This window comes from Bacillus gaemokensis, assembly GCF_001590835.1.
Lineage (GTDB): Bacteria > Bacillota > Bacilli > Bacillales > Bacillaceae_G > Bacillus_A > Bacillus_A gaemokensis.
On the sequence record NZ_LTAQ01000012.1, the window covers coordinates 230,685 to 288,355 of the forward strand.

Annotated in this window: 52 protein-coding genes and 1 riboswitch (1 of these 53 only partly in view); of the genes, 32 read left to right on the forward strand and 20 right to left on the reverse strand. The window is 36.7% G+C overall.

Features of this window, described 5'->3' with window-relative positions; translation table 11 throughout:
- The 5 genes from AZF08_RS12360 to AZF08_RS12380 all read left to right on the forward strand — a co-directional run.
- Window positions 1–397: the end of a DUF6270 domain-containing protein gene (locus tag AZF08_RS12360; RefSeq protein ID WP_051725649.1), read on the forward strand. The gene continues 1,253 nt to the left of window position 1, outside the view; only the last 397 of its 1,650 coding nucleotides appear in the window; the start codon falls outside the window, past its left edge; the stop codon is at window positions 395–397.
- A gap of 42 nt (window positions 398–439) precedes the next feature.
- The gene (locus tag AZF08_RS12365) at window positions 440–1,723 is read left to right on the forward strand and encodes a nucleotide sugar dehydrogenase (RefSeq protein ID WP_033673303.1); all 1,284 of its coding nucleotides are present in this window, start codon (window positions 440–442) and stop codon (window positions 1,721–1,723) included.
- On the forward strand, window positions 1,720–2,526 hold the full coding sequence (locus AZF08_RS12370; RefSeq protein WP_033673302.1) for an ABC transporter permease: 807 nt from the start codon (window positions 1,720–1,722) through the stop codon (window positions 2,524–2,526). The genes AZF08_RS12365 and AZF08_RS12370 overlap by 4 nt, the downstream gene beginning before the upstream one ends.
- A gap of 15 nt (window positions 2,527–2,541) precedes the next feature.
- On the forward strand, window positions 2,542–4,194 hold the full coding sequence (tagH, locus tag AZF08_RS12375; protein WP_033673301.1) for a teichoic acids export ABC transporter ATP-binding subunit TagH: 1,653 nt from the start codon (window positions 2,542–2,544) through the stop codon (window positions 4,192–4,194).
- 251 nt (window positions 4,195–4,445) lie between these two features.
- Window positions 4,446–6,503 (forward strand): DUF6270 domain-containing protein, encoded by a 2,058-nt coding sequence (locus tag AZF08_RS12380; protein ID WP_051725648.1) that lies wholly within the window; start codon window positions 4,446–4,448, stop codon window positions 6,501–6,503.
- Between the two features lie 125 nt (window positions 6,504–6,628).
- Here AZF08_RS12380 and AZF08_RS12385 read toward each other — a convergent pair whose 3' ends face one another.
- On the reverse strand, window positions 6,629–7,075 hold the full coding sequence (locus AZF08_RS12385) for a CoxG family protein (RefSeq protein ID WP_033673300.1): 447 nt from the start codon (window positions 7,073–7,075) through the stop codon (window positions 6,629–6,631).
- 548 nt (window positions 7,076–7,623) lie between these two features.
- On the opposite strand from AZF08_RS12385, the gene fabZ reads away from it, so the two are divergent.
- From fabZ to pgtP, 9 genes are all read left to right on the forward strand, one after another.
- The gene (gene fabZ, locus AZF08_RS12390) at window positions 7,624–8,058 is read left to right on the forward strand and encodes a 3-hydroxyacyl-ACP dehydratase FabZ (protein ID WP_033673299.1); all 435 of its coding nucleotides are present in this window, start codon (window positions 7,624–7,626) and stop codon (window positions 8,056–8,058) included.
- Between the two features lie 270 nt (window positions 8,059–8,328).
- Window positions 8,329–9,246, forward strand: a complete 918-nt coding sequence (gene tagU, locus AZF08_RS12395) for a polyisoprenyl-teichoic acid--peptidoglycan teichoic acid transferase TagU (protein WP_033673298.1) — start codon at window positions 8,329–8,331, stop codon at window positions 9,244–9,246.
- 180 nt (window positions 9,247–9,426) lie between these two features.
- The gene (galU, locus tag AZF08_RS12400; protein WP_033673297.1) at window positions 9,427–10,311 is read left to right on the forward strand and encodes a UTP--glucose-1-phosphate uridylyltransferase GalU; all 885 of its coding nucleotides are present in this window, start codon (window positions 9,427–9,429) and stop codon (window positions 10,309–10,311) included.
- A gap of 567 nt (window positions 10,312–10,878) precedes the next feature.
- The gene (gene tagU / locus AZF08_RS12405) at window positions 10,879–11,790 is read left to right on the forward strand and encodes a polyisoprenyl-teichoic acid--peptidoglycan teichoic acid transferase TagU (protein ID WP_033673296.1); all 912 of its coding nucleotides are present in this window, start codon (window positions 10,879–10,881) and stop codon (window positions 11,788–11,790) included.
- A gap of 115 nt (window positions 11,791–11,905) precedes the next feature.
- Window positions 11,906–12,577 (forward strand): response regulator transcription factor, encoded by a 672-nt coding sequence (locus tag AZF08_RS12410; RefSeq protein WP_033673295.1) that lies wholly within the window; start codon window positions 11,906–11,908, stop codon window positions 12,575–12,577.
- 11 nt (window positions 12,578–12,588) lie between these two features.
- Window positions 12,589–14,019 carry a sensor histidine kinase gene (locus tag AZF08_RS12415; RefSeq protein ID WP_033673294.1) on the forward strand — a complete coding sequence of 477 codons (1,431 nt, stop codon included), beginning with the start codon at window positions 12,589–12,591 and terminating at the stop codon, window positions 14,017–14,019.
- A gap of 66 nt (window positions 14,020–14,085) precedes the next feature.
- Window positions 14,086–14,868 (forward strand): DUF3919 family protein, encoded by a 783-nt coding sequence (locus AZF08_RS12420; RefSeq protein WP_033673293.1) that lies wholly within the window; start codon window positions 14,086–14,088, stop codon window positions 14,866–14,868.
- Window positions 14,865–15,899 (forward strand): ABC transporter substrate-binding protein, encoded by a 1,035-nt coding sequence (locus AZF08_RS12425; protein ID WP_033673292.1) that lies wholly within the window; start codon window positions 14,865–14,867, stop codon window positions 15,897–15,899. Before AZF08_RS12420 ends, AZF08_RS12425 begins: the two co-directional genes overlap by 4 nt.
- Before the next feature lie 19 nt (window positions 15,900–15,918).
- Window positions 15,919–17,250: an MFS transporter gene (gene pgtP / locus AZF08_RS12430; RefSeq protein ID WP_033673291.1), complete on the forward strand. Its 1,332-nt coding sequence runs from the start codon at window positions 15,919–15,921 to the stop codon at window positions 17,248–17,250.
- A 30-nt stretch (window positions 17,251–17,280) separates the two neighbouring features.
- Here pgtP and AZF08_RS12435 read toward each other — a convergent pair whose 3' ends face one another.
- Window positions 17,281–17,667: a hypothetical protein gene (locus tag AZF08_RS12435; protein WP_051725645.1), complete on the reverse strand. Its 387-nt coding sequence runs from the start codon at window positions 17,665–17,667 to the stop codon at window positions 17,281–17,283.
- Between the two features lie 144 nt (window positions 17,668–17,811).
- Here AZF08_RS12435 and AZF08_RS12440 point away from each other — a divergent pair, with 144 nt between their 5' ends.
- The 6 genes from AZF08_RS12440 (at window position 17,812) to AZF08_RS12465 (ending at window position 23,131) form a co-directional block, all read left to right on the forward strand.
- Complete coding sequence (locus AZF08_RS12440) at window positions 17,812–18,261, forward strand: hypothetical protein (RefSeq protein ID WP_033673290.1); 450 nt, start codon at window positions 17,812–17,814, stop codon at window positions 18,259–18,261.
- Window positions 18,262–18,460: 199 nt separating this feature from the next.
- Window positions 18,461–19,651, forward strand: coding sequence for an efflux RND transporter periplasmic adaptor subunit (locus tag AZF08_RS12445; protein WP_033673289.1), 1,191 nt, complete (start codon window positions 18,461–18,463; stop codon window positions 19,649–19,651).
- Window positions 19,648–20,328 carry an ABC transporter ATP-binding protein gene (locus AZF08_RS12450; protein ID WP_033673288.1) on the forward strand — a complete coding sequence of 227 codons (681 nt, stop codon included), beginning with the start codon at window positions 19,648–19,650 and terminating at the stop codon, window positions 20,326–20,328. Before AZF08_RS12445 ends, AZF08_RS12450 begins: the two co-directional genes overlap by 4 nt.
- Window positions 20,325–21,524, forward strand: coding sequence for an ABC transporter permease (locus tag AZF08_RS12455; protein ID WP_033673286.1), 1,200 nt, complete (start codon window positions 20,325–20,327; stop codon window positions 21,522–21,524). The genes AZF08_RS12450 and AZF08_RS12455 overlap by 4 nt, the downstream gene beginning before the upstream one ends.
- A gap of 248 nt (window positions 21,525–21,772) precedes the next feature.
- Window positions 21,773–22,438 (forward strand): Yip1 family protein, encoded by a 666-nt coding sequence (locus AZF08_RS12460; RefSeq protein WP_033673285.1) that lies wholly within the window; start codon window positions 21,773–21,775, stop codon window positions 22,436–22,438.
- A gap of 225 nt (window positions 22,439–22,663) precedes the next feature.
- Complete coding sequence (locus AZF08_RS12465; protein WP_033673284.1) at window positions 22,664–23,131, forward strand: sigma-70 family RNA polymerase sigma factor; 468 nt, start codon at window positions 22,664–22,666, stop codon at window positions 23,129–23,131.
- A 52-nt stretch (window positions 23,132–23,183) separates the two neighbouring features.
- Here the strand turns inward: AZF08_RS12465 and AZF08_RS12470 are convergent, their stop codons facing one another.
- Window positions 23,184–23,669 (reverse strand): competence protein ComK, encoded by a 486-nt coding sequence (locus tag AZF08_RS12470; RefSeq protein WP_033673283.1) that lies wholly within the window; start codon window positions 23,667–23,669, stop codon window positions 23,184–23,186.
- Window positions 23,670–23,863: 194 nt separating this feature from the next.
- Here AZF08_RS12470 and AZF08_RS12475 point away from each other — a divergent pair, with 194 nt between their 5' ends.
- Window positions 23,864–24,262 (forward strand): DUF4359 domain-containing protein, encoded by a 399-nt coding sequence (locus tag AZF08_RS12475; RefSeq protein ID WP_033673282.1) that lies wholly within the window; start codon window positions 23,864–23,866, stop codon window positions 24,260–24,262.
- Window positions 24,263–24,282: 20 nt separating this feature from the next.
- On the opposite strand, the gene AZF08_RS12480 is transcribed toward AZF08_RS12475, so the two are convergent.
- Both AZF08_RS12480 and AZF08_RS12485 read right to left on the reverse strand, forming a co-directional pair.
- Window positions 24,283–24,498 (reverse strand): DUF2922 domain-containing protein, encoded by a 216-nt coding sequence (locus AZF08_RS12480; protein ID WP_033673281.1) that lies wholly within the window; start codon window positions 24,496–24,498, stop codon window positions 24,283–24,285.
- A 27-nt stretch (window positions 24,499–24,525) separates the two neighbouring features.
- On the reverse strand, window positions 24,526–24,750 hold the full coding sequence (locus AZF08_RS12485; protein WP_033673280.1) for a DUF1659 domain-containing protein: 225 nt from the start codon (window positions 24,748–24,750) through the stop codon (window positions 24,526–24,528).
- Between the two features lie 121 nt (window positions 24,751–24,871).
- Here AZF08_RS12485 and AZF08_RS12490 point away from each other — a divergent pair, with 121 nt between their 5' ends.
- Window positions 24,872–25,357: a VanZ family protein gene (locus AZF08_RS12490; protein WP_033673279.1), complete on the forward strand. Its 486-nt coding sequence runs from the start codon at window positions 24,872–24,874 to the stop codon at window positions 25,355–25,357.
- Between the two features lie 68 nt (window positions 25,358–25,425).
- On the opposite strand, the gene AZF08_RS12495 is transcribed toward AZF08_RS12490, so the two are convergent.
- The 4 genes from AZF08_RS12495 to AZF08_RS12510 all read right to left on the reverse strand — a co-directional run bounded on the left by AZF08_RS12495 (window position 25,426) and on the right by AZF08_RS12510 (window position 31,582).
- Window positions 25,426–28,182 carry a DEAD/DEAH box helicase gene (locus tag AZF08_RS12495; protein ID WP_033673278.1) on the reverse strand — a complete coding sequence of 919 codons (2,757 nt, stop codon included), beginning with the start codon at window positions 28,180–28,182 and terminating at the stop codon, window positions 25,426–25,428.
- The gene (locus tag AZF08_RS12500) at window positions 28,166–29,785 is read right to left on the reverse strand and encodes an SWIM zinc finger family protein (protein WP_033673277.1); all 1,620 of its coding nucleotides are present in this window, start codon (window positions 29,783–29,785) and stop codon (window positions 28,166–28,168) included. The genes AZF08_RS12495 and AZF08_RS12500 overlap by 17 nt, the downstream gene beginning before the upstream one ends.
- A 200-nt stretch (window positions 29,786–29,985) precedes the next feature.
- The gene (locus AZF08_RS12505; protein WP_033673276.1) at window positions 29,986–30,297 is read right to left on the reverse strand and encodes a DUF3910 family protein; all 312 of its coding nucleotides are present in this window, start codon (window positions 30,295–30,297) and stop codon (window positions 29,986–29,988) included.
- A 406-nt stretch (window positions 30,298–30,703) separates the two neighbouring features.
- Complete coding sequence (locus tag AZF08_RS12510; protein WP_033673275.1) at window positions 30,704–31,582, reverse strand: cell wall-binding protein EntA; 879 nt, start codon at window positions 31,580–31,582, stop codon at window positions 30,704–30,706.
- 784 nt (window positions 31,583–32,366) lie between these two features.
- Between AZF08_RS12510 and opuD the strand changes: the two genes are divergently transcribed.
- Both opuD and AZF08_RS31775 read left to right on the forward strand, forming a co-directional pair.
- Window positions 32,367–33,887: a glycine betaine transporter OpuD gene (gene opuD, locus AZF08_RS12515; protein ID WP_033673274.1), complete on the forward strand. Its 1,521-nt coding sequence runs from the start codon at window positions 32,367–32,369 to the stop codon at window positions 33,885–33,887.
- Between the two features lie 277 nt (window positions 33,888–34,164).
- Window positions 34,165–34,299, forward strand: a complete 135-nt coding sequence (locus AZF08_RS31775; RefSeq protein WP_063177289.1) for a hypothetical protein — start codon at window positions 34,165–34,167, stop codon at window positions 34,297–34,299.
- A gap of 189 nt (window positions 34,300–34,488) precedes the next feature.
- On the opposite strand, the gene AZF08_RS12525 is transcribed toward AZF08_RS31775, so the two are convergent.
- From AZF08_RS12525 to AZF08_RS12550, 6 genes are all read right to left on the reverse strand, one after another.
- Window positions 34,489–35,784 (reverse strand): glycosyltransferase family 2 protein, encoded by a 1,296-nt coding sequence (locus tag AZF08_RS12525; protein ID WP_033673273.1) that lies wholly within the window; start codon window positions 35,782–35,784, stop codon window positions 34,489–34,491.
- Entirely contained in the window at window positions 35,781–36,533 is a 753-nt protein-coding gene (locus AZF08_RS12530; protein ID WP_033673272.1) for a dGTP triphosphohydrolase, read from the reverse strand. Before AZF08_RS12530 ends, AZF08_RS12525 begins: the two co-directional genes overlap by 4 nt.
- Before the next feature lie 118 nt (window positions 36,534–36,651).
- Entirely contained in the window at window positions 36,652–37,863 is a 1,212-nt protein-coding gene (locus AZF08_RS12535; RefSeq protein ID WP_033673271.1) for a NupC/NupG family nucleoside CNT transporter, read from the reverse strand.
- Window positions 37,864–38,198: 335 nt separating this feature from the next.
- Window positions 38,199–39,920: a C40 family peptidase gene (locus tag AZF08_RS12540; protein ID WP_033673270.1), complete on the reverse strand. Its 1,722-nt coding sequence runs from the start codon at window positions 39,918–39,920 to the stop codon at window positions 38,199–38,201.
- Between the two features lie 211 nt (window positions 39,921–40,131).
- A complete protein-coding gene (locus AZF08_RS12545) occupies window positions 40,132–41,004 on the reverse strand; it encodes a D-amino-acid transaminase (protein ID WP_033673269.1) in 873 nt (290 codons plus the stop codon).
- Window positions 41,005–41,527: 523 nt separating this feature from the next.
- On the reverse strand, window positions 41,528–43,456 hold the full coding sequence (locus AZF08_RS12550; RefSeq protein ID WP_033673268.1) for an LTA synthase family protein: 1,929 nt from the start codon (window positions 43,454–43,456) through the stop codon (window positions 41,528–41,530).
- A 623-nt stretch (window positions 43,457–44,079) separates the two neighbouring features.
- Here AZF08_RS12550 and AZF08_RS12555 point away from each other — a divergent pair.
- The 4 genes from AZF08_RS12555 (at window position 44,080) to thiC (ending at window position 49,569) form a co-directional block, all read left to right on the forward strand.
- Window positions 44,080–44,445 (forward strand): YkvA family protein, encoded by a 366-nt coding sequence (locus AZF08_RS12555; protein ID WP_033673267.1) that lies wholly within the window; start codon window positions 44,080–44,082, stop codon window positions 44,443–44,445.
- A 50-nt stretch (window positions 44,446–44,495) separates the two neighbouring features.
- Window positions 44,496–44,990 (forward strand): metal-binding protein, encoded by a 495-nt coding sequence (locus tag AZF08_RS12560; protein ID WP_033673266.1) that lies wholly within the window; start codon window positions 44,496–44,498, stop codon window positions 44,988–44,990.
- A gap of 435 nt (window positions 44,991–45,425) precedes the next feature.
- Window positions 45,426–47,081, forward strand: coding sequence for a lactate permease LctP family transporter (locus tag AZF08_RS12565; RefSeq protein WP_033673265.1), 1,656 nt, complete (start codon window positions 45,426–45,428; stop codon window positions 47,079–47,081).
- Between the two features lie 185 nt (window positions 47,082–47,266).
- Window positions 47,267–47,382, forward strand: a riboswitch (TPP riboswitch).
- 426 nt (window positions 47,383–47,808) lie between these two features.
- Window positions 47,809–49,569, forward strand: a complete 1,761-nt coding sequence (gene thiC, locus AZF08_RS12570; protein ID WP_033673264.1) for a phosphomethylpyrimidine synthase ThiC — start codon at window positions 47,809–47,811, stop codon at window positions 49,567–49,569.
- Between the two features lie 104 nt (window positions 49,570–49,673).
- Here the strand turns inward: thiC and AZF08_RS12575 are convergent, their stop codons facing one another.
- On the reverse strand, window positions 49,674–50,699 hold the full coding sequence (locus AZF08_RS12575) for a cytochrome d ubiquinol oxidase subunit II (protein WP_033673263.1): 1,026 nt from the start codon (window positions 50,697–50,699) through the stop codon (window positions 49,674–49,676).
- Window positions 50,692–52,047 carry a cytochrome ubiquinol oxidase subunit I gene (locus AZF08_RS12580; RefSeq protein WP_033673262.1) on the reverse strand — a complete coding sequence of 452 codons (1,356 nt, stop codon included), beginning with the start codon at window positions 52,045–52,047 and terminating at the stop codon, window positions 50,692–50,694. The genes AZF08_RS12575 and AZF08_RS12580 overlap by 8 nt, the downstream gene beginning before the upstream one ends.
- Before the next feature lie 267 nt (window positions 52,048–52,314).
- Here AZF08_RS12580 and AZF08_RS30755 point away from each other — a divergent pair, with 267 nt between their 5' ends.
- Together AZF08_RS30755 and AZF08_RS12590 are read left to right on the forward strand one after the other, a co-directional pair.
- A complete protein-coding gene (locus tag AZF08_RS30755) occupies window positions 52,315–52,464 on the forward strand; it encodes a hypothetical protein (RefSeq protein ID WP_063177290.1) in 150 nt (49 codons plus the stop codon).
- Between the two features lie 91 nt (window positions 52,465–52,555).
- Complete coding sequence (locus tag AZF08_RS12590) at window positions 52,556–53,641, forward strand: glycosyl hydrolase family 8 (RefSeq protein ID WP_033673261.1); 1,086 nt, start codon at window positions 52,556–52,558, stop codon at window positions 53,639–53,641.
- Between the two features lie 29 nt (window positions 53,642–53,670).
- Here AZF08_RS12590 and AZF08_RS12595 read toward each other — a convergent pair whose 3' ends face one another.
- On the reverse strand, window positions 53,671–54,840 hold the full coding sequence (locus AZF08_RS12595) for an acyltransferase family protein (RefSeq protein ID WP_082246003.1): 1,170 nt from the start codon (window positions 54,838–54,840) through the stop codon (window positions 53,671–53,673).
- A 122-nt stretch (window positions 54,841–54,962) separates the two neighbouring features.
- Complete coding sequence (locus tag AZF08_RS12600) at window positions 54,963–56,180, reverse strand: dicarboxylate/amino acid:cation symporter (protein WP_033673259.1); 1,218 nt, start codon at window positions 56,178–56,180, stop codon at window positions 54,963–54,965.
- Window positions 56,181–56,552: 372 nt separating this feature from the next.
- Here AZF08_RS12600 and AZF08_RS12605 point away from each other — a divergent pair, with 372 nt between their 5' ends.
- Both AZF08_RS12605 and AZF08_RS29865 read left to right on the forward strand, forming a co-directional pair.
- Window positions 56,553–56,870, forward strand: a complete 318-nt coding sequence (locus tag AZF08_RS12605) for a PTS lactose/cellobiose transporter subunit IIA (protein ID WP_033673258.1) — start codon at window positions 56,553–56,555, stop codon at window positions 56,868–56,870.
- 133 nt (window positions 56,871–57,003) lie between these two features.
- Window positions 57,004–57,153 (forward strand): hypothetical protein, encoded by a 150-nt coding sequence (locus tag AZF08_RS29865; RefSeq protein ID WP_235190022.1) that lies wholly within the window; start codon window positions 57,004–57,006, stop codon window positions 57,151–57,153.
- A gap of 63 nt (window positions 57,154–57,216) precedes the next feature.
- Here AZF08_RS29865 and AZF08_RS12610 read toward each other — a convergent pair whose 3' ends face one another.
- Window positions 57,217–57,426 carry a helix-turn-helix domain-containing protein gene (locus AZF08_RS12610; protein ID WP_033673257.1) on the reverse strand — a complete coding sequence of 70 codons (210 nt, stop codon included), beginning with the start codon at window positions 57,424–57,426 and terminating at the stop codon, window positions 57,217–57,219.
- Window positions 57,427–57,671: the final 245 nt, after the last annotated feature.

Consider the following 57,671-nt stretch of genomic DNA (forward strand, 5'->3'; position numbering starts at 1 on the left):
ATTATGGAAAAAAGCAATCCATAACCTATTTAAGATATTAAAAGAAAGAGTTCCTAATTGTAAGATTGTTGTTCATAAAGCAAGGTTTGTAGAATTTTATTATGATGAGAATAATCGATTACAAAGAATAGATCCAAGTATAGATGTAGCGTTAGTGAATAAATACTGGAGTATTTTAGATAATTATGTATTAGAGAAATTTAATGTTCAATGTATTGATTTAAATCATAAGAGTTATACTGCTTATGAGGCGCACCCTTGGGGGTTATTTGGTGTTCATTATGATCCTAAATACTATAATGACTTTTTAAATCATTTACACGAAATCGTATTAACAAACTATCTTGAGAAAGCTACACCGGTATATAAAAGTATTTTTGAAGTTTTAAAGAAATAAACATATTTTGCATTAATGAAATACATGGAGATGATACAATCGATGAAAGTCTGTGTAATAGGCTTAGGATATATAGGTCTTCCTACTTCTGCTATGTTTGCAAAGCATGGTGCTGAAGTAGTTGGAGTAGATGTAAGAACAGAAGTGGTAGATAAGTTGAACAGAGGAGAGGCCCATATCGAAGAGCCAGGTTTAGATGAAGTTGTGGAAGAAGTGGTGAAAAAAGGATCACTTCGTGCTTCTTTAAACCCAGAAATAGCAGATGCTTTTATTATAGCTGTACCAACACCAAATAATGAAGATCAATATAAGTCTTGTGATTTAACTTATGTTTTAGATGCTACTAAACAAATAATTCCATATATTAAACCGGGAAATGTAATTATTATTGAATCTACCATTGCCCCAAGAAGTATGGATGATTATGTGAGACCATTGGTAGAAGAGAGTGGTTTTTCAGTTGGAGAGGATGTATATTTAGTTCATTGTCCAGAACGAGTACTTCCAGGAAGTATTTTGAAAGAACTTATCCATAATAATCGAATTATAGGTGGAGTAACATCGCATTGTGCGAAAGAGGGTGCAGAGGTATATAATACCTTTGTACAAGGGGAGATTATTCAAACAGATGCGAGAACAGCGGAAATGTCCAAGTTAATGGAAAATACATTCCGAGATGTAAATATCGCACTTTCTAATGAATTAACAAAAATTTGTAATTCGTTAGAGATTAATGCGTTAGATGTAATTAAAATGGCTAACAAACATCCACGTGTGAATTTACACCAACCAGGACCAGGAGTAGGTGGTCATTGTTTGGCAGTGGATCCATATTTTATCGTAGCGCAAGAGCCTAAATTAGCGAACATAATTCAACTAGCACGAAATACGAACAATTCAATGCCATCTTATGTCGTGGATAGTATTAAAAAAATACTAAAAGAAAACAAGCACTCGAAAATTGCTGTCTTTGGTGTGACATATAAGGGTAATGTTGATGATATGAGGGAAAGTCCAGCACTTGAGGTTATTGATTTGTTAAGGATTGTGGGTTTTGATGTTGCAATTTATGATCCGTATATTAACAAGGAATTCTTTGATGTTGTTTCTATTGAGGAAGCTGTAATGGATGCACACTTAATTCTTGTGCTAACAGATCATAATGAGTTTAAAGAGTTAGATTATGATTATCTAGCAAATATGATGAAAAATCCAGTCCTGTTTGACACACGTAATTGTATACGAGAAAGTGAGAGTAGTAATATGAAGATTATCAATTTTGGTAATTTGTATAGAGTGTTACCGGAAAATGTGAGTATTATATGAGAGCGATAAGAAATATTGTTCAAGAACAACTAGATAATATATATTTAATGGCAAGACTTTCTGTGTATGAATTAAAACAGGCGTACGCAGGTAGTGCGTTAGGGATTGTTTGGATATTCTTAAATCCTTTAATACAAATTTTTGTTTATTGGTTGGTATTTGGTTTAGGCATTCGTGGAGGGGCGCCTGTAGAAGGCGTTCCCTTCTTTGTTTGGATGATATGTGGAATCATTCCTTGGTTTTTTATTAATGGCTCTATTTTACAAGGATCCAATTCTATTTATGCAAAGCTGAATACGGTTTCGAAAATGAATTTCCCACTTAGTGTTATTCCAACATATATAATACTATCTCAACTGTATACACATGTTGTTTTACTTATTGTCTTATTATTGATAGTGGCGGCGACAAAAGGATTAAGTTTTCTTGGGATCGTGGGAGTTTTATACTGTGGACTTTCAGCATTTTTCTTTTTAGTTTCCTTAGCGTTTATTACATCAACTCTATCAACTATTTTGAGAGATATTCATTTGTTTATACAATCGATTACACGTATGTTATTTTATTTAACACCTGTTTTGTGGAAACCAAGTGAACATATGGCATGGATATTTGTATTATTAATGAAAATAAATCCATTCTATTATATAGTTGAAGGTTATCGTTCTTCATTATTGCACGGTGATATTAGTTTTATATGGTCATTGTATACATTATATTTTTGGGGAATTGCTATTATTTTATTTGTAATCGGATCTATTTTTCATATAAGATTCCGTAAACAGTTTGTTGACTACTTATAAAAGGTGAATGATTCAATGGATTATAAAGTGAAGTTTGAACATGTTACAAAAAAGTATAAGATGTATAACAAACCTTCTGATAAATTAAAAGATTTATTTTTTAAGAGGCAAGAAGGTGATTATCATTATGCGTTAAATAATATTTCTTTTGAAGTACCAGAAGGAGAAATTATTGGAATAATAGGCTTAAATGGTTCTGGTAAGAGCACAATGTCTAATTTAATTGCTGGTGTAACCATCCCAAATAAAGGGAAGATAAATATTAAAGGATCTGCAGCTTTAATTGCCATTGCTTCAGGATTAAATAACCAATTAACAGGTATTGAAAATATTGAGTTAAAAGGTTTAATGATGGGGCTTACGAAAGAACAAATTCAGGACATCACGCCAAAAGTTATCGAATTCGCTGATATTGGAAAATTTATGTATCAACCTGTTAAAACATATTCGAGTGGAATGAAGTCAAGAATTGGTTTTGCAATTTCAGTTCATATTAACCCAGATGTTTTGGTAATCGATGAAGCTCTCTCTGTTGGAGATCAAACTTTTACGAAAAAATGCTTGGATAAAATGAATGAGTTTAAAGAACAAGGAAAAACGATTTTTTTTATTAGTCACTCCCTCTCTCAAGTGAAAAGTTTCTGTACCAAAGCAATTTGGCTACATTATGGGCAAATGAAAGAGTACGGCGATGTAAATGAAGTAGTAGATCATTACAGTATGTTTTTAAAGCAATATAATCAGATGAATATAGAAGAAAAAAGGCAACTGCGTGAAGAACAAACCTTACAATTTCAACATGGTTTATTGCAGGAGCAATTAGTGAAAACCCCAAGGAGAAATTATAAGGCAAAAAAACAACAACGTAAATTAAGCAAGAAAAGTAGTATATTAGTTGGAACTGCGATTGTTATTCTTACAGGTATAATTACAATTGGATTAAATTATAAAGCTTTTGCTTCGTTAATAAGAGGAAATGAAAATAAAGAAAAAATGGTTCAAAGTAAAATTATTCCTGAAGATAAATCGGCTAAAGAAAGTCCTTCAAATAATAAGAAGTATATGGTGAATAGCAATAATATTAGTATTCGAAGAGAACCAATTACAAGTAGTGAACGATTAGTACTGACGAATTTTGGAGAAGTATTTACTGTACCTAATTTTAAAGAAAAAAATGAAACTAATAATGGTTGGATACAAATAGTTCTTGCTAATGGTGAATCTGGTTGGCTAAGTGCAGAGTATGCCGTGCCATTCACGCCAAGTAAGAGCACGATGGATGACACAAAATTAGATGATGTAATATCATTGTTAAACCGTGTGTATGGATTAGCTTTAAAACAAGCACCTACATATTTTGGAAAAACATTAGACGAGCTTAAAGCCGTATATCCTCGTAATTTAATTCCATTACAAACTGTGGTAGGTAAAACAAGTTATAAGGATGGAAATGTGAAATTTGTTATCTCTGAAACTAAAGTAATAGAAATTGTATTTCAGGATATTTCAATGTCTATAGCTAAGCTACATGAACTACTGGGTAAAGAAAGTATAAATAATGATTCCGAAAAGAATTATTTCTTTGAAACAAAAAGTTATTACATCGCAGCCCGTTCTGATGAAACTCATCAGGAAATTCAATCTTTATCAATTATGATAAAAAAATAGTGCAAATGGTTGAGAGATTTACCTTTTTGTTTAGGTAAATCTCTTTTTTTAATTTGGTATAATGAGATGATGTCTGATGACTTATTTATTATAATGAGTTTGAGGGATGAATCTCTTGGGAAATGAAAAAATTAATGGGGATATTTGTATGGAGAATAAAGAGAGAGCGAATAAGAATAGGATTTATTGAAGAATTACTAATTATAAAGGCGTTATATATTAATGGTGAATGATAGGGAGAGGGTTTGTACATGGAAGTTAAAATAGATGAAATAGCATATAGGCCTAAACAAGAGAAAATAACAATTATGGGGACCTCTACTATGGGGCAGGGAAAATTTGTTTTACGAAAAAGAAGAACTCATCGTGATTTTGAATTTCCTTTAGAATTTGAACTGGAAGTAGCTTTTAAAGAAGAACTCTTTCAAATTGATATTGATTTACAACTTATTATAGACAAACAAGGGCTAAATGATGAAGCCACATGGCTAATATATATGGTTTCTGGAGAAAATGAATATTTAGTTAAGGTAAATAATAATATTGAGAATAAATTTGAATACTTTTATAGTAAAAAAAGTATTTTTAAACTGGTTCCATATATAACAAAAGATAAAATTTTAGCGTTTTATGTAAGAGGATTAGATCTTGTTCCAGTTGTAAAAAATATGGATTACTTAAATGGAAATCTCTCAGCAAACATCTTTTTATCTGGAAAGGATAGTAAGTATTTAAAGAAAGAAAAAATAAAGATTACCTTTAAAAGAAGAAATCAAGTGAATATGCCTTTCCATGATGTCAGTATAAATACGAATGGTTTACCAGTAATGGAGAATACCATAGATGTGGAAGTGAATATTTCAGAAAGAATTCCACTCATTAATAAAGATAAGGAAGTATGTTGGGATGTTTTGGTAAGCGTATATAATGAAGAAGAAACTGAAGGCTATACTTTACCTTTACAAGTTGAAAGTTCATTAAAAAAGCAAGTCTTTAGATATATGCGACTTAAAGCTAATAACTTCTTCTATACTAGACCTTATATCACAGGTGATAATCGATTAGCAATTTACCAATCGGATATGGTTAATAGAGTTCAACTAGAGGCAGTAGTGGATAATAATGAATTTATAAACGTGGCTGTAGATTTGGAATTTGTTAGTGAAAGAGAATTGTCAGAGGCTAACCTAGTCATCAAGAGAAGAGAAAGAGTTGGCAATGGATATGAATACTATGCAGAAACGCTATATAAATTAGAAAATAAGAACGAAAAATTTACTGTTCAAATTAATAAAAAGGATATATTAAATAAACATATTCTAAGAGATAAAGAAGTCTGGGATTTCTTTGTAAGAGTTAAAACCGATAAGAATAATGAAAGTGATTTGCAGCTTGACGTTTCAAAACAACTTAAAAATGAGTTTTCATATTTTGATATAAAGTCTATAGATAAAAGTATGAAGGCCAAGTTGTTTATAAATGGTTTATCTAAGCTTTCTTTATATGTTGCGGAAGGTAAGAATACAAATAAAGATGCCATTAAGGTGGCTGTATTGGGAACATGCTTTAGTAGAAATGCATTCAATTCAAGTCCATATTTCAATCCTAATTACAAAAAAATATATAATTGTGTCTACACACAATTTCATTCCTCTATAATTAGTCTTGTTTCAAATCCAGTTCCATTAACTGTTGAAGAATTAACAGGTGTTAGAGAGAACGATAAAAACTTTGTTGCAGTTGATTTTGATAAAAGCTTTTTTGATAAATTAAAAGAATCACAGGCCGATTATTTGATTTTGGATCTTTACTCAGATGCATCAAAAGCTATATTGAGATTTAATGATGACAGGTATGTTAGTTGTAGTTATATACTGGAAGACAGTAGCTATATCAATCAAGTAGAAAATGTAAAAATTATAGATCATTCAAATCAGGAAAGATATTTCGATATTTGGAAAGATGCAGTTGAAAAATTTATTAAAAAGTTAACAGAGATATTACCAGAAGAAAGAATTATTCTAAATAAGGGAAGATTTACTTCTACTTATTTTGATGAAAATAGAGAGATTAAGTCATTTTCAGATCCGCAATTGATTCATAGAAATAATTATTTTTGGGATAAACTTGATAATTATTTTATGTATCTTATGCCAGGTGTAAAATTTATAGACTTAACGGATACAAGTTATATTGGGGATGCAACATATCCGTTTGGTACATCCTTCTCTCATTATGAATCTGGATATTATAAGGAATTTTTAAATCGCTTAAACAACTTGGTTATTCCGGAACAATTAAATAAATAGTATTAATCAAGTTAAGAGATAGGCTGTCATTTTGTCAATCTACTTAAAAATCCTTAATTAAAAGCCGTTGGGGATTCCTCCCAACGGCTTTTATGTATTAAAAAATATATGGGATGTGCGATATATCAACGATAGTTTCCTACTAAATTGTTAGCAATCGCCTCTGTTAATCGCCTCGTCATTTTCGGAACAAAAGGCTTCATTGCTCCATTGAAAATAAAAGCTCCTTTACCAGTTGCTTTTAGTTCCAGTTCACTTGTTATTCTTGTTTTGGATGAATCAATGGCTTTAGCATGAAAGAATCCACTACCTACCAATTTATTTGTTGGAGAAGCAATTGTAAAGCTTATTTTATCATGCTCTTGCCATTCTGTAATTTTAACATTTAGGTTAATATAGCGTTTGACTACTCCTAAATCACCGTGTAAACGCCAAGTTGAGTGTCGGTCATCAATAATTTTGTGTGCAACATAACCTGTAATCAGTGGTGCCCAATTATTTATATCACTAATGAAATTCCACGTATGATCAAGTGGTACTTGTAATTCCATTAAGTTTGTTCCTTTTGCCATTCGTTCCTTCCTTCCTTCCTTCCTAGACGATTCAAATTCCTAAAATCTATTTTTTTATTATAAAATATTAAATATAAGTTTTAAAGTGAGATGTAGATTCTTCTACGTCATAGAAAGTTTTCTTTTATGATATTTTTAATTTCAGTATAATTTTAATTTCTAAATATAACATTTAAGAAAAATTAAGATAAAAAGAGAAATCAGAAGGGATTTTCTCAAATGAAGAGAAAAAACAAGGAATATTAGATTTTTCTTTCTCGTTCCTGTCCTTTATAATAATTTATGAATACGACACTTAAGGTAAGTACTGCTTTATGCATACTGCCTTTCCCTAACTTGGGTATACACTCTTTCTAACCTCCGTGTCAGCAATAATAAAATTTTGTTATACAAATATTTATAGTAGAAAGAGTGTATACATTTTTTTAAATACTACGAAGCAGGAGAGCCCGCTTCGTTTTTTCATAATGACAAAGGATAGATAAAATGGGATAATGTAGACATGTCTTTGGTGGTATGACCAATTTGATGTGTAAGGAGAGAGTGATATGTTAGATATTCAGCAAATTAAAGAAATTATTCCGCACCGCTATCCATTTTTACTTGTGGATCAAATTTTAGAAGTGGAAGAAGGAAAACGTGCAGTTGGAATTAAAAATGTAACGGCAAATGAAGAATACTTCAATGGTCATTTTCCGGATTATCCTGTAATGCCAGGAGTTCTTATTGTAGAGGCGTTAGCACAGGTTGGTGCTGTTGCATTACTTAAGAAAGAAGAAAATCGTGGTCGCCTTGCATTCTTTGCGGGCATTGATAATTGTCGTTTCAAACGTCAAGTTCGCCCAGGTGATCAACTTCGTCTAGAGGTGGAAATGACACGTGTACGTGGACCAATCGGAAAAGGAAAAGCCGTTGCAACTGTAAATGGTGAAATAGCATGTGAAGCGGAAATTACATTCGCGCTTGGGGATAAAAAAGAATAAAAATATGTACAAAAAGATTTTTGCTTTATTGGACGAATGGCAAAAGGGAGACCATACCTATTGTCATTCGTCTTTTTTTTGTTATTCCCCATCTCAAATTTCAGCAAAAGTAAAGAAGTTAGGCAGTGGATGAAGAAAAAATAAGAGGGAAACTGGTAAAAAACGAAATATATCGTATAATAGTTTTGGACTAAGAAAAGATGAATCAATGTACAGAGAATTTATTATTATACAAATTGCTCATGTATAGATAGAAAGAAGGGTGAAGAGATGAAGAAGAAAATTCTATTTTGGTTTTTAGGAATTGTAGGTGTGCTTATAATTGGTACAGGTGTTTATGCATATAGTATTTATTCATCTGTTTCAAGTACTTTAGATAAAGTTCATAAGCCGTTAGATCGTGACCATTCGAAGAAACGTACAGAGGAAGTAAAAGTAGAGGATTCAAAACCAGTATCTATTCTATTAATGGGTGCGGATGAGCGTGCGGGTGATCAAGGGCGTTCAGATTCGTTAATGGTAATTACTTTAAATCCAAAACAAAAATCAATGAAACTATTAAGTATTCCGCGTGATACATATACAGAGATTGTTGGTAAAGGCAAGAAAGATAAGATCAATCATGCGTATGCATTTGGTGGTCTTAACATGTCAGTTAATACCGTGGAAAATTTCTTGAATACACCAATTGATTATTATATTGAGGTAAATATGGAAGGGTTTAAAGATATTGTTGACGCAGTTGGTGGGGTAGACGTAAACAATGATTTAGACTTTACACAAGATCATACGCATTTTGCAAAGGGTAATATACATTTAAATGGTGAAGAAGCTCTAAAATATACACGTATGAGAAAGAAAGATCCACGTGGTGATTTCGGTCGTCAAATGCGTCAACGTCAAGTACTACAAGCTGTTATTAGTAAAGGAGCAAGTTTCTCTTCTCTTACAAACTATGGAGATGTTTTAAAAGCGATTGAAAAAAATGTAAAAACAAACTTAACACAAGATCAAATGTTTGATATGCAAAAAAATTATAAGGAAGCAATGAAAAATAAAGAAGAGATTCAAATTCAAGGCGATGGACGCAAGGCCGAAGATGGTATTTGGTATTACTTTGTGCCTGATCAAGAGCGGCAAAGTTTATCAGATAAACTTCGGGAACATCTTGAGATAAAAGGAAAGTAAGATTACAAAAAGAATTAGAGTATTGATAAGGGAATTGTTTTCTTTTTTTAATAATAATTAGAAATGATATCTTAATTTATTTACAAATTAATTGGAATTTTAACACTATATTGTTAAAAGGATAAATCTGTATTAGGTTATATAATTAGGAAGAAATCTTATAAGTAAGGGTGATTATTGTTGAAAAAAGTAAGAAAAGCAATTATTCCAGCTGCAGGCTTAGGAACCAGATTTTTACCTGCAACAAAGGCGATGCCGAAAGAAATGTTACCGATTGTTGATAAGCCAACGATTCAGTATATTGTAGAAGAGGCAATTGAATCTGGAATTGAAGATATTATTATTGTTACAGGAAAAGGTAAGCGTGCAATTGAGGATCACTTCGATCATTCTTTTGAACTAGAGGAAAATTTATTAGCAAAAAAGAAATTTGAGCTTCTTGCTAAAGTGCAGGAATCATCAAAGATTAATATACACTATATTCGTCAGAAAGAGCCAAAAGGTTTAGGGCATGCTGTTTGGTGTGCACGTAAGTTTATCGGAAATGAACCATTTGCTGTATTACTTGGGGATGATATTGTACAAGCAGATAAGCCTTGTTTACGTCAATTAATGGATGAATATGATAAAACAACAGCATCTGTAATTGGTGTACAAACAGTATCAGAAAATGAAACACATCGTTACGGTATCATTGATCCAATAGAGCAAAAGAATCGTCGTTACCAAGTCAGAACATTTGTAGAAAAACCAGCCCAAGGAACAGCTCCATCAAATTTAGCGATTATGGGACGCTATATCTTAACGCCAGAAATTTTTGCTTTGCTAGACGGACAACAGACTGGCGCTGGTGGCGAAATTCAATTAACTGATGCAATTCAACGTTTAAATGAAACACAGCGTGTATTTGCATATGATTTTGAAGGAAAACGCTACGATGTTGGAGAAAAGCTAGGATTTATTCAAACAACGATTGAAATGGCGATGCAACATGAAGAATTAAGACAAGAACTTTTAAATTATATGAAACACCTTGTTGAAAATGAACTTAGTGCGATGAGATAAAGGAAGAGTTAGAGAATCTGTCTATAGATAGATTCTCTTTTTTAATAAACATTTGATTAAGGGGTATAAGGAATTGTAGAGGAATTTTATTAATTAACAACTGAAAATAACGAAAAGATTTAAGATAGAAAATCTAATTGGTCCAAAAGGTGTTAAATATCAACAAAGAAATGGATATCTCATTTAATTAATATAAGGAAAAGCTTTTTGGGGATAAAATAAAGTATGGAATATCTTTGAGAGATGTGAGTTATGAGATACAACATATGATACATTCTTCTACTTTTCATATGTCTAACATCCAAATTGAAAGTATATCGAGGAGCTATCGTTCAAAATTATATTTAACAACCAACCCAGTAGAAAAAGTGTATTTGATACAGTACCCAGAGAAATAATTTGAATGCTAGGGTGATAATAAATTGAATGCTTAAAGAGATGGGAATGTAGATAAAATACAAATATGAAATGCAAGTTGGTGTTGGTGTATCTTTCCATGTATAATGAATTTTAGTGTTTTAATCCTATGTAAACCCATAAGGCTGATTCAAGAAAGAAGGTTACATAATGAAAAAAATTCTATTTTGGATACTTGGTATTATTCTTGTTCTTGTCATTGCAGGAGGTGGTTATGCGTATTATATGTACTCATCTGTTACTGGTACGTTAAATAAGATGCATACGCCACTTGAGCGGGATCATTCTACGAAACGATCGACAGATGTTAAATTAGGAAATAAACAACCTGTGTCTATCCTATTATTAGGGGCAGATGAGCGTGGCGCAGATAAAGGTCGTTCGGATTCGATTATGTTGTTAACGTTAAATCCGAAGGACAGTTCAATGAAGATGGTTAGTATTCCTCGGGATACATATACGGAGATTGTTGGTAAAGGAAAGAAGGATAAGATTAATCATGCGTATGCATTTGGCGGAATTAATATGTCTGTGAATACGGTGGAGAATTTCTTAAATGTACCGGTTGATTATTATATTGAAGTGAATATGGAAGGTTTCAGTGATATTGTTGACGCTGTTGGTGGTGTTGATGTGAATAATGATTTAGCGTTTACCCTTGAAGGTATGTCGTTTGAAAAAGGAAATATTCATTTAAACGGTGAGCAAGCACTGAAGTATACGCGTATGCGTAAGGAAGATCCTCGTGGTGACTTTGGCCGCCAAATGCGTCAGCGCCAAGTGTTAGAAGCGGTTATTAGTAAAGGGGCGAGTATATCGTCTATTACGAAACTAGGAACGATGTTAGAGACTGTTGAGAAGAACGTAAAAACAAATTTAAACCAGGATCAAATGTGGGATCTTCAAAGCAATTATAAAGCTGCGATGAATAAGAAAGAAGAGGTTCAAATTCCTGGTGACGGTCGTAAGCAAGATGGTGTTTGGTATTATTTCGTTCCGGATAAGGATCGTAAAGACCTTTCTAATAAGTTGAGAGAGCATTTAGAGTTGCCTAAGCAGTAATATATAGATAGAAAATTTGGGGAGTGTATCGTCGTTCAAAGTAAGTTCGACAATGCACTCTCTTTTTGTATAGGATATTTGCTATACTAAACTGTACTGTGAAAGGAGGGTGCTTATGAAGATACTCGTAGTCGATGATGAGTCGAGCATTCGGAATTTGATACGGATGCAGTTAGAGATGGAAGGATATGAAGTACTTACCGCAGCTGATGGGAAAGAAGCTTTGCAGAAATGGGCTGAGCAGCCGGATGTGCTAATTTTAGATGTGATGCTTCCGGATACGGATGGTTATGAATTGCTTCGCGTGTTTCGGGAGAAGGACCGGGATATTCCTGTGTTAATGCTAACGGCGAAGAGTCAGATGAATGATAAGTTACTTGGGCTTCAGCTTGGGGCTGATGATTATGTGACGAAGCCGTTTAATTATGCGGAGCTCATTCTTCGGGTGAAGAATATGGCGCGGCGCGTAACGAAGCGGGGAACTCTTAAGGATGATGGGGTCATTCGCGCTGGTGAGTTGGTCATTTATCCGAAGGAACGAAAGGTGCGTGTGAATGGGGAAGAGATTGACTTAACGTACCGGGAGTTCAATTTATGTCAGTTGTTTGCCTCTAATAAGCAGCGCGTGTTTATGCGCGATGAGTTATTAGAGAAAGTGTGGGGCTTTGAGTATAGCGGGAATACGAGAGCGGTTGATATTATGGTGCAGCGCCTTCGTAAGAAGCTTGGAGCGAGCGGAGAACATATTAAGACGATTTATGGCGTTGGCTATAAGTTAGATTTTTAAAAGGTGATAAGATGTCGTTAAAACGAAATATGGTGCTTGGTATTGCTGGGTTGTTAATCCCGATTCTGTTTTTACTGTATACGGTAACTTACATTGCGCTTGAGAAGAATATGTATCATAGTGCAGCGGATTCATTGGAGAAGTTAAGTGTAGAGGCACAAATCTACACGATGAATTATTTAGAGAAGGAAGCTGGCGTGGAGACGCTTGGACCGAATTCTATGCTGATTGCTTCTTATTTAGCGAAGCGGATGGATGTACGGGTACAGATGGTTGGGAAGAATGGAGATGTCGTTGCGGATACGCAAAAAGGAGCATTACTTCATAAGAACATAGATATGGATCGGTCGTTACAAGGAAAGAAGGCTTATGTTTTTGAAAATGGTGATCCAGCCCCGCTTCTATTATTTTCTAGTCCTGTTTATTACGGGAATGAAGTGATTGGGGCCATCCGTTTTATTCATGAATTGCAAGATGAGAAAGAGGTCTTAACGAATGTGAGCTGGACGTTTTTTGTTACATCTCTTTGTTTAGTAGCTGGCGGTATTTTCTTTGCGATTCGTTTAGCGAAGTCTCTTCATAAGCCAATTGATCAACTAAGACAAATGGCAAAGCGGCTTGCGAATGGGGATTATAAAAGCAAAATTGAGTTAAATGAGTATGTGGAAATTGCACAGTTATCAGCATCTTTCAATGCGATGGCTGAGGGGATTGAACTGCATATTACGCAGCTGAAGGAAGAGAAAGAGAAGCAGAAAGATTTCTTAGACCGGATTACACATGAGCTAAAGACACCACTTACGGCGATTATCGGTTATGTGGATTTAATTCCGAAACTGCAATCTAAAGAGGACGTACAGGAGAGTCTTCATTATGTTTCAGTTGAGAGCCAACGGTTACTATCTCTTGTTGAGGAGTTATTACAATCTTCAAAGTACGGGACAAGTACATTTGAAGTGTCACCAACGATCGTGGATATAAAAGCGCTTGCCGAAGAAGCGATTTCTATTGTGAAACCTCGTCTTCAGCAATATGAGATAGAGGTTGTGACGGAGTTAACGGAAGTGCATGTTGTTGCTGATTTTGATAAGACGAAGCAGATCTTTTTGAATGTGTTTGATAATGCGATTAAATATAGTGATGCGGCGCAAATGCGTATAACTGTAGTTGTGAATGAGAACGAAGCCAAAGTTCTGATTCATGATGATGGAATTGGTATGGATGAAAATGTATTAGCTGAATGGAATCGTTCTCCAAAAGGGAAAGTACTCGCTTCTAGTTACGGAAATGGGTACGGTTTATTCATTTGCCAGGAGATTATGAATAAGCAAGGCGGAAGTATGCGAATTGAGAGTAGTGAAGAAATAGGAACGATGGTGCAAATTACATTCTTACTACCAAGAAGTTTGGAATATATAAAAAACTTGAAAGCGGTTAAATGATACATTTATGAAACAATTATGCAGTATTTTCGAAACAACGTTTTTTTATCTTGGAGGTAGGCAGAAATGAAAAGGCTATCATTTCAAATTCTCTTGTTTGTCTTTTGTATGATTGCTTCTCTTATAGTGTTTTATGTTTTAGAGAAGCAACTATATAATCACGTTACAATCGTGAATGATAAGCAAGCCGTTTTAGAAAGAGTGAATGAATCTCTTCCTAATGAAGTGAAAGTAAGACATGAGAAGTGGGGAGAAGTAGTTGTAACAGATGAAGTTCGTCTGCATGCGATTGTTTCATTCTTTGACCGGATTCGAATGGAGGAAACAGAGGCGAAGATCCATGAACAAGTATTTACTGGAGAAGTAACGTACTTGAATGGACATAAGCGTACTTTTGCAGTAGGTGACTTGTTCCAGTATGAGGAAAGCGTATACGGAAAGAATGGTACGGATCCAATGATTTCCGCATTCCAAACGTATTTGCTGGGCTTGTATTATACACCGGAGTCTATTAGTGATTTCTTTGCATCAGCAAAGGAAGTCGTCGTGCGGCAAGGTGATATAGTACGTTCTACTGATCTTACGCGATTACTTGATTCGATTCGGCAAGCAAAGCAAATTACAGACTACGGAGAAATTCAGGAGCTACTGCAATCGCAGAAGGATCCAATCGGTTATATGACTGCTTACAAAACAGGGAAGCATGTAAAGAATGAACGTAAGGATATTCTTACGATTTCTGTATATCCTTCTTACTTTGTTGTGCAGTATCTTGGTGATAATAATGGAAATGTGATGTATATGAAAGGCTCCCTAGCAGCGTTATTTGTAAAGGAGAGTGCTTCATGAGAAAGATAGCCTTTTTCTTCTTTTTGCTAATAATTGGAGGAGCGATGTCTAGTTGCTCTCGAGATACAACTACTATCAAATATAATAAAAATGGTCTTCCAAATTTAAAAGATCGCCATATCGTCGCGTATGTGGCGGCTCGTGAAGAAGTTGGTGAAGCACTTCTTTCATCGTTTTGTAAACCGCGCGAGTGTACGTATGAATTTATTCGTCTTTCGACAGAAGAGCTTCTCAGAAGAGTCGAAGAAGAAGCGGGAAATCCGAAGGCGGATATTATCATTGGCGGTACAGTGGATGCGCATCAAACGATGAAGCGAAAAAATCTATCCATACCTGTTACAAGTCAGCGTGCAAATCGGATTGCAAAAGCCGTTAAAGATAAGGATGGCTTTTGGTCTGGATATGAAGTGGAGCAGCTGGCAATCGCGATTAATAAGGAGCGATGGGATAAGGAAATAGCGCCGCTTGGACTTACTTATCCTTCAGGGTGGAAGGACTTATTACATCCTGCGTATGCCGGAAAGGTTGTTATGCCGGATCCGAATGTATCAGGAACAGCCTATACGTTGTTCCAATCACTTATTGATACATTTGGGGAAGAAGAGACTCGAGATTATGTAAAGAGCCTTGCGGGGCAAGTCGCAGAAGTAACGGTGAACGGTTATATGCCTGCTGAGTATGTAGCAAGCGGTGAGTATATGATTGGGATTAACTTCATGGGAGACCAACGGATGCTTCAAAAACAAGGCTTTCCGATTTTGAGTAAAGTACCTGAGCAAACAGGGGTATCTGTCAATGCGATTTCGAAACTGAAACATGCACCGAGTGGTATTATAGCGGATTTATTTATTGATTATTGTTTGTCAGAAGAAGCGGGGCATATTTTAGAAAAGGTTTCGTTTGGCGTACCAACGATGCTTGGGAAGAATCAGAAAGAAATAGAAGGTCAGCCTGTTAGAAGAACGAACAAAAATGTATCAGATAGTGGAGTAATCGAGATATGGAATAGACAACGTCTCTCTCAAAAGTGAGAAAAGGAGAAGAGATGATATGTTTAAATGGCTTAAACCAGCACCAATAATTGAACGCTTGCCAGCGAATATGATTGATCAAGTGTATAGATTATTACGTATTCGTGTGTTAATCGGGATTTCAGTTGGATATGCAGCGTATTACTTAGTTCGCAGTAATTTTAATTTATCAACTACGTATTTAGTGGAAGAGTTTGGGTTTAGTACTACACAAATTGGACTATTAGGTGCGGTAATGGCAATTGTGTATGGACTTAGTAAGTTCTTTATGGGGAATTTATCGGATAAGGCTTTCGCCCAGCGTTTTATAGCGGTTGGTTTATTCTTATCAGGACTTGTAAATATTTGCTTTGGATTTGCATCTACCTTTGGAATGATTCTAACACTACTTGTGCTTAACGGTGTTGTACAAGGTATGGGTGCACCACCTTGTAGTATCGTTATGACAAAGTGGTTCTCGAAGAAAGAGCGCGGCACAAAAACAGGAATTTGGAATATTTCACATAACATTGGTGGAATGCTTGTACCACCACTTATTGGAATTGGTGTAGGGATATTCGGTGAAAATCATTGGCAGGGCGGCGTATTCATTTTCCCAGCAATTATTGCAATGGTGATTTCAGTTCTTGTTTGGATTAATGCAAAGGATACACCGGAATCTTCTGGTCTTCCTCCGATTGATGAATATCGTAATGATTATGAAAACCTTGAGAAGTTAGATAACGCTAACCAGATTTCTCCAAAAGAAATTTTGATGAAATATGTAGTGAAAAACAAATTTGTTTGGTACTTATGTATTGCAAATGCATTTGTATATTTAATTCGTTTCGGTGTTATTAACTGGGTACCACTTTATTTAACAACAGTTAAAGGATTTACAAAAACAGAAGCGCATGCAGCGTATTCGATATTTGAAGCAGCTGCGATTCCGAGTTCTTTAATCGTCGGTTTTTTAAGTGATAAATTATTTAAAGGAAAACGTATGCCACTATGTGTTATTAGTATGGCTGGAGTTGTTATTGGAACGCTTGTATATTGGCAAGCTACGAATATCCTGGTTGTGAGTATTGCGGTTTCTATCATTGGTTGCTTAATTTATGTACCACAGTTTTTAATCGGTTTAAGTGCGATGGAATTAGTACCGAAATTTGCAGTAGGTACAACGGTTGGTATGTGTGGTCTGTTTGGCTATGTAGGAGGAAGTTTTGTAGCAAACGCAGCGATTGGTATTATTGTTGATCGCTCTGGTTGGGACGGTTGCTTCATGTTACTATTAGCAGGCGGTATTTTATCAACGGTATTCTTACTTATTGTGCAGCTTGGACATGAGAGAAAAGGTAAAATAGCATAATTGTTTATGTAAAGAAGCTATCCAAAAGAATTATGTTTGGATAGCTTCTTTTTGTATGCGGAGTACTTGTTTTTTTAGAATAGATTTGTACAACATAAATGATGCGAATCCACCTAATATTGTTGAAGCAACATCTTTTACATCAAATATCATGTTCAAAGATAGCTGTTCAAATTCATATAGTAAGGCCCCTGCTGTAACAAGTGCAATGGTTCGAATGGCAACCTTCTTTTTTTTCATTTCTGAAAGGGAAAATATAATAAATGTCATGCCGATTACAAAAAGAAAACTCGGTACACTATCAGCTAATCCAAAATCGGAAATATGATTTTGATAGATGAATTGCCGATAAGGAAATTTTGCGACAAATCCTAATAGGCTGATAGTAAATCCGATGAGTAGAAAATATTTCTTCATGTGCCGGCCTCCTGTTAAGGTTGTGGTTTATTTAGTTTTATTATACAAAATTTTACAAATATTTTACAGTATATTCAAAAACAAGTGCTAAAATGAAGTGGAAGTTGATAAGGGAAATTATATGTATAAAGGAGATGCTAGAAGTTGACGATTTTCTTATCAGAAGTAGAGACGTTTTGTTTATGCTCGGCAACTGTCGTAGAAAAGAATTGTACATTTGATTTTGTCGTTCGTAGCACGCCGATTGGGATTTCAATTTGTTTAGTAGAGAATAGTTATGAAGAAGAATGGCTTCCAGTAAAGATTGAAACGTATTTGAAGGTGAACGCGGGTATGTTTCCAGACGAAGAAGCGAAAGAGGATTTTCGCAAACAATTAAATAGTGAAACAGGCTGGATGCTAGATAAGCAGGGAGAGAATGCAGGCAGCCTTGTTCAAAGAGCGATGCGAATTTCTGAGTACGAAGCATTTCAAACAGTTGAAAAGAATATTCCACGTAAGATGAGGAAAGATTTGACGGATATTTCTTTGGAAGATGAATCGAATCAAGTGCCAACGAGCCTTTTTGGGAAACGTCCAAGTCACCTTATGTAGGGTGGCTTTTTTGTACCTTAAAACTTTCTTAAAAGATAAGCTCATATATTTCTAAACATTGGTATTTTTGTTACAATATAAGTGATGGTGTAAAACTTTGTAAAGAGAGCGTAATAATGTAAACAGGTGCGTTTTTCTTTTTCTGAAAGTTTTGTACAATTTAATAATCATTATATTAATATATAAAAGGGGAGAGAATATGTTACCAAATACCGTTCGTACTCCAAACAAGAAGAAGAAATGGATTATTATTGGGGTTATCGCATTAATTGTGATCGTTGCGGCCGTCAATATTTTCATGATGCAAGGGAAGAAGAAGGGCGATGCGAAAGCTGATGCTGTTAGCTTTGAGAAAGTAACAGAACGTAAACTAAACAATACAAAGTTAATTTCTGGTCAAGTAAAGCCTGGAAATATTGAAAGCTTCTATGCAGAACCGACAAAAGGAAAAGTGAAAGATATTGCGGTAAAAGAAGGACAAGAAGTAGAAAAAGGAACGAAATTATTCTCTTATGATAATGAAGAAATCAATTTACAAATGAAGCAAGCTGAGCTTGATCAAAAAATGGCTACTATGCGCTATGATCAAGGGAAAAAGAAAATAGATTCACTAAAGAAAGAGATTAAGAAAGCGAAAGATAGCGGTGCTGGAAAAGAAGTAACAGATCCAATGGAAGAGCAAGTAAGTGAATTAGAAATGCAGCAAAAAACAGTGGATCTTGAGAAAGAAAAAGGTCAATTACAAAAAGAAGAGTTAAATAAAAAACAAAAAGAACTTACGATTTATAGTAACTTTGCGGGTGTTGTACAAAAGTTAGATAAAGATGCAGCGCAAAGTTCGGCGCAAGCAATGGGTGGACAAGGGAAATCATTCTTACAACTTGCTTCTAAAGATCCGTTCCAAATTCAAGGAACATTAACAGAACTTCAAAAATCACAAATTCAAAAAGATCAACCGTTTACTGTAACTGCAAAAGCAAATAGCAAGAAAAAATGGACAGGGAAGATTACAGAAGTAAGTGAATTCCCAACAAGTGCTGAAATGGCAGCAGCTGGAGCAGGCGGTGAGGCAACACAAAATATGTCTCAGTATACATATAAAGCTAGTTTAGATAGTCAAGACGGATTATCCCCAGGCTATCATGTATCTTTACAAGTAAACCTAGAAAATAAGCAAATGATTGCTGTTCCTAGTAAGAGTATTGTAGAAAAAGGCGATGACGCATTTGTTTATGTAGAGGATAAAGGAAAGCTTCGTAAACAAAATGTGAAAAAAGGTTCTACTGATAGTGACTGGACAGAAGTTCTTGAAGGCGTAACAGTGGGGCAAAAGGTGGTTAAAAATCCTTCCGACAACGTGTATGACGGAATGGAAGTGAAAGAAAAATGATTACGTTAAATAACATTCATAAAACATATTATCAAGGAAAGCTTGCAGTACCAATTCTACATGGGATTAGCTTAACAATTCAAAGTGGTGAGTTTGTTTCGATTATGGGACCGTCTGGTTCGGGGAAATCAACGCTTATGAATATTATCGGTTGTTTGGATCGTCCAACAGAAGGCGAATATATGTTGAACGATGTGAATATCTTAACAGCAGACGAGTCAAAACTTGCTCTTATCCGTAACGAATATATCGGCTTTGTGTTCCAGCACTTTAATTTACTGCCGCGTCTTTCAGCTGTAGAAAATGTAGAGCTTCCACTTATCTACGGTGGCGTGAAGAAAGCTGAGCGTCGCCAAAGAGCTCTTGAGGCACTTGGAAAGGTTGGATTGTCAGACAGGGTACATCACTTGCCAAGCGAACTTTCAGGTGGACAGAAGCAACGTGTGGCGATTGCACGCTCCATTGCAAATGATCCAACATTTATTATGGCCGATGAACCAACAGGTGCCCTTGATACGAAATCTGGGGAACAGGTTATGGATATTTTTACTAAGTTAAATGCAGAAGGTTCTACGATTGTAATGGTTACGCATGAAGAAGAAGTAGCAGCGTATTCTTCACGCCGAATCGTTCTAAGAGACGGAAAAGTCACAGAAGATAGAAGGTGTGCGATATGAGTTTACTAGATAGTATAAAAATTGCCCTATCTTCTATTCTAGCTCATAAACTGCGCTCAGCACTTACGATGCTTGGGATTATTATTGGTGTAGGTTCCATTATTACCGTTGTTGCGATTGGGCAGGGCGGAGAAGCGATGTTAAAGTCGCAATTCGTTGGTTCTGGTAATAGTGTCATTCCGATTAATTTTAAAGTGGATATTAATGATCCATTTGGCGGAGAATTAAATGGGCGACCGCCTGTAACGGAAGAAGATATTTTTGAAGTTAAAAAGTTGCCAGAGATTGCCCACGTTGTGACAACAAATTCAACAACGGAACCAATTGACGTGAATGAAAAGAAAGAACTAACGAGTATTACAGGACTTGATAGTGCATATTTTTCAGTTAATAAAATTAAGGTTCTAAAGGGCCGTACTTTAAATGAAACGGATATTACGCAAGGGAATAACGTTGTCATGATTAGTACAGGTATGGAAGAAAAGGTATATGCGAAAGAAAATCCTGTAGGTAAGATTATCGAAATAAAAGGACAGCCAATGCAAATTATCGGTGTGTATAAATCAGATAATGATTTTTTGGGCATGAGTATGTCTGAAGCACTTGTTCCGTTAACATTATGGTCAACATTGTATGGAAGAGATGAAATTCAAAACATTTCTGTACAGGCAAAAGATGTAGATAAGATGGAAGAGGCGGGGAAAAAGGCCGTAAATGTATTAAATAATCGCAAGCCTAGCGATGTCCCTGGGAAGTATGAGGTCGTGAACTTAGAAGAAATGAAACAAAATATTTCTAAGGTAACAGGTATCATGACGATGATCATCGGCGGTATTGCGGGTATTTCCTTAGTTGTTGGTGGTATCGGTGTTATGAACATTATGCTTGTATCTGTTACAGAGCGTACACGTGAAATTGGTGTGCGTAAAGCACTTGGAGCAACGCGTAGTAAAATCTTACTACAATTCTTAATTGAAGCGGTTATGCTAACGCTTCTTGGTGGATTAATCGGAATTGGCCTTGGTTATGGGGGCGCATATATCGTTTCAACATTTGCGAAATGGCCGCCGCTCGTTTCGTGGGAAGTTGTAGTTGGTGGCGTGTTATTCTCGATGACACTTGGCATTATCTTCGGATTAATCCCAGCGAATAAAGCAGCGAAATTAGATCCAATTGAAGCACTTCGTTACGAATAGATTGCTAGTGTAGTAGAGAGAACTATCTCTACTATATAAATACAAATTGAAAAAACGACATAAAACCTTTCTTTTTAGCTTGGTATGGTCAGAGTCTCTTCCTGCCCATACCAAGCTAAAACAAAGAGAGAAAACGAGTGCAGATCACTTTTTGTTCTTCATAGCAGCGGATTATATGTCGAAAAATCAAAATGGATATATACACATGCCCACCAGAACGGGTGATATGAATTCAAGGAGGCGTTAGAATGGAAGCGAATGTTAATACGCAAAAGGTTGGCGGAGAAAAACCATCGTTACTAGGAATGATTACATCTCCTGGCGTACAGTTTGAGAGAATGAAGAGTAGTAATGCTGTTTGGGGCGCATTTTGGTTAATGGCTATATTAACAGGTGTTGCATTTATGCTTGCTACGTATGCGTATTCTTTAACTCCAGAGGGGATAAAGGAAGCTGCAAAAACAGACATTGAGGTTCCCTTGTCTTGGACATTAGGAATGGGATTTGTATTAGGTTTTATTGGCGCAATTATTGGATACTTTGTTGGCGCAGCTGTATATAAAGTATTGATGATGCTTATGGGCAATGATACATCTTATAAAAAATTACTAGCAATTACTGTATATGTAAGTATCATTACGGTACTAGGTTTGATTGTAAACTATATTTTAGCACTTGTTCTTGGTGGAACAGGAAAAGAAATGTATACAGGTTTAGGACCAGTCTTTGCTTCAACTGGTGGTCTTGCACATGGCATTGCAAGTAATATTGAAGTCTTCACAATTTGGGGATTTGTATTGTCATGGCTAGGTCTGCAGATTGCAGCTGATCTAAGCAAAAAGAAAGCAACAATTCTTATTATTATCTTCGCTATCTTAACAATCGGTTTTGGAGCGTTAAGAGGTATGTTCTAGGCGTAGTAATGAAATGATCTTTTCTAAAAGCGGCTCATATTGAGCCGCTTTTATTTTTGTATCTATTTCAAATACATCAGCTGAAATTTCAAATTCCCCTTAGTCATATTTCAAATCCCCTATACGAAATTTCAAATACCTCCCCATGAATTGCTCCTTATCTTTTTATATTGTAAAGGTACCGCGGAATACAAAAGAGGTATACCTTTTAGAAATAGGAACCTTATGAAGCCGATCACTTTTACTGAAACGGTTACTTTATATGAAAAGATGATTAAAAATCAAATGAAGAAGCTTTGTCTTTATCGAGATTATGAAGAGTATTATCAATGCGGTTTAATTGCATTGTGGATTGCATATGAAAGGTATGAGGAAGAGAAGGGGACGTTCTCCTCATACGCATTTGTCACGGTGCGCGGATATTTGTTAGAGAAGTTAAAGAAGGAAAGTAAAATTCAAAAGCGGTATACATGTGTAGAGCAAGATGTTTTGCAAAATGTATGCGGAGCAAAAGCATTGTCAGATGTGCAAGATTATATGAGTTTGTTAGATGAGAGCGAGCAGCATATTATTTCGGAACGTTTTTACATGGGAAAGAAGATGCATGAAATTGCGGAAGAGAAGGGGATGACGTATCATCAAGTGAGATGGATATATCGGCAAGCGCTAGAGAAGATGCGGACTGAGATGTAATCAAAGAAAAAAGAGGAGACATAGCAATAGGCTGTGTCTCCCTTTCACTTTATCAGTATAAAAAGCCATTATGGAAATCTTCCATAATCATTTGTGCTAAAATATTACCGGCTTTTCTCCATTGTTGTTTCATTTTATAATAGCTGATGGGGAGAGTTTCTATGTCACCATTACAAAAGTATAGGATAGCCTGCTTATTAGGGCCCTTCTTAATTTTCTTAATGGCTTTGTAGAAAACCCAAATACATTCCCAGGCATTCGGTGATTTTGTCGGAATGGCACAAATAAAACGACGATGATCGATTGGGATCGGTGCATTTTGTTGTAAGTCCCATTTTTGACTAATAGCTTTTCGTCTTCCTTCGTATGTAGAAAAATTGTGTGAGATAATGAGTTCCTTTATTAATTCTAATGGTGTCTTCGGTGAGTAGAGAATTCCTTGGGTAGTATGAATTTGTGTACGGTATAAAGGATCTTTGTAAGGCAGTAGCATCATTAGAGAATTAGAAATAGCATGAATACTATCTTCGTCATGCAACTGAAAAGCCTCCCTTAAAATTAATAGTGTACATATCCTATTATAGAGATGAAATGTAAAATTAATCTAAAAATTTTGTAAATATATGGTTACTGTTTTAGAGGGATATTGTTAGCTTCTTACATAGTAAGTTGTCTAATTTGCATTGCATGTACATATGTATAAAAATAGAAATAGTTAGGCGGTGATAAAGTATGAAAAAGAAATATATAGTAATGATACTACTTGTTGTTCTTTTCGTATATTTAGCAAATAGCAACCCAGGTAAAGGGGAATATACAGAATGGGCAGCGAAGCAGTTTATGAATCGTAATGATATTAGTAAAAAGCTCACAGAAGTTGAAAAAGAAGATCCAGAGGGACTTGTTGGTGAGCTTGCGACAATTGGGAAGAAGTTAGCGAAGAAATATGTAGAGCCGCAAGTTGACCTGTTGATTAACCATTATACAAAGAGAAATGATTATATTTTCTTCTCGACGTATACGACAGAATTTAAAATCGGAGAAGAAAATTATAAATATGTTTCAGTTGGGTTCTCCCATGTTTTTATTCCAATTGAATTGCCGAAGAAAAAAGACGAAGCTACTAAATAGAGTAGCTTCGTCTTTATCATTTAAGGGGCAACTGTTACTTCTGACACGGTTTTTTCAACAAGGCGAGCACCTTTTTTGCGAGTGTGTTCACCAACTGATAAGAAGATTCCGGAAGAAAGAATGGTGTCCATCACTTTGCTAATTTTTTGTTCATCCACAGGAGTATTCGGATTGTCGATAGAAAAGACAACTGTTTTTCCGTCTTCTTTAGAGAAAACGAGTTCAAGTGTTTGCATTGTTAAACCTCCTTTTAATTAAAGAATTTACGAATTAGAGACATCTGTTGTGCTTAAAAGCTGTACAGCATGTACTGTTAATTCTTGCAGTGAAGCAAGTGCATGTGCAACTTCGTGTACTTTTGCTAAATCAGCATTTGGTCTTACTCGTTTAAACTGTTTGTATTTTAAAACCGATTTTCCATTCTTGTCTGGCTCACCGTTTAAGGCAAGGCGCAATGTTAAATCACTTACAATCGTTTCAATCGCCATCTTTTTCACCCCCTTTTCGTCATATATATAGGACGAATCTTGACATTTTGGCGTGAAATTTTTTCTTTTTTTTGGTACGCTTAGAAGAATAAGAGAGTGAAAAAGTGAGGAGTTTCTAAAGATGAATCGTAAATGGTTAGTTTGGATTCCTGTTTTACTATGGATGGGAATTATTTTTTATTCCTCGGCACAACCGTATAAGAAGCAAGATATGCGTTCAGATATTGTACAGTACGTGAATGGGGAATTTGTGAAAGAGCATTTTTCATGGGTATCCATTGATTACGGCGGAGGAACACCGGTTAGCATTGCGAATAAAGGTGTTGGTGGCTTTATTGAGTTTTTTCTACGTAAGGGAGCTCACTTTATGGTGTTCTTTATGCTAGGAGCATTGACATATTACGCATTGCACCGTTCTGGATATTCGAGGGGACGTTCCTTCTTATTTGCACTCCTCTTGGTTGCAGGCTACGCAACGCTTGACGAAATTCATCAATGGTTTACGGGTGACCGTACGCCGATGTGGCAAGATTCATTACTTGATACGTGCGGTGGATTGACAGGAATTATAATAAGCAATTGGTTTTGGCATAGAAAAAGGAGCTAATCCCCTATTGAGGGATAGCTCCTTTTTTTATATCGACCGTTCGACAATATACGATATCACGTCAGGTTCTAAACACCAAGTAATTCCTTCAATTCGTCTGTTGATAGTTCTGTCATCCAGCTGTCACTTGTGATAACTGCATTGTTGAGCGATTGTTTCCGCTCTAGCATTTCATCAATTTTTTCTTCAAGTGTTCCAGTTGTAATGAGTTTATGAACTTGGACAAATCGCTTTTGACCGATGCGATAAGCACGGTCTGTTGCTTGGTTTTCTACAGCTGGATTCCACCAGCGATCATAGTGAATGACGTGGTTTGCGGCAGTTAAGTTAAGACCTGTGCCGCCAGCCTTTAAGGACAGGATGAAGATATCGTATGTTCCGTTTTGGAACTGATCAATCATCTTATCGCGCTCTTTCTTCGGTACACTGCCGTTTAAGAAGAGAACGCGTTGTCCAAATTTCTCTTCTAATACTTTCTTCAGCATATTTCCCATTCCAATATACTGTGTGAAGATTAGACAGCTTTCGTTTTGGTCTTTTATATTTTCAATTAGATCCATTACTGTTTGCGTCTTCATGGACCGCTCTACAACATCTTTTGGTGCATCTTCTTTTAAATAAAGGGCGGGATGATTGCAAATTTGTTTGAGTTTATTTAGCATCAGCAAAATAAAGCCGCGGCGCTCAATACCACTTAAACCTTCGACATTTTGCAGTGTATCTTGCACGAGCTGTTCATATAGTGATGCTTGCTCACCAGTTAACGGGCAGTATGCCTTTTGTTCTTGTTTATCTGGTAAGTTTAATGCGACCGTTTGATCTTGCTTCGTACGGCGTAGTAAGAATGGTGAAATGAATCTTTGTACTTGCTGAATTTTCGCTTCATCACGATCTTTTTCAATTGGCGTTACGAAGCGGCGTTGGAATTGCCCGAGACTTCCAAGGTATCCGTGGTTTAAGAAGTCAAAGATAGACCATAATTCTGCTAGGCGGTTTTCCATTGGTGTACCTGTTAAAGCGATTTTATGATTTGCCTGTAAGTTTCGAACTGCCTTAGATTGCTTCGTATGTGGGTTCTTTATATTCTGCGCCTCATCCAGGATAATTGCATCCCAGCATTGTGTACTAAGCTCTTCTTCATCAAGTTGCGCTAATGCATAAGAGGTTAATACGATATCTGCATCTTGAAGGAAGTCTTTAAATGAATCGCCTTTTGAGCGGTTGCTTCCATAATGTAATTGAACGCGTAAATTTGGGGCAAAGCGGTCAAATTCTTTTTGCCAGTTTCCAAGTACAGATGTCGGTGCCACAATTAGGGCCGGCCCTGTTTGGAGGCGGTTTTCGTTTGCGTACAATAAGTAAGTAATGGTTTGAATACTTTTGCCGAGCCCCATATCATCCGCGAGCAATGCTCCAAATCCAAGCTTTCGTAAATATAATAGCCATTCTACACCATGCTCTTGGTAGGGGCGTAGTGTAGCTTGCAAGGAAGAGGGTATTCCCACTTTTGGAATGTCTCCGATATGCAATAGCTTTTGGAAGAGTTCTTCGTAATAGCCATCTAGCTCAATTTCAATATCAGTAAATGGATTATCTTCCTCTACGATTTCGGTTTCCGCTGAACTTGATAATTGTTGCTGCAGAACATCTTTCATTTCAAGACCATACTTATCCGCACGTTTCATTAGCTTTCTTACTTCTTCAATAAAGGCAGGATCAAGTCGCATCCATTGACCATTTAAATTGAAGAGTCGTTTGTTTTGTTCGACAAGGTCAAAGAACTCATTTTCTGACAGGTCGATGCCATTTGTTGAAACACGCCAGTTGAAATCAACAAGCGTATTCATACCAAAGAAGGACTGTGTTTGATTTGTACTTTGTTTTAATTGGACGCGTAATTTCGGCTTGGTTGCTTTTAAATTTTGCCACCATGATGGTAGTAAGATAGTAACGCCAGCCGCTAATAATTCGTTACTTGCTTCTGTTAAGAAATTCCATGCTTCTGTTTCATAGAGTTCATCGCGAAAATGATCATCTTCCTTGAGCCATGGGACAAGCTTACTGAATCCTTCTTGCGTTTCTGTAATACGTGCTTCATAGTCATGCCATCTCTTTGGCAGCGAATCGATGCCGTTATATACGTATATTCGGTGCGCACCGCGCTTCGTAGTAATAATGGTTTCAAGTTTCCACATTTCAAATTCATCTTGCGGTTCTTGGAGACGAAGACCAATTGTGAAAGGAAGATCGTCTTCAATGTAACCGATCTTTCGGAACCAGTCTTCTTCATGCATCGCTGTCTCAAGCTGCCTTTTCGTAAAATCGTAGTGTTCGTATAATCGTTTTGCATCTTCCCATCCATCATTAGAGCGGGCATCTTGACGAATGCTTTCATTAATCGCTTGCGAGAAGAGTGAAGAAAGCGTGTCATCTTCAATTGGAATGTTTATAACTTTCCATGATGGATACTGTGTCCATCGCTTCATGTCTGGTACAAAGCTTCCAGTTACAAAAGCATCCCATAGCTCTTTTGCATCTGGCGTAAGTGCAGTAATAGGACCATTCATTTGCAGTCCAGAAAAGGAGTTCATCGGTTTGTTTGCGATGTATTCAAATGCCTGGACGTTCGATAGCATAATACCGCTTCGTTCTTCATGCGTAACTTCTTTCAAAAAAGTGCCGAAGAACGAGGTAGAATGCCAAGTGAAGGCCTTTTGTTTCCAATCCGCTATAGGTAAAGGAGTACCGGTGTTATCTTCTCCCCAAAGGAACCAACCTTGACTTACATGTTGGAGACGGATTGTTACTTCAGTTTGTATGGTCATCGATTAATTTTCCTTTCCGTAATTCTTCCTGCAGTGCACGCAAGCGTGAATGTAAATTCGCCATTTGTACGATAAAAACGTGCCATTCGTCTGTTCGTTTCAGACGTTTATAGAGCATGCGTAGTTTTTTAAAATAACGGACTGCACGGCGGTATGATTTACGATTTCGTTCTTCAATCGCTTGCACTGCTGCAAGGTGATAGAGCGGAAGTGCTGCTTCTGGTGCTTCTTTCTCGATTTCTTTCAATGGTTCTTTTAACAATTCAATCGCTTCAAATCCGTGTAACAGATGAAGTTCTGTCCATGTATGATATTGTTTTTTTGCTAGTACGTATTGCTCGTAATTTGTGAAACTGTATGGCAACAGTTCTTGCAAGATCATCTCAAGACCCGCTTGTTCATTTGTATGTGTTGCATATGTTTCATACATCATAACGAATAAACGAACAATATCTTTTATAAAAATAGTATCGGATCGATCATCTATTGTTTTCTTCACTTGTTTATATGTGAAAGAAAGCCAATTTTTGGCGCGCTCCCACTGCATTGTGCTTAGTAAATCTTCAAGCCAGTCAAAATATAAGCTGACAACTTGCGCTGGTTGTTTTTCAAGCAATTGCATCGCCATGTCATCTTCTTGCTTCAAAAAGAATAGGTGAGAGGAGGCGAGAGCTTTTGAAAGCGGATGTATCTTCGCGTCAATTCGTTTTTCCTCTTCCTGTATCCAAGCTTTGCCGGTTAATAATTCTCCCCATATATGCCTGTAAATAAAGAATCTTTCCTGTGTATAGGAATCAGCAGAGAAGAAAATATTGTGCACCAGACGGGCTGTTTCTTGTAAGATTGGTTCACATTCAGGTGGAATCATTTCTGATTTCAAGTCCCGTATAAGTGACTCCACTTTATCAACAAATAAGCGGACGACATTGATTGGCTGATGATAGGAATAGATTTTTTTCGTCTCGAAGTTCTCGATTTCTTCTAATAACTTTTGAAAACAATAAAGTGTGCCATGCAATTTGAAGAGTTCATGTATAGCAACGATGCGCGGCGCTTTTCGTTCCAATTTCATATAAAAGTCTGTAAAGATGCTCATAAGAAAGTACATTTGTTTATAGGTGAGTCGTTCTTGTTCTTTCTTAAATGTGTTATATTCTGATTCGAAATACGCGTGCCAACTTTTATAATCGGTTTCTTCAAATGCGGATGATTGTAATACTTGCCGTGCTGTTCGAATCGGAGGGAGCGATGGTTTCGTTTTGTTTTTAAATAATGTTAATACATCGCCCACTTGCCCAAAACTAGAAGCTGCGGATAATAAAACAGCGAGCATGTGCTCACATTGCGTCGGCGCAAAGCAATCACAATAGCTTTCTGCGATATTACGAATTGGAATGTGAACGCTATACACGTTTCCATCAGCATCCACAGTACCTGATAGCGTATAACCATCAAAATCAACGTTGTAAACAACGCCGCTGCGATATAACTGACGAGCAGTAGCAACATGCTCTTGATCGGCTGCTTGCTGCGGATCAAGTCCTTGAACAAACTCATTGGCGATCATCATAATTTCATCTTTCGTAATTGAATGTTGCAGCATAATTTTCCTCCGTACAAAAGATTTCTTTCCTTTACCATTATAAACAAAAAGCTGTGAAAACAGAAAAAATGAATTTTATCTTAAAAAATTTAGAAAAAAAACGATACATAGTTGTTGTGATGTCGCATTGAAATGAGAAGCAGTAGCTGATTCATTTATGAAAGCGAAGAAGGACTATTTCTTTTTGAAAGAAGTAGTCCTTAAAAACGGTTATCTGCTTTGTTCTCTAATATCGCTTGTATATATGGATCTTGTAGAATTCTTTCTATTAATGGAAGCATTTCTTCTTGAAATGGTATATCAATCGGAAATGGTTTTTGTGATCCGGGCTTGATGCCATATTGTACAAGCTTATAGTGAGTGTGCTCATGATGATTCAGTACGATTAGTTTATAGCGACTATCGTCTTGTTCGAGTGAAAAATCAATGGCGATTGCATCGTATGTAACATCGTCTTTATATATGTACGGTTTCAGTGTACCGATCCAGTCTATTTTTGCATTCAGGTTCATGGGATAACCTCCTTATTGTCATTATATATATTTATTTTGTTTTTCCAACATATAAGTTGGTGCTATGAAGAACAAAAGGTGATTTGCACCTGTTTTTACTTTGCAGAGGACAGAAAGAGAATCGGATCGTTTCTATACATGGCTAGATAATCTCTCCTATTCAAAAAGAAAGATTTTTATGTCAGCTTTTCAATTTGTATATAAGCTGCGGCTTTGAAAGTAAAAGCAAATCTCCACTCATTTTCTCTCTTTGTTTTAAACATGGCATGGGGCTAAAAAAGGTCCTGACCGCTTCTTTGCATGGACGGAAGCTCTCTCACCTAAAAAAGATGGTTTTTATTTGTGTTTATATAAAAAATAAAAGCCAGCTCTCAAATAATAAGAGAGCTGGCGTAGCAGTAATTGATTATTTTAAAATTTTCACTTTAACAGATTTACGTCCCCATTTGTTAGCAACTGCGTCAGAACCAACAAGAACGTCGATACGGTTACCTTTAATTGCACCGCCAGTGTCACCAGCGATTGCTTCTCCATATCCTTCTACCCATACTTTTGATCCAAGTGGAATCACTTTCGGGTCAACAGCGATCATTTTCATGTTTGGATTCGCTGTTAGGTCATGACCCATTGCAGTTAATACACGGCCACCATATGTGCCGCCATTTTCGCTCGGGTGAGCTGTATATGCTGTAGCTACCACTGTTAACTCACGGCCACCAGAAGGTTCGTTTGTTTCAGCTGCTTTTACGACAGGCTTAGTAGCTGGTTTTTCTTGTGCTACTGGCGCTTTTGCTTTAGCTGGTGCTTCAGCTTTTGCAGGAACTGGCGTTTCTTGTTTTTCAATAACAGGTGCTGTACCTGTTAAGAAAGGAACATGAACATAAGCCGTTTTTCCGTTATATTCGAATTGTAACCACTCATTTTGTACTTGGTTCGTTGTTTCAATCATATCGTCTTTCTTAAGCGTCCCAAGAATTTCTGAGTCTGTGTTTGCTTCAGCGCGTACGTTTAACGTATTTACTGTTACGTAGTAGATGCTTTTTGTAAATTCTGCACTTACGAATAGGTCTTTACCATCTAATTTGATTTGTGACCATCCGTTTTCTGTATCTGTAACATCTAATTTATGACCATTTAATAATTTGCCTACAACTTGTGATTCAGTAGTTGGGTTCTCTCGTACATTTAGTACGTCTGTTGTTACAACAGTTTCTGCCTTAGCAGATGATGCGAAAATCCCAAGACCAAAAACTGCTGCTGTCGCTATACCAATTAATTTTTTCATGATAGCCTCCATTGCGTTTGTTTTCGTGTCCTCATTATAGCAACAGTTTTTTTTGGAATTTGGGAAAACACACAATTACAAACCATTCGTAATAAATCATTAACACTTTGTAATATAGAACGAAATTATAGAAAGCGTTTTTCAATCCATATTTTTAGAAGGTTTATGTCATATATCTATTTGTTAATACTAAAGATATTTTTCAATAGAGATAACAATATTACGGCAGTATTACAAAAAGTTTACTAAGGTGTTACATTCCTTGAGAAATTTACCGTTTTATGCCTAAAATAGTTATATAAACATAAATATTTTGTTTGTGAATGTATAAATACGTACGATATCCTGACAAAACAACCGCATAATTGTTACAAAAAGAAAGAGTGGCAATTAGTATATTTGCCTTTTTCACAACTGTAACACACCATTTTTTGGGAAAATACAATCCCATCCGCATGTATCTCGCACGATTTGGCAGTAATATCTCTACCTTTTAATCCTAACGGGATTTATAAAGGGTATACCGAGGGTAAACTGTCCATAAGAATTCTAATTGGTGAAGGCTCATGTTAGAGAGCTTGAAGAAAATCACCACACAAAACATTTTACTTTATCCCGCTATTCGCGGGCGGTAATATCTCCACCTCAGAATTCGATGAAAGCAAAGAAGTTAGGTGAGGGATAAACGGCCCGTAAAAGCTCGATTAAAGCTTTACTTTATCCGATTTAACACATTGGAATTAGGGTATTTACACAAAAAAAGAAACCTACAAAGGGGGATTTGATGAGGAAACTGACAAAAACATTTATTGTCTCATTAACATTATGTATTGCATTTACAATTTGGGGGGTTATTCCCGAATCGATAATTGGAAAAGGTAGTTTAGGGAATGTGACCACTACAATTCAAACAGCATTAGTTAGTAAGTTTGGGTGGTTTTATATTATTTCCGTTTCTATCTTTTTAGGAATTTCGATCTTTTTAATTATTTCGAAGTACGGTTCCATTCGCTTAGGAAAAGATGATGATGAACCTGATTATAGTTATATGACATGGTTTGCTATGTTATTTAGTGCGGGTATGGGAATCGGTTTGATTTTCTGGGGAGTTGCGGAACCATTAAATCATCTATATACACCACCATTTGGAGAAAGTGCAACAGAAGAGAGTGCACGCCTTGCACTTCGCTTTTCATTCTTCCACTGGGGATTACATCCATGGGGCTTATATGCACTTGTAGCACTTTGTATCGCGTATTTTACATTCCGAAAAGGCAAGCCGAGTACAATTAGTGCAACAGTCGGTCCTTTATTTAAAAGTGGCGAGCACGGACGTATTGCACATATATTTGATGTGTTAGCTGTATTTGCGACGGTATTTGGTGTTGCAACATCATTAGGTCTTGGAGCAAAACAAATTGCGGGTGGTGTTAGCTACTTAACATCTATTCCGAACACATTAACAACGCAGTTAGTTATTATTGCAATCGTAACGGTTCTATATATGTTATCTGCACAAACAGGATTAGATAAAGGGATTAAATATTTAAGTAATACAAATATTATTTTAGCCTTTGCACTTATGGGAATCTTATTGTTTGCAGGTCCAACGAACTTTATTATGAATTACTTTACTTCGACAATTGGTTCATACATTCAAGAGTTACCAAGTATGAGTTTCCGTTTAAGCCCATTAGATGAGGGTGGAAACCAGTGGATTCAATCATGGACAATTTTCTATTGGGCATGGTGGATTGCATGGTCACCATTTGTTGGTACATTCATTGCCCGTGTATCACGCGGACGTACGATTCGTGAGTTTGTTATCGGTGTATTACTTGTACCAACATTGATTGGTGCGCTTTGGTTCTCCGTATTTGGAGGAACAGGTATTCACATGGAGCTATTTGACGGAGCGAATATTCAAGCACAAATTAAGGAAATGGGTACAGAGGTAGGATTATTTGCTATGTTAGATCATATGGGTAGCATGGGGCCAGCTTTATCTGTTCTTGCGATTCTACTAATTTCAACATTCTTTATTACATCAGCAGATTCTGCGACATTCGTTCTTGGTATGTTAACGACAAATGGTAGTTTAAACCCACCAAATCGCATTAAAATGGTTTGGGGTCTTGTCCAAGCAGCACTAGCAGCTATCTTATTATATGTAGGTGGATTAGAGGCATTACAAACTGCTTCGATTATCGCAGCGTTCCCGTTTGTGTTTGTTATCTTCTTTATGATTGCTTCTTTATTTAAAGAATTACAAAAGGAAGCTCGTCATCACCATCATCATAAATAATAGAAGGAAAGAGCTGATTTTGAAATCAGCTCTTTTTTAGTGCGCAATTCGCGGGCTAATAATTGGTGGGGATAAAGAAAGCCACAAATAATTAAAGGTTCACTTTATAGGTAAGTACCATATTTCTACAATCTCCGATATATTGTCAAAAGTAATTCATATTTTTGACAAAAAATTGTCGGAAATGTGTTGTCACTTTTATGTATATGTGCTATATTATTTCCTGTAAGCGATTTCAAATAGTTTTTAAGCGTATTCAAGGGGGACAACTAGAATAATGAAGCGTTACGAAAGAAAGTGGAAGCATATTTGTTTGAAACGTGTAGCACATCGCAGTGTCCAAGAAAACACGGAACCAAAGACTGAAGCGTCTAAAGAACAACAAGAGAAACAATTGGTTTTACAAAAATAGCAGTCACTTTTTCGTATATAAATGAAAGTAGATCGTTCGTTGGGGGATGGACGTGAAATTACTTTCGACTAAGGGGTATTGTCTGATATAGATTCAGGTAGTAAAAATAAGCACAGAGCATACGGCGCTCTGTGCTTATTTTTTTTACTCAAACGTTTGTTTAACTTTCTGAGCAAGCGGCTACCGCTTTTATTTTTTAAACCGCACTGTTTTGTCCCATCCGATAATTTGTTTTTTACTTTTCGCTCGTAAGTATAAGATGAGGCTTCGGACGAATAGGTAGGTAAAGAGCTGGGCGTATGTGAAGTACATGATGATGCTGATAAATATGTTGGTCGGCGTGAATGTGTTTTCGACGCTTTGTGCACTAAAGAGCTGCGAGGTGTACGTAATATAGGCGACGTACCACATGAATAGCAGCGGGATTGTATAGTTGATTTGAAAGAGGCCGAGTAGACCGATGATAAACCATACATTTGAAATGATTAAGAATAGCCAAAAGACAACGTATACCAATACTTGCTGCAGTGAATGAACGAGTAGTTTTCCTTTAAAGAAGCTAAAGGAGGAAAACATTTTTTCTAAAATATATAAGTTTCCTTGGAGCCAGCGAGTTCGTTGTTTAATGAGAATTTTTAAATGCTCAGGCTCTTGTTCCCATGTGATGGATTCAGGAACGATTGGCAATAGATACCCTTTTTGTGTAATCCGCAATGTGAGTTCGGCATCTTCGGCAATGGCATATGGATCGTAGCCACCGAGTTCTTCAAGTGCAGAGCGGCGCAGAAGCATATTGGTTCCTGTTAATGAGCCGGTTTGGAATAAGAGCCAACGTCCAGACTGCATGAGTAGCTGAAAAATTTGGAATTCAAGTGAAATCATTCGTGTCAGCCAGTTGCGCTTTTCGTTAACAGTACGGACATGTCCAACAGCACCAACAGCGTCCTCTGTTGTTTCTGCATATTCAACAAGCATGCGAAGTGCATGTGGTTCTGGTTGATTATCGGCGTCATATACACAAAAGTATTCTCCATTTGAACTACTGAGCCCATAGTTTAAAACACGTGATTTTCCTTTCGGTTCTCCAGGCGGAACACGAATATGTTGTATATGTGCATATGCCTTGTCGTATGCATCGCCGATTTCTCCGGTTTCATCCTGAGAGTTGTCATTTAATAAATAAATTGTTAGCTTTCCAGGGTATTCGATATTTGCCATTGCCGATAGTGTATCCATCATGACAACCCCTTCATTATGGGCTGGAATGAGGATATCTACACTTGGATAGTGATCTAATGTACGATTCTTTCGTTTGCGATTTCGATGAGCAAGACCCGCAAGATTTAGTAAGGAATAGTAGACGAGTAAGCCAGAGAATAAGAATGCAGTGAAAATCAGTACATATTTAATAGAGAAAACAAGACTAATCCAAAACACGAATAGACAAAAGAGTAGGAATAACAAAAGAAGAATGATTGTCATCATGGTGTTAACCTCTGTCCGTCAAGCTGCTCTTGTTTTATGTTGATTGTAGAAATGGCATCTTTTGTTAACCATTCTTTCCATTTCTTTTGAAGGCGCTGCATAACAATATGTACACCATATTCATTTGTATTTTGGAGTAAAATGACCAATGTCTTCTCATCATATTTTCCAACTAAATCAAAATCGCTTCGAACTGTTTCAAGAAGAAGGGTGGCAACGCGATCTATGACACTGCGCTTCGTATAGTTACTAAAAGAAGCGAATGAAAAATAGACGAGCATTCCTGTTTCACCGCGCCGTTTCATAGCTGCTTCCAGTAATAAACCACGTCTTTCAAATTCATTTCGTGTTAATAATTTTGTTTCGCCGATATATTGTTCGAGCGTTTGAACCTGTGCTTGTAAACGTCTATTCTCATGTAAGAGTTTTTTTAACATATAGGTCGATATATAAATAAGAAAGAAATTCGCGATCGCAAGGAAATGAATAATGATGTAGTGAAGTTGCGCTGAAGTGCTCCATAAATATAACCATGATTCATAAAACAAATAGAAAACAGAGAGAAGAGTCACAGTAATAAATAAAGTGAATGCTGGTTTGTTTGGAATGAACAAAAAAAGCAAGTTAATGCATACATAAATGATCGTGAAGAAAAAGGCATATGAATATGAAGTCATATGAACGGTGATGAAATAGAAAAGAATTTGTGCAATCCATAGTAGTACAATTTGGTTGGATGCTCGCTTCATTTCTTTACCTCCTAACAATTACATCCTTATATGTAATATGTGCTAGGAAGGGAAGGATACATTCATGAATGGGCATAAAAATAACTGACCCGAAATTTCGGATCAGTTCTCTTGCGCTCTATAGGAACATCATACCTGCAACTGCTGCATTTAAGAAGTTCGCTAGTGTACCAGCGATTACTGCTTTAATCCCTAGCTGTGCAATTTGTTTACGGCGAGAAGGAGCAAGTGTTCCTGTTACACCTAATTGAATTGCGATAGAAGAGAAGTTTGCAAAGCCACAGATTGCAAATGTTAAGATCATATTTGTTTTATCAGAGAAGTCTGCCATGTGTGGTCCTAAGTTTGCATAAGCAACGAATTCGTTGATTGCAAGTTTTTGACCGATGAAACCAGCTGCTTGTACAGCTTCGTTTGGTGAAACACCGATTAAGATAGCGAATGGTGATAATAGGTAACCAAAGATTAAATCAAGGCTAAGCTTAATATGGAACCAAGAGCCAACCCATCCTAATAGGCCGTTTAATACAGCGATTAATGCGATGAACGCCATTAACATTGCTGCTACGTTAATAACAAGTTGCATCCCTTCAGATGCACCGCGTGCTGCTGCGTCGATAACGTTAGCATCTTCACGCTCTGTAGAAAGTTTTACATCGTTATCCGGTTTTTCTGTTTCTGGCATAATTAGTTTTGCAATTAATAAGCTTGATGGTGCTGCCATAATTGCTGCTGCTAATAAGTGCTCTAGTGGAATTCCCATTGCTGCATAACCAACAAGAACTGATCCAGCAACGGCCGTCATACCGCTTACCATAACCGTGAAGAATTCACTGTTTGTTAGACGTGTTAAGTATGGTTTGATTAGAATTGGTGCTTCTGTTTGTCCTAAGAAAACAGTTGTTACTGCATTTAAACTTTCTGCTTTAGAAGTTCCAAGAATTTTACTTAATGCACCACCAACGATACTAACGAATTTCTGCATAATACCAAAATAATATAAGATTGCTACTAATGAACTAATAAATACAATTGGAAGTAGTGCTTGAATTACGAAAACGAAGCCCCAAGGACCTTTTGCGTTAACTAAATCCCCGGCAACGAATTTGATCCCCTCATAAGAAAAGTTAATTAAGCCTTGAACACCGTCAGAGGCAATTTTTAATCCTGCTTTTCCAGCATCCCATCGTAACACGATGAAAGAAAACGTAATTTGTAATGCTAGCGCAATTAAAATTGTGCGCCAATTAATAGCTCTGCGGTTGGAAGATAATAAGAAAGCAATTGCTAAAACTCCAATCACGCCGCCAATTCCCCATAAAAAATTCATGCAGTGTAACTCTCCTCTCTCATAGTAAAAAAGTATATATAACAGATGTCTATACTGCTACGAAAATAGCATCTTAAGTAACTTATCATACCGGACATCAGAGGTCAAACATCTGTGTAAAAGTTTAAATAAAAAGAAAATTTAATAAAAAAACACATATCTGTCCTGAGATAGTGAATTTGGTTATGTTGTTTAGGGAAAATACATCATTATTGTAACGTTATGAGGTATTTTTAATAAATATGGTGTATGAAATAAGAAGAGGACCACACATTTAAAATCTATGAAAATGAAAAAGAGCCTTCTAGTAATCTAGAAGACTCTGAAACTATGATTTAAGGTGCTTTTGTATAACCTAAGAAGTGGCTGCTCCAATAAGAGTTGTTTAATGAAACGATTTTAACACCATTGTCACCAGCTTGAATGAATGATTGGCCACCAAGATAGATACCCATGTGAGAAGGACCTGATTTATAAGTATTTTGGAAATAGATTAGATCGCCTGGTTGTGGATTTGAAGTTTTTGGTAGGCTGCTCCAATATCCTGCTACACTTTGACGGCTAATGTTATGACCAAATTTGTTAAAGACGTGGAAAATGTAACCACTGCAATCAACGCCATTAGCAGAAGTACCGCCCCATACATATGGTACACCTTGCATTGATTTAGCATATGAAAGGATAGATGATGTATCACCACTATTGTTTGTATTGTTATTATTATTGTTGTTTTGGTTTTGATTATTGTTGTTATTTGGCTTGTTAGGTTTATTGTCTACAGCGCCACCAACTGGTGTCTTAGAAAGGAAACGAGTTCCTACATAGCCAGTGCGACCGTTGTAGCTAATTTTGCTCCATCCGTAATGTTCAGAAATAACCTGTACTTTTTGGCCTTGTGGAAGAGCACCAATTACACTGTAATTTGTACCTTCGCCACTACGTACGTTTAATGCAGACACATTAATGTAGTATTCACCAACAGATGTTTGTGGTTTTTCAGGTTGTTCTGGTTTCTCAGGTGTCGTGGTGCCACCTTTTACGAATTTCACAAATTCACTGCTTACATAACCAGTTTTACCGTTATGGTTGATTTTGAACCAACCATTTTCTACGCCAATTACGTTTAATGTTTGACCATTTAATATGCCACCAAGCACACCGTGGTATGTAGCTGGACCTGTACGAACACGTAAAGAAGTTGCGTTAACAACATAAGTACCACCAGTTTGAATGGTTACATTATTATTGTTTCCTTGTTGATCGTTACCTTGGACAACATTTTCATTAGAACCACCTTTTGTTACATAGTCCTTGCTTAAATATGCTGTTTGTCCTGCATAGTTAATTTTGAACCAATCTTGAACTTCTCCGATAACTTGTACAACTTGTCCTTTATGAACAGATCCTAAAGTTGTATGAGAAGTACTAGGGCCTGTACGAACGCGAAGAGAAGATACGTTTACCGTATAGTTTCCGCTTGCAGGTTTAACAGTTGTTTCGTTATTAGAAGAACCAGTATTGGAAGAAACGCCAGATACAAATTGTCCACTTACATAACCAGTTTTCCCATTATGGTTAATTTTGACCCAACCGTTTTCTTCTCCAATAACTTGTAATGTTTGTCCTTCATATACACGTCCCATAATAGAACTAGAAATATTTGGACTTGTGCGAACGCGTAATACATCAGCAGTAACTTTGTTTTTGCCACCTGTGCTAACATTTGTTGTTGCACCGTTTTTTGCGACAAATTGTCCACTAACGTAACCAGTTTTTCCATTATGGTTGATTTTGACCCAACCATTTTCTTCTCCAATTACGTTTAGCTTTTGACCCTCATATACGCGAGAGATAATGTCGTGAGAAGTACTAGATCCAGTGCGGACGTGTAATACGTCAGCCGTCACTGTGTAATTTGAATTGTTTTGTGGTGCATTTTGGACAGTTTGTGTAACAGGTTTTTGTGTATTTTCAGGGGCAGCTTGAGCGGTATCAAGCCCTGGGGCTACTCCTCCTGCTACAGACACTGCCGCAAGACCGGCAAGATATTTTTTCATGTTTTGTCGATTCCTTTCTGTCTGTATTATAGTGATGAAATATTTACCAACTGTTAAAAATTCTAAAAGGCATGTCGATTACTGTCAAGGGTTATGCGGGAATCTGAATATGTCAAAAAGATTACAAAATAAAATCAAGGTGCGAATCTGCCCCTTGATTTTAAATGGAAATACATATGTTAAGAAATGGTTTAACTGAAATTATCCGTGTTTATGGTGATGGGGTGTTAGAAGTTAAAAAGCTTTGAATAAATGCTTTTTGGAGGAACTTAGTAATTGGTCCAACTTGTCCATCTTGAATGGCATTTCCATCAAGATGTGTCATAGGTAATATTTCTACAGTTGTTCCTGTAAAAAAGCATTCATCTGCATTGTAAACATCACGAATACTGAACAGTTCCTCTTGTAGTGGAATTTGCGACTTGTTGGCTAAAGAGAGAGTGTATTGACGGATAATGCCGTTTAAGATGAGATGATTAGCGGGATGCGTATAAAGGATCCCGTTCTTTACAAGAAAAAAATTAGAGTGGCTACCTTCAGTAACGATTCCATTACGGACGAGAAGAGCTTCTTTACAGCCCTTGCGCTCGGCTTTTGTGGAAGCTAATACATTTGGCAATAAATTCAGCGATTTAATATCACAACGAAGCCAGCGTGTATCAGGTTCTGATATAGCCCGTACGCCATATTCAATCCACAAAGCAGGACGCTCCTTTTTGGAGATATAAGCATAGATTGTTGGGATCGCATCAAAAGAAAATGCATGTGCACGAGCTTGTACTCCACGGGACACTTGTAAGTAGATTATCCCATCTTCGTGAAAGTTGTTATTTTCGAGTAACTTGTAGAGTAGCACGATGAGCTCAGCTTTGGAGAAAGGTAACGTTAATTCTATTTCATCCATTGAACGATATAATCTTGTTAAATGTGGATCTAATAGATGGAAGTTCCCTTTATAGATACGGATTACTTCATATACGCCATCTCCAAATTGTAAACCACGTTCTTCTAATTGTATGTATGGTTGTTTTTTATTTGTATCAATAACTGTATCATTCCATAATACAAATCTTTCATATGCCATTCTTCTTCCCGTCCTTTCCTAGAAAATTTATTTTTATTGTATTTTGCATATACAAATTCGCAAATGAGAAATAGGAATCCTGCTTTTTAGTGACAAAAAAAGCAACATTCATATTGAACGTTGCTAGCAACAATGTTGCATAAGGAGGGTAGCACTGTTTCATAGGGATATTGTCTTATGAAAAGCTTGATGGGTGACAAAAGCCGAACGGCTTTTATAAGACAATAAGTGTCACTTCCAGTAACATTAACTTATGAACAAGGGATTCTATTATTCCTCAAGGGGACCTTTTCCAATATGTGAAAAGATATGTGGGGAACATACAGAACTTTGTTTACAAGTTCAATTATAAAGGAGCTTCATGAATTTTATGTAAATATTTGGTGAAGATTTTGTAATTTCGTCATGATAATGTAAAGACAGAAATATTCTTGGTTAAAGAAAGTGAAGCTTTAGTGAGGACTCTTTATTTCAATCGATGAGTAGGCTTCATGAGTAACGAGATAAAAGAAAGACGCTGAGATTACTCAGCGCCTTTTTTTTCTTCTTTAATAGTTGTTTTTACTTCGCCAGTTTTAATTTTGTTGCTTTCAGAGAAACGAAGTAAATCTCCCTCAATCAGTTGATCGGACATGCGCAGTTCATTTTGTGCACGGTCAATCATTGCTTGGGCTTCTTCTTTTGGTAATTGAACAACTTCGCCGGTCGTACGATCATAGAATGTACTGTTCGCATACATGTACTTGTCTGTAACGAAGCTACCGTCACGAAGGACAACAAATCCTTTATTATCTGGTGAGAATACATCATGACCGAAGCGGACATCATTGCTTGAGTCAACACCAAGTAAGTTTAGAATTGTTGGTTTAATATCAATTTCACCAGTTGGTTTTGAAATGGTTTTGCCTTCTGTTTGACCTGGAACGTGAATGTACATCGGTGTACGTTGTAAGTTCATATGATCAAATGTTGTAATTTCTTCTTTGCCTAAGAATTGTGCCATTGCACGGTTATGGTTTTCAGAAATACCATAGTGGTCACCGTAGAATACGATAACAGAGTTATCATAAAGGCCTTCAGCTTTCAGACGTTCAATGAAGTTTTTCATTGCTTCGTCTAAGTAACGAGCTGTTACCATGTAATCGTCAAATACGCGATCACCAGAGTTGTAAGGGTCAATTAATTTTGTGTCATCATCGTACGTAAATGGATAGTGATTGGTTAAACTAAGGAAGCGAGTATAGAATGGCTTCTTCACTTGTTTTAACATATCCACTGATTGATTAAAGTACTCGATATCTTTTAATCCCCAGTTTAACTTTGTTTCTGGTGTGATTTTGTAGTCCAGTTCGTTATAGTAACGATCGTAACCAAGTGCAGGGTACATGATGTTACGGTTCCAGAATGTTGCGTTGTTTGCATGGAATACAGCTGTGTAATAGCCTTGCTGACGCAGGATTTCTGGTGTTGCAGTATATTCGTTATTACCGTGTGTAAAGAATACAGCACCACGATCTAACGGGTATAGTGATGTATCTACTAAGAATTCAGCATCCGATGTCTTTCCTTGTCCAGTTTGGTGGAAGAAGTTATCGAAGTAATAACTTTCTTTTGCAAATTGGTTTAAGAATGGTGTAACCTCTTTACCGTTTACAGTTGCACCAATTAAGAATGTTTGTAATGACTCAAGAGAAACAACGATTACGTTTTTTCCTTTGGCAGTTCCAAACATATTTGGATCTGGTTTACTTTGTATTGTCTTCACATAGTTTTCTGTTTCTTGTAATTTGCTACCATCAGCAAATGCTTTTTGTGAACTTGATTTAGCTTGCAAGCCAAGATCATATACTTGGTGTGTATATAAACCTAAGTTTTTCACAAGCATAACGCGGTCAAATGAACGTGTTAATAACTCTGGACGCTCAGTTTCTGCAAGACCTAAGTTTACGAAGAAAATAGCAACCGTTGATACGAAGTATAAAGAACGCATTGGACGTGACACGCGCTCAGTTTTTGCGAAATTCTTCTTTTTCTTTAATAGAATCGAAAAGATAATAATATCAGCAAATGCAACGATGATTTTGTAATTAAATAGTTCTTTTACACTAGATCCTAGTTGTCCGAAGTTGGATGTTTGCCCAAGTACCGGTAAAGTAACGAAGTCATTGTAGAATCCGTAGAACATTACGTTACCAACAAGAACGATTGTTAAAACAAAATCAATTCCAAGTGCTATATAGTTACGTTTCTTTCCTTTTGCAAATAATGCAAGACCCACAAGCAGTAATGATGCTGCCAATGGACTAATAAATAAAATAAATTCTTGCATGAAAGATTCAAGTTTTAAATCAAAGCTCGTACGTGTAATAATGTAAGTTTTTAGCCATAAGGCCAAAGCAACGAACAAAGTAAAACGCACATTATAAAATTGTGATTTTAAAGATTCCTTCATCCATTTTCACCCTTTCTCTATCAGGCTTGGTCGATTTTGGAGCAAAAAATGCTAAAATAAAAAATACATAGTTTTCTTGGCCATGAGTAGAGTTTCCTATATAACCCCTATACGACTTTAACTATGCATACCCTTTTGGTGTCTCTTCATTCCTTTTGTTGACTCATAAGTATAACGTCATTTCTGTATTATACAACAAAATCTAATTCTTAGAAACACTATATCATTTTACAGTTTTTGTATTTTCGTTGTTGCTGACAGAGAACACTTTAACATTGGTTTATATGCTCGTCAACTAGAAAATATAACAAAGATAAAAGGGAATGTTAAGAGAAATTAGATATTTCATGTTGAGAAAATATGAACAGGAATCCTCAACATGTTTACTAGAAAACTATTATATGAAGGGAAATAGCTAGAAAATAACGCGAACACTTGTTCTTTTGTTATCTATCTGTTACAATATAGTGAAACTTTCATCAATGAGAGATGAATTTTGGTTGGTAGATTATGTGTATATTTGATGAATCTTTACTTGAATAACATAGGTCGTTTTTTCTTTTGGTGAAGGTATATCTATTTTTTTCGTGTGATGAAAAAAATAAAACATGGGAGCTGTTGATATGGAACGTAAATTTTCAGTCGAAGCGTTTTGGACGAAGGTAAAACAAGTAGCAAAACAAGCGGGACAGTCGGTCATTTATGCGAGTTTATTATTGTTTTACGTAATACAAAGGCCAGATGTTCCCAAGCGAGTAAAGGCAACAATTATTGGGGCACTTGCTTACTTTATTGCACCAATTGATGCGATTCCGGATTTTATAGCTGGAATTGGTTATACGGATGATTTGGGTGCATTAACAGCTGCACTGTTGCAAGCATCTATGTATGTAAATGAAGATGTAAAAGAAAAAGCACAGGTGAAATTAGCGGATTGGTTCGGTTCTGATATAGACACGTCGTTTATCGATCAAAAATTAGATCAATAGGTGAGGACTGTCATGTACTGGCAGGGAGAACATAAGCGAGGAAGTGCACTATGCCATCAGGAAAAACACATACGAAGATAAACTTACTTTCTCTTCCGATTGTTTTGTTTATGCTTGTTTCGTATGGACTAACAAATTTTGATTTTCTTTTAACTTTTGCGATTGGATTTCTAATTGGTACGTTCTTTTTAACACCAGATTTAGATATTCATAGTAACGCCTATAATAAATGGGGGCTACTGCGGATTTTTTGGTATCCGTATCAATGTGTGATGCCACATCGTTCTTTTTTAACGCATACGATTGTAATTGGTGACCTCATTCGTATCTTGTATATGCTATTAGTCTTTTCGCCATTTTTATACATATTAAATATAACGGTATTAGACGGAAAGCTAGTAGAAATTGCAAAGGGACATGATGTAGCTTTAACGACATTTGTGATTGGAGTGATTGCTGCAAGTGCACTCCACATTATAGCTGATCGATTGAATACACGCCGGAAAAGGCTGATGCGAAAAAAGAAAAAAAGACGGAGAAGATAGGGCACTTGCATATTGCAAGTGCTTTTTCTGTATAATGTCAAATGCACTATAAGAATTCTAAACAAACATTTGTTTAAGTAGAAATGGATTGTGATGATAGCTTTTTCGCGAATTAATCAAACGTTTGTTTAAAAAGTAAGATAAGAAAAAATTATTTTGTTTCCTATATTAATGTTGTATTACGTCAATGAATAAAAATTTTTCTCTTTAAGGGTATTGCTTAAAGAGAATGAGGGTTATTTAATGAAAAATTAGAAAATTCTTTCGGAAAATCTTTTTTAAAAGAAAATGATGTGGTAAAGTAATAAATGCAACAATTTGAAAACGTTTTCTCAAAACGTTTTTCTTTTAGCTTTAAAGGTATGATGACCCGGTAGTCTATTGATAGGGTTATAAGGATTTCAAAACAGGGGATTATAGAAAGGGAGAGGGACAATGGGCACATGGACACAAGTTTACGATCCGTTCGGTAATATTTGGATTTCCGCAGCGGTGGCACTTATTCCAATTATCTTTTTTTTCTTGGCTTTAGCAGTTTTTCGTATGAAGGGGTATGTAGCAGGATTTATTACAGTTGTATTAACAATTTTAGTTGCGCTCTTTGCGTATAAAATGCCGTTTACAATGGCGATGGCAGCAACAGGATATGGTTTTACATATGGATTGTGGCCGATTGCTTGGATTATTGTGATGTCGGTATTTTTATATAAAATTTCTGTAAAAACAGGGCAGTTTGATGTGATTCGTGCATCCGTACTATCGATTACGAACGATCACCGTTTACTTGTTATTTTAATTGGTTTTTCATTTGGGGCGTTTTTGGAAGGGGCGGCAGGATTTGGTGCGCCGGTCGCAATTACTGCAGCGCTTCTTGCTGGTCTTGGCTTAAATCCGTTATACGCAGCTGGACTTTGCTTGATTGCAAATACAGCGCCGGTAGCATTTGGAGCAATGGGGATTCCCATTACAGTTGCGGGGCAAGTAACGGGTATTGATCCACATAAAATCGGACAAATGGCTGGGCACCAATTGCCGTTCTTATCTATGTTCGTTCCATTCTTTATCGTATTTTTAATGGATGGCTTTAAAGGTGTAAAACAAACATGGCCTGCATTATTTGTAGCAGGGAGCTCCTTTGCGATTACACAATTTATTACAGCGACGTTTTTAGGACCAGAGCTTCCGGATATTACATCAGCACTTGTTAGCTTAGTATGTCTAGCGTTATTCCTAAAAGTATGGCAACCAAAAGAAATCTATCAATCTAATCAAGCGAAAGCTGAAGCGGCAGCGACAGCATCATCCATGCCAAAATTAACAGCAGGAAAAGTTGTGAAAGCTTGGTCACCATTTATCATTTTAACGATTACGGTTGTCATCTGGAGTCAGAATTTCTTTAAAGCGTTATTTACTTCAGGCGGGGCGCTAGAAGGTCTTGTCTTTAAGTTTCAAATTCCAGGTTTGCATAATTTAGTAATGAAGGCAGAGCCAATTGTAAATAAACCAACGCCTTATGATGCAGTATTAAAGCTTGATATTCTATCAGCAACAGGAACAGCAATTTTGATTGCTTGTATTATTTCGATATTTCTATTAAAAATGAGTGCAAAACAAGCAGTTGAGACGTTCGTAGAAACATTACAAGAATTAAAAATGCCAATTCTATCTATCGGTCTCGTATTAGGATTTGCATTTATCGCAAACTATTCTGGTCTATCATCGACACTAGCATTAGCGTTAGCTGGAACAGGTGGATTATTCCCATTCTTCTCACCATTCCTTGGCTGGCTCGGCGTATTCTTAACAGGATCAGATACATCGGCGAACGCATTGTTCTCCAATCTACAAGCGATTACAGCACAGCAAGTTGGCGTAGAAGAAGTATTACTTGTTGCGGCAAATACAACAGGTGGTGTGACGGGTAAAATGATTTCACCGCAATCGATTGCGATCGCGTGTGCAGCAGTAGGACTCGCTGGAAAAGAATCTGATTTATTCCGTTTTACAGTAAAACATAGCTTATTCTTTGTAATCATTGTCGGGATTATGACATATGTACAAGCTTATTATTTAACGTGGATGATACCGTAAATAGTGAAAGATGCTCGAATCGTGCGGGTATCTTTTTTGAGATATCGGCGGAAACTATCACTTTATCGGCGATTTTACAAGGGATATCGACTAACAGACAAAAAACGACATCTGAAAATGAAAAATCATTTCTTTGCATTTTTCAGATTATCGTGTATGATGGGAAAGTATTGAAAATTAAATCAGTGATAAACTAGGGGTGCCCAATTAATGCGTGGGCTGAGAGAGAAGCGCGATAACTTCTTAACCCTCTGGACCTGATCTGGCTCGTACCAGCGTAGGGAAGTTAACGGCTTTACATAACAATGTCTTATGAGCCAGGTCCTTATTTTACTATGGACCTGGCTTTTTTTATTTGGCATGCGTTGGTCACAAGTTCTTATTCTCGTCCTTGTCATATGAAAAGCGGAGCCGACTGTTTAGCCCTGACGGCTAAAGTTCTTCCGCACAGAAAGTGATTTTTACTTTCTTGTGTGGAAGGTTTTTAGACGCGAAGGGCTAGGAGGCGAAACTGGATCTAAGAAAAGCAGAAGTGGCTTGTGCAGAATGGGAGGGTGGATGGAGCTTTAGCCGAAGAGGCGTAGTTTGCCTCAGCGGAAGAAGCGAAGCCTCCGATTGTTCTAGCCACTGAAGCGAGAATCAAGGTAATCCAAATTGCTTGGAAGCTGGTTGGAGGTTCTGAGTAAGGAAGGATTCTTGAAACGATAAAGGGGAGGAAACACAAATTATGAAGCAATCTGTTTCAGCTGAGCAAATTGAATTGAAGTCGAGTTTACCAGGGAGTAAGAAAGTCTATGTAGATGGTCCACGTGAAGGTATGAAAGTACCGATGCGTGAGATTGCACAAAGTGAAACAAACGGTGTGCCAAATTTATCGATTCGCGTATATGATACGAGCGGACCATATACAGATCCTGAATACAAAGTGGAGCTGGAAAAAGGAATTCCAACGCCTCGTCATGAATGGATTGTGGCGCGCGAAGATGTGGAAGCGTATGAAGGACGCGAAATTAAACCGGAAGATGATGGTGTGAAAGCTGCATCTCAGCATACACCTGTGTTCCCGCAAATGGATCGCAAGCCGCTTCGAGCAAAGCAAGGTGCGAATGTAACGCAAATGCATTATGCACGTAATGGCATCATTACATCTGAGATGGAATATGTTGCGATTCGTGAAGGCGTAGAGCCAGAGTTTGTTCGTAAAGAGATTGCAGAAGGACGCGCAATTTTACCAGCGAACATTAACCATCCAGAAGCAGAACCGATGATTATTGGACGTAATTTCCACGTGAAAGTAAATGCAAATATCGGGAACTCTGCGGTTTCTTCTTCTATTGCCGAAGAAGTAGAGAAGATGACATGGGCAACACGCTGGGGCGCAGATACAATTATGGATTTATCTACAGGGAAAAATATTCATACAACACGTGAATGGATTATTCGTAACGCTCCTGTACCAGTTGGAACGGTGCCCATTTATCAAGCGCTAGAAAAAGTAAATGGTATTGCTGAAGATTTAACGTGGGAAGTATATCGTGATACGTTAATCGAACAAGCGGAGCAAGGCGTGGATTACTTTACGATTCATGCGGGCGTACTGCTTCGTTACATTCCAATTACAGCAAAACGGATGACGGGAATTGTTTCACGCGGCGGTTCTATTATGGCGCAGTGGTGTTTATTCCATCATAAAGAAAACTTCCTATATACTCACTTTGAAGAAATTTGTGAAATTATGAAACAATATGATGTTTCCTTCTCTCTTGGAGATGGATTACGTCCAGGTTCGATTGCGGATGCAAACGATGAAGCACAATTCTCTGAGCTTGAAACACTTGGTGAGTTAACAAAAATTGCTTGGAAGCATGATGTGCAAGTGATGATTGAAGGTCCAGGACATGTACCAATGCATTTAATTAAAGAGAACATGGAGAAAGAACTTGATATTTGTCAAGGCGCACCATTCTATACACTCGGACCTTTAACAACAGATATCGCACCAGGTTATGATCATATTACATCTGCGATTGGAGCAGCAATGATTGGCTGGTTTGGTACAGCAATGCTTTGCTATGTAACACCGAAAGAACATTTAGGTTTGCCTAACAAAGATGATGTTCGTGAAGGGGTTATAACTTACAAAATTGCAGCGCATGCTGCGGATCTTGCGAAAGGTCATAAAACAGCGCAACAACGTGATGATGCTCTTTCAAAAGCGCGCTTTGAATTCCGTTGGCGCGATCAATTTAACTTATCTTTAGATCCTGAACGCGCAATGGATTTCCACGATGAAACATTGCCAGCAGAAGGTGCAAAAACGGCCCATTTCTGCTCAATGTGTGGTCCGAAGTTCTGTAGTATGAGAATTTCACATGATATTCGTGAATATGCAAAAGAGAACGATTTAGAAACAACAGAAGCAATTGAGCAAGGTATGAAAGAGAAAGCAGAAGAATTTAAAGAAACTGGTAGTCACTTATATCAATAATAGGGAATGCACGATTCCGAACACCTTTTTACTTGATTGATCACATGTACCTAACTTAAATATAGAAGCCCCCTTTGCTAAGACGGTAGCGGAGGGGGCTATTATTATTTTTCTTTTAAGAACGTTCGATCCTTTAAGAATAAATTCCAGAAGAAGATAAAGCCTGGAAGTAAGATCGCGATGCCGATTGCATAGAGAATGAGTAAGGCATAGAATGTTTCTTTCGTTGTAAAGCTTGTAAATACAGTAACGTCTGGATAAATGATATATGGTAAATGCGCGACGCCGTAAGCATAGCTTGCAAATGCATATTGCGCAACAACCGCTAAAACGGCAATCCGTGGCCAGCCGAGTGAATCATGTCTTTTATTCGTCCACCAAAGAGAAGAATAGCCAATTACAAATAAAATAATGGAGACTGTGAACCATGGGAATTGTTTAATTAATCCTTGCATGAGCCAATGTGTTTCTGGTTCCATAACAACAAGGGCGATGATGGCTGTGACGAGTGTTGCTGGGCCGAGTATGATGGCATTGCGTCTATAAAGTCGATACGTATCTTCTGAACCTTGTTCTCTTGCAAAGTCAGCTAGAAAAAGAGAGGACAGGAATAGCTCAGAAGTTAATCCGAATAACATATAACAATAAATTACAGGGCTTGATAAAAGCTTTCCGTATAATAGAGCTTCTTTACCTCCAGAAGTCGTAATATAGGCGCCTTCTGTCACGGGTAAAACTGTTATTAATAAGGCAGGAATTAAGAGCCCAGTAATACCAGAAATGAAGCGCAGACGATGTTCATATTTTGGTACAGAATAGGCAAAAACCATAAATGTACTACGAATGGCGACGAGAACTAAAATTAATGTCACCGGCACGAACATCACCGTTGCAAGAGTGAAGGTCGCTTTCGGAAAGAAGCCAAGAAATGCAACAACAACAAAGACGAGAAAAGTATTGGTGACTTCCCAAGTTGGTGATAAATAACGATTGGCAAGCTTTGCAGCAAGTGTAGGGTGCTTGGCGTATACCATGCCCCAAAATCCAGCTCCAAAATCGATGGAACCTAAAATGCTGTATACGAAGATAAGGGCCCATAAAATGATAATTGCAATACTTGCCTCATGCACGAGAATCTCCTCCTTGCTGCTGTAAATCATTTTGCAATGGGTGTCTTCTAAAGAATGTTCGGAGTACGAAAATTGTTAAAGCGCCAAGCCCAATATACAAAATGACGAATAAAATGAATAAAGGTCCGACAAAATCAGCGCGCGTGGCAGCATCCATTGTGCGCTGCATTCCATAAATGGTCCACGGTTGACGACCACTACAACTGAAAATCCATCCGAATTCAATGCCGAGCATCATAATCGGTCCGCATGCAGCAGTCCCCCATAGAAGCCATTTTGGTAACTCCGTACCTTTTTTTCGGTAAATAAAATACCAATATAGAAGCCCGATTGTTGCAACAGCGAAAGTGAATACAGCTGTACCAACCATTAAATTAAAGAATGTATGGGTATAAAATGGTGGCCACGTTTCTTGAGGGAATTCATTTAACCCTTTTACGACAGTATTGGGGTTTAATCCAACTAGCAAACTTAACATATTAGGGATTTCAAGTCCGTATTGTAGCTCATGGGTTGCCGCATCAACAAAGCCACCAATTGCAAGAGGAGCATGTGACGTTGTATCAAATAATGCTTCCGCTGCTGCTAATTTTTCTGGAGAATGTTCATGTAAAGCAATTGCTGATTCATGCCCAGAGAGCCACATTGTTGCACCTGTAATAAATGTGACGACAAGCCCTAAAAATAATCCTTTTTTATGATAAGCAATTTCCCGTGTGCTTGTATTTCGTTTTAATAATTTAAATCCAGCGATAGAAGCAATAACAGCTGCTCCTGTTGCATAGGCCGTAATGACAACATGGAAGGAGCTTGTGAAAAAGCTGGGATTAAAGAATGCTTTCCACGGATCAACATTAAAAACGGAACCGTCTGGATTCATAGAGAATCCTGCCGGTGTATTCATCCACGTATTTGCAGATGTAATTAACACAGCAGATGCAGTGGCGCCGAGCATAACAAAAAAGAGAGACACGAGTCTCATGAATGGAGGTAACTTATCTGCCGCATACACATAAATAGACATAAATAACGCCTCTAAAAAGAAAGCAAAAATTTCAATTTGAAAGGGCACGGAGATCACTTGGCCGACAATTTTGGCAAATCCAGGCCAAAGAAGTGAAATTTGTACCCCGACAATTGTTCCGGTTGGAATTGCTACGCCAAGAAGGATGGCAAAGGCTTTCGTCCACCTTTTTGCCATAACGGCATAATCTGAATCTTTTTTCAAGTGATATAACACTTCGCTTATAAAAATCATTAACGATAGTCCGATTCCAAGTGTTGCAAAAATAATATGGAATGCTAATGATGAACCAAAGAAGGCGCGTGACAATGTAACAGTATCCATAAGTTTACTCCTCTTCATTTTTGCCATTATTTTCTGATTGGACTGGGAAATTTATTCAAAAAAATACCAAAAATATATATGTATTTTAAAAGACGGATATGATATTATATTTTTGAAATCTTCAGAAAAGCTCGAAAAATAAAGGGGAAACATTTCGTTTGTGTTTTATCAGAAAATCTTTTATAATTCTTATGCGAACATAGGTTCTTATTTAGGGCCTAATGCTAACAGAATGAAGAAGTTCACGTGAAACGGAGGGGATGTTTTATGTATCCTGAGGTCATTAAAAAAATGGCATTTTCAAAAGAGCATAAAGATTTGTTACTAAAGTTATATAATAAAGAAATTACGCGACGCGAGTATGATCACCTTGTGCAATCATTATATCGTCCGGGAAAAGAAGTATATAAAGGGTAGGGAATGAAAGTGAAATTTTAAAAATGTCTTTTGGATGTTTCCGTATGTTCTGACCAGATTCCGGTTAGCCTTATTAGAGAGGTGAAAAAGTGTGCGGAAACGCTTGTATATATGTGCTGCGGTTATTATATTTATCGTTTTAGGTGGAATTGTTTTTTGGACTGCATTACAAGGAAATCGGACGGAATATTTTATTTTGAGACATATGCTTAATGATAATGGTGCGCTCGCGACATATCGACTTGAGGATCCGAAAGTAGGGACGAGTGAAGCAACTGGCCGTGAAGCATTATCAGAATCAGCTGGACTTTGGTTACAATATACGCTTGATATAGACAACCAACCACTTTTTGATGAGCAGGTAAAGGTTGTACAAAATTACTTTATAGACAAGACTCATATTGTCTTATGGAAAATTGACGAAACAGGGGGAAGGCAAGCAGGCACAAATGCACTTATTGATGATCTTCGAATCGTTGAACAGTTATACCGTGCGTATGAAATGTATAAGGAAGAGCGCTATAGACAACTTGCAGATCAAGTGAGCGATGCTGTATTGCGTTATAATAAGAAAGGGAAAACCTATGTCGATTATTATGATGCAGATCAGGGGAAGCAAACCAAAGTGTTAACGACATCTTACATAAATCCAAGTGCGTTTTCTTATATGAAGCGATATGGAAAAATTTCAGAAGCGCAGCACCAGGAAGTTGTCCAATTTTTAGCGGATTATCCGAGGCGGGGCTGGGCATTTCCGAAAGAGTATAAAGAAGATGGTACGTTCAAATATGAAGAGCAGGTGAATCTTATTGATCAGTCATATGTTGCCTATCATCGTAGTTTAGGTGGTCTTTCTTCTAATGAATATTTTGATTTTATAAAAAAGAAATTTCATCAAGATGGCAAGCTGTATGGGCGCTATGATTTAGAAAAGGGAGAACCGATAGTTGATTTTGAATCACCAGCGGCATATGGACTGACTATTTTATATGTATTAGAAACAGGTGACACAAAATTTGCTAAGGAGTTGTATGATCGGATGAGTAAATTGAGAAATGACAATGTATTTAGCAGATTTTATGGTGGATATGTAACTGGGAAAGAAATGAATACACATATTTTTGATAATGTGTTGCCGCTGTTAGCCGAGACGGAATTGAAAAGGGATGAGAAATAAAAAATGCGACCTCGTAAGGTGGCATTTTTCTACTTTTTACTTTTTAACAAAGGTAACAATGGTGTAAGAGCTGGAAATTTTAACATAGGAGCTGGAGAAGGACCTGTAATCCATGTATGGAATGGAAGGTTGCTACATAAAACCATTGTTAGAACAGATAGAGTTGTAGTAGATAGAAATAGCAACAGGATATATAGAATGGTATTGGCTTGTATTGTGAATAGAGCTAATATTTTTGTACTTAGTTGTAAGAAGAAAAAGTGTGCTAAATAGGCTCCGTATGTGTAGTTTCCAATAAAACGTAATGCTTTATATAAGGCTCCTCGCCGTTGGACGATGGTGATAGATAATACGTACAGAATGAGTATTTCACATACAATATATAAAAACATGGATGGCTTTAAATAGGTAGATACAGTAAGATGGATCGAATCTACACCGTAAAAGCTAAATAGTTCATAGTTGATGAATAAGAATAAAATAAAGAATAAAAAGGTTATCAGCGGTATGTGCTTCATGACAAATAAACGCCAAGCGTGAAGTGCTGTAGCTGCGATTCCTCCCATAACAAAGTAAAATGAATAGAAAAAGAAGGAACGATCTGTATAATGCAAAATGGTTGAACGAGTTAACAGTTCACCGTTAAAAATATAATGAGAAGAGAACCACATTAAGAGCAAATACATGATGGCGAAAGTGGCCATGAATTTATATATATCTTGCTGCTTTTTTGTGCGTTTTTGAAACCAATAAAATAAAGTACATAACAAAGGAAACAGTAAATGAATTTGAAACATCATAATTACGTACCAAAGGTGAGGTGCAGCTGTTCCGAGTAAGAGACTTTTTAGCCCACTTTGCATGGTAACAACTTGGTTCGTTGTAACTAAGTAAATGATAGACCAGAAAAGATAAGGAGCAAGTAGATGAGTTGTTTTTTCGTAAATATATTCTTTATACATCATGTGTTTTGTATATTGCCGAATTAAATGGAATCCAACAATAAAGATGAATGCTGGTGCTGAAAATTTTGCGAGGTTGAATAGCATCCCTATAATAAGTGATTGTTCAATTAGGATATTTCCTTGGTTCATTGTATATAGTAAGGAACTTTGCAAAACAACGGCAAGAAACGCAATGCTCTGCAAAATTTTAAATTCTGGGGCGCTTTGTGTCATGGTTTCCATCTCCTTTTCCATACATGATTATAGTACGAAGAAGAGGAAAGGGCTGTGGAAATTTTGTGAAAGTTGTAACAAATTTGTGGCAAGCAGAAAGAAGAAAGAAGAGGGTGTCCAAAGTGGACACCCTCTTACTATTATTATGCAAATTTATTCTTAACCCAGTTCTTTCCTTCAACAAGACGAGCTGTTAAAACGGCACAAGCGTTATCAGCTGTTACATTTAACATCGTTGCTGGTGGATCGATGATTGTACTAATAGCTGCGATAATTGGCAAGGCTTCTGGCGGGAAACCGTATAGAGAAACGATTAACATTTCACCAATCATACCGCCGCCAGGAATTGCGCCCATTACTGTTCCAACTAATAGAGAAACAACAAGAGCAATTGCTAATGTTTTTGGACTTGAAAATTCCATATTGAAAATCCCGAATAAGAAAGCGATTTTTAAAACGCCGCCTAAAACAGATCCATCTTTATGAAGCGTAGAGCCAAGAAGGACAACTGTTTCACGAACGTCAGAAGAAATACCCATCTTCTTGGTCGCTTCTAGGTTTGCTGGAATACTTGCGGCACTACTACAAGTTGCAAGTGATGTAACTGTAGGAGAGACCATGTTTTCCCAAAAGATGCGAACGCCTTGCTTGCGACCTGCAAGGTACGCATAGAATGTAAAGAAGACAAAGAAGTATACGAGAGAAGCCGGATAGTATACCATCGCTGCTCGGAAGTATGTTCCAAGAAGCTGAGGACCAAATTCTCCAACTAAAGCTGCAAAGTAGGCAGCAAGTCCAATCGGAGCGTAGTACATAATGAAGGAAACAACCTTCATTGAAATTTCTGCACCAGATTGTAGGAATGTAGCGAATGGCTTTCCTTTATCTCCAACTGCTGAAGTTGCTACTCCCATTAAAATAGAGAAGAAAATAAGAGCTAACATATTTTCGCGAGATAGTAGCTTCGAGAAATCTGATACTGTAAGGATGCCGACGATTTGATCAGCTACGCTAATACCTTTTTCAACTTTATCAGGTTGTGTTAGTTCTAATACAACACCTTGTGCTGGTGGGAATACTTTCACGACAATAATCATAAAAATTGCAGCAATAATACTCGTAAATAAGAAAGTCCCAGCCATACTAGACATAATTTTTCCGAAACGTTTTAATCCATCCATATTGGCAATAGATGAGGCAATACTAAAGAACACAAGAGGTACAACAATCGTAAACATCAAGTTTAAGAAAATGTCACCAAGCGGTTTTAAAGCAACTGCATCGGTACCCATGAAATAACCAATGAAACCACCAATTAGGATGGAAGATAATAAAATAATTGGAAAGCGATAAGCCTTCATAATATACCCTCCTATCTAATGTAAAAAATCATACTGAACCATTATAACGAGTTGTGACTGTGTTTACTAGGTAAACACAGATAGATCGAATAGAGTGAAAAACGAGAAATTTTTGTTTTTAAGTTTGTCATCAGAGAGGAAACCTAGTAGCGTATACGAAGTAGAAGATGCTTCGTTAATCTAAGGATTATATAGAGATTATTAAGGTATCCACTTGGCGTAACGTTTAATATAATAGATGTAGTAAATACAATTTGAAATCGTTTACAATTTAATTTAAATGCTTCAAACTGAACGAGATAGCATTTTAAAATGATGTAGTATCCTTGAAAATGCAGGATGGCTAAATGAAAAGGAGAGTAGAAAGTTAAAATGGATACGATAGAGACGCAGGCTTTTCATTTAATTTTACACGGTGGGAATGCGAGAAGCTGTGCGATGGAAGCAATTGATTATGCGAAACGCGGCGAGTTTACGGAAGCGGAAGCAAAACTACAAGAAGCCTTGCAAGAATTACAAGAGGCACACCGCTTGCAAACAAATTTGATCCAACGGGAAGCTGGCGGAGAAAAAACAGAGATTACGATTCTCATGGTCCATGCACAGGATCATTTAATGAATGCGATTACGGTGAAGGAATTAGCAAGTGAATTTGTAGAGTTATATAGGAAAATGTCGGAGAATAAATAGGACCTTGCTTATGCAAGGTTTTTTTGTGTTTGGAAAGAAGTTAGTTATGACAAGAAGATGACCACTTATACCAAAATCTATTTTATTTTTGTAAATATATGTAACAATAGAAATGTAAAGGGGATGGGAATCAGTGAAAGTTCACATTGAATTAAACCCATTCCAAGAGGAAGTAGAGATTATTGTTCGGGCAAAAGAAGTAACAGATGAAATTCACCATCTTTTAAAAATGATTGAAGGAGGGAATTTGCTCTGGTTAAGGTTCGCAGGTATATTGATGTGACAAAAATAAAAGTTAAGCCATATCGGTTTATTTTCCGGTATGGCTCGTTATGTTTTTCTTATGTTATTCCTCTTCCACATATTCTAAAATATCACCAGGCTGACAACCTAGTTCTTTACAGATTGCTTCTAATGTAGAAAAACGAATGGCTTTTGCTTTTCCTGTTTTTAAGATAGACAAATTGGCATTGGTAATATCGATTTTTTTTGCTAAATCAATCGACTTTACTTTTTGTTTGACGAGCAGTAAGTCTAAATTTACTTTAATCGGCATAGAGTACCCACCTTATATTGTTAAATCGTTTTCTTCTTTAATCGTAATGGCAAATAAGTAACAGAGAATATTTGTAAAGATAATAAAAAAAGTTAATTTTTTATTATTGTGTTTCATTTTATATCTCTCTTTTTATTATACTTCTTTTTATTGTTTTTCAATAAAAAATAAAATTCATTTACAAAGACATTTTCTTTTTTTGTTTTGAATACAACTAGACAACTAAACACTAATCTATTTTCATA

What these genes read in the sequence shown, in the direction of transcription:
- AZF08_RS12365 (WP_033673303.1), top strand. Translation starts at nt 440, where the DNA reads ATGAAAGTCTGTGTAATAGGCTTAGGATATATAGGTCTTCCTACTTCT.
- AZF08_RS12370 (WP_033673302.1), top strand. Translation starts at nt 1,720, where the DNA reads ATGAGAGCGATAAGAAATATTGTTCAAGAACAACTAGATAATATATAT.
- tagH (WP_033673301.1), top strand. Translation starts at nt 2,542, where the DNA reads ATGGATTATAAAGTGAAGTTTGAACATGTTACAAAAAAGTATAAGATG.
- AZF08_RS12380 (WP_051725648.1), top strand. Translation starts at nt 4,446, where the DNA reads ATGGAAGTTAAAATAGATGAAATAGCATATAGGCCTAAACAAGAGAAA.
- AZF08_RS12385 (WP_033673300.1), bottom strand. Translation starts at nt 7,075, where the DNA reads ATGGCAAAAGGAACAAACTTAATGGAATTACAAGTACCACTTGATCAT.
- fabZ (WP_033673299.1), top strand. Translation starts at nt 7,624, where the DNA reads ATGTTAGATATTCAGCAAATTAAAGAAATTATTCCGCACCGCTATCCA.
- tagU (WP_033673298.1), top strand. Translation starts at nt 8,329, where the DNA reads ATGAAGAAGAAAATTCTATTTTGGTTTTTAGGAATTGTAGGTGTGCTT.
- tagU (WP_033673296.1), top strand. Translation starts at nt 10,879, where the DNA reads ATGAAAAAAATTCTATTTTGGATACTTGGTATTATTCTTGTTCTTGTC.
- AZF08_RS12410 (WP_033673295.1), top strand. Translation starts at nt 11,906, where the DNA reads ATGAAGATACTCGTAGTCGATGATGAGTCGAGCATTCGGAATTTGATA.
- AZF08_RS12415 (WP_033673294.1), top strand. Translation starts at nt 12,589, where the DNA reads ATGTCGTTAAAACGAAATATGGTGCTTGGTATTGCTGGGTTGTTAATC.
- AZF08_RS12420 (WP_033673293.1), top strand. Translation starts at nt 14,086, where the DNA reads ATGAAAAGGCTATCATTTCAAATTCTCTTGTTTGTCTTTTGTATGATT.
- AZF08_RS12425 (WP_033673292.1), top strand. Translation starts at nt 14,865, where the DNA reads ATGAGAAAGATAGCCTTTTTCTTCTTTTTGCTAATAATTGGAGGAGCG.
- pgtP (WP_033673291.1), top strand. Translation starts at nt 15,919, where the DNA reads ATGTTTAAATGGCTTAAACCAGCACCAATAATTGAACGCTTGCCAGCG.
- AZF08_RS12435 (WP_051725645.1), bottom strand. Translation starts at nt 17,667, where the DNA reads ATGAAGAAATATTTTCTACTCATCGGATTTACTATCAGCCTATTAGGA.
- AZF08_RS12445 (WP_033673289.1), top strand. Translation starts at nt 18,461, where the DNA reads ATGTTACCAAATACCGTTCGTACTCCAAACAAGAAGAAGAAATGGATT.
- AZF08_RS12450 (WP_033673288.1), top strand. Translation starts at nt 19,648, where the DNA reads ATGATTACGTTAAATAACATTCATAAAACATATTATCAAGGAAAGCTT.
- AZF08_RS12455 (WP_033673286.1), top strand. Translation starts at nt 20,325, where the DNA reads ATGAGTTTACTAGATAGTATAAAAATTGCCCTATCTTCTATTCTAGCT.
- AZF08_RS12460 (WP_033673285.1), top strand. Translation starts at nt 21,773, where the DNA reads ATGGAAGCGAATGTTAATACGCAAAAGGTTGGCGGAGAAAAACCATCG.
- AZF08_RS12465 (WP_033673284.1), top strand. Translation starts at nt 22,664, where the DNA reads ATGAAGCCGATCACTTTTACTGAAACGGTTACTTTATATGAAAAGATG.
- AZF08_RS12475 (WP_033673282.1), top strand. Translation starts at nt 23,864, where the DNA reads ATGAAAAAGAAATATATAGTAATGATACTACTTGTTGTTCTTTTCGTA.
- AZF08_RS12480 (WP_033673281.1), bottom strand. Translation starts at nt 24,498, where the DNA reads ATGCAAACACTTGAACTCGTTTTCTCTAAAGAAGACGGAAAAACAGTT.
- AZF08_RS12485 (WP_033673280.1), bottom strand. Translation starts at nt 24,750, where the DNA reads ATGGCGATTGAAACGATTGTAAGTGATTTAACATTGCGCCTTGCCTTA.
- AZF08_RS12490 (WP_033673279.1), top strand. Translation starts at nt 24,872, where the DNA reads ATGAATCGTAAATGGTTAGTTTGGATTCCTGTTTTACTATGGATGGGA.
- AZF08_RS12495 (WP_033673278.1), bottom strand. Translation starts at nt 28,182, where the DNA reads ATGACCATACAAACTGAAGTAACAATCCGTCTCCAACATGTAAGTCAA.
- AZF08_RS12500 (WP_033673277.1), bottom strand. Translation starts at nt 29,785, where the DNA reads ATGCTGCAACATTCAATTACGAAAGATGAAATTATGATGATCGCCAAT.
- AZF08_RS12505 (WP_033673276.1), bottom strand. Translation starts at nt 30,297, where the DNA reads ATGAACCTGAATGCAAAAATAGACTGGATCGGTACACTGAAACCGTAC.
- AZF08_RS12510 (WP_033673275.1), bottom strand. Translation starts at nt 31,582, where the DNA reads ATGAAAAAATTAATTGGTATAGCGACAGCAGCAGTTTTTGGTCTTGGG.
- opuD (WP_033673274.1), top strand. Translation starts at nt 32,367, where the DNA reads ATGAGGAAACTGACAAAAACATTTATTGTCTCATTAACATTATGTATT.
- AZF08_RS31775 (WP_063177289.1), top strand. Translation starts at nt 34,165, where the DNA reads ATGAAGCGTTACGAAAGAAAGTGGAAGCATATTTGTTTGAAACGTGTA.
- AZF08_RS12525 (WP_033673273.1), bottom strand. Translation starts at nt 35,784, where the DNA reads ATGATGACAATCATTCTTCTTTTGTTATTCCTACTCTTTTGTCTATTC.
- AZF08_RS12530 (WP_033673272.1), bottom strand. Translation starts at nt 36,533, where the DNA reads ATGAAGCGAGCATCCAACCAAATTGTACTACTATGGATTGCACAAATT.
- AZF08_RS12535 (WP_033673271.1), bottom strand. Translation starts at nt 37,863, where the DNA reads ATGAATTTTTTATGGGGAATTGGCGGCGTGATTGGAGTTTTAGCAATT.
- AZF08_RS12540 (WP_033673270.1), bottom strand. Translation starts at nt 39,920, where the DNA reads ATGAAAAAATATCTTGCCGGTCTTGCGGCAGTGTCTGTAGCAGGAGGA.
- AZF08_RS12545 (WP_033673269.1), bottom strand. Translation starts at nt 41,004, where the DNA reads ATGGCATATGAAAGATTTGTATTATGGAATGATACAGTTATTGATACA.
- AZF08_RS12550 (WP_033673268.1), bottom strand. Translation starts at nt 43,456, where the DNA reads ATGAAGGAATCTTTAAAATCACAATTTTATAATGTGCGTTTTACTTTG.
- AZF08_RS12555 (WP_033673267.1), top strand. Translation starts at nt 44,080, where the DNA reads ATGGAACGTAAATTTTCAGTCGAAGCGTTTTGGACGAAGGTAAAACAA.
- AZF08_RS12560 (WP_033673266.1), top strand. Translation starts at nt 44,496, where the DNA reads ATGCCATCAGGAAAAACACATACGAAGATAAACTTACTTTCTCTTCCG.
- AZF08_RS12565 (WP_033673265.1), top strand. Translation starts at nt 45,426, where the DNA reads ATGGGCACATGGACACAAGTTTACGATCCGTTCGGTAATATTTGGATT.
- thiC (WP_033673264.1), top strand. Translation starts at nt 47,809, where the DNA reads ATGAAGCAATCTGTTTCAGCTGAGCAAATTGAATTGAAGTCGAGTTTA.
- AZF08_RS12580 (WP_033673262.1), bottom strand. Translation starts at nt 52,047, where the DNA reads ATGGATACTGTTACATTGTCACGCGCCTTCTTTGGTTCATCATTAGCA.
- AZF08_RS30755 (WP_063177290.1), top strand. Translation starts at nt 52,315, where the DNA reads ATGTATCCTGAGGTCATTAAAAAAATGGCATTTTCAAAAGAGCATAAA.
- AZF08_RS12595 (WP_082246003.1), bottom strand. Translation starts at nt 54,840, where the DNA reads ATGGAAAAGGAGATGGAAACCATGACACAAAGCGCCCCAGAATTTAAA.
- AZF08_RS12600 (WP_033673259.1), bottom strand. Translation starts at nt 56,180, where the DNA reads ATGAAGGCTTATCGCTTTCCAATTATTTTATTATCTTCCATCCTAATT.
- AZF08_RS12605 (WP_033673258.1), top strand. Translation starts at nt 56,553, where the DNA reads ATGGATACGATAGAGACGCAGGCTTTTCATTTAATTTTACACGGTGGG.
- AZF08_RS12610 (WP_033673257.1), bottom strand. Translation starts at nt 57,426, where the DNA reads ATGCCGATTAAAGTAAATTTAGACTTACTGCTCGTCAAACAAAAAGTA.